This is a genomic window from Bradyrhizobium sp. USDA3010 (genome assembly GCF_056429065.1).
In genome coordinates, this window is record NZ_JBWJZD010000018.1 from 111,148 (window position 1) to 163,153 (window position 52,006).

The 52,006-nt window shown below is 64.1% G+C and carries 53 protein-coding genes, 2 tRNA genes and 1 pseudogene (1 of these 56 cut by a window edge); 17 read left to right on the forward strand and 39 right to left on the reverse strand.

Annotated features, from left to right (window positions below):
• A protein-coding gene (secD, locus tag AC066Y_RS25360; protein WP_478276245.1) for a protein translocase subunit SecD crosses the window boundary here: on the reverse strand, window positions 1-451 show its 5' end (the start). It extends 1,145 nt beyond the left edge of the window; 451 of the gene's 1,596 nt are visible here — the first part of the coding sequence; its start codon is at window positions 449-451; the stop codon falls past the left edge of the window.
• Between the two features lie 40 nt (window positions 452-491).
• Window positions 492-848: a preprotein translocase subunit YajC gene (yajC, locus tag AC066Y_RS25365; RefSeq protein ID WP_029082682.1), complete on the reverse strand. Its 357-nt coding sequence runs from the start codon at window positions 846-848 to the stop codon at window positions 492-494.
• 190 nt (window positions 849-1,038) lie between these two features.
• Here yajC and AC066Y_RS25370 point away from each other — a divergent pair, with 190 nt between their 5' ends.
• The 3 genes from AC066Y_RS25370 to AC066Y_RS25380 all read left to right on the forward strand — a co-directional run bounded on the left by AC066Y_RS25370 (window position 1,039) and on the right by AC066Y_RS25380 (window position 4,552).
• Window positions 1,039-2,022, forward strand: coding sequence for an ATP-binding protein (locus AC066Y_RS25370; protein ID WP_478276246.1), 984 nt, complete (start codon window positions 1,039-1,041; stop codon window positions 2,020-2,022).
• Between the two features lie 66 nt (window positions 2,023-2,088).
• Complete coding sequence (locus tag AC066Y_RS25375) at window positions 2,089-2,568, forward strand: hypothetical protein (protein WP_478276247.1); 480 nt, start codon at window positions 2,089-2,091, stop codon at window positions 2,566-2,568.
• 355 nt (window positions 2,569-2,923) lie between these two features.
• A complete protein-coding gene (locus AC066Y_RS25380) occupies window positions 2,924-4,552 on the forward strand; it encodes a porin (protein ID WP_478276248.1) in 1,629 nt (542 codons plus the stop codon).
• A 74-nt stretch (window positions 4,553-4,626) separates the two neighbouring features.
• Here the strand turns inward: AC066Y_RS25380 and AC066Y_RS25385 are convergent, their stop codons facing one another.
• Window positions 4,627-6,000, reverse strand: a complete 1,374-nt coding sequence (locus AC066Y_RS25385; protein WP_478276249.1) for a peptidoglycan DD-metalloendopeptidase family protein — start codon at window positions 5,998-6,000, stop codon at window positions 4,627-4,629.
• A 111-nt stretch (window positions 6,001-6,111) separates the two neighbouring features.
• Window positions 6,112-6,768 carry a protein-L-isoaspartate(D-aspartate) O-methyltransferase gene (locus AC066Y_RS25390; RefSeq protein ID WP_176531206.1) on the reverse strand — a complete coding sequence of 219 codons (657 nt, stop codon included), beginning with the start codon at window positions 6,766-6,768 and terminating at the stop codon, window positions 6,112-6,114.
• A 372-nt stretch (window positions 6,769-7,140) separates the two neighbouring features.
• Between AC066Y_RS25390 and AC066Y_RS25395 the strand changes: the two genes are divergently transcribed.
• The gene (locus AC066Y_RS25395; protein WP_083991871.1) at window positions 7,141-7,518 is read left to right on the forward strand and encodes a response regulator; all 378 of its coding nucleotides are present in this window, start codon (window positions 7,141-7,143) and stop codon (window positions 7,516-7,518) included.
• A gap of 128 nt (window positions 7,519-7,646) precedes the next feature.
• On the opposite strand, the gene surE is transcribed toward AC066Y_RS25395, so the two are convergent.
• The 12 genes from surE to AC066Y_RS25455 all read right to left on the reverse strand — a co-directional run bounded on the left by surE (window position 7,647) and on the right by AC066Y_RS25455 (window position 20,184).
• A complete protein-coding gene (gene surE / locus AC066Y_RS25400) occupies window positions 7,647-8,414 on the reverse strand; it encodes a 5'/3'-nucleotidase SurE (protein WP_478276250.1) in 768 nt (255 codons plus the stop codon).
• Between the two features lie 78 nt (window positions 8,415-8,492).
• Window positions 8,493-9,350, reverse strand: coding sequence for a hypothetical protein (locus tag AC066Y_RS25405; protein WP_478276251.1), 858 nt, complete (start codon window positions 9,348-9,350; stop codon window positions 8,493-8,495).
• A 16-nt stretch (window positions 9,351-9,366) separates the two neighbouring features.
• Entirely contained in the window at window positions 9,367-10,698 is a 1,332-nt protein-coding gene (gene serS, locus AC066Y_RS25410; protein WP_478276252.1) for a serine--tRNA ligase, read from the reverse strand.
• A gap of 202 nt (window positions 10,699-10,900) precedes the next feature.
• Window positions 10,901-11,695 (reverse strand): twin-arginine translocase subunit TatC, encoded by a 795-nt coding sequence (gene tatC / locus AC066Y_RS25415; RefSeq protein ID WP_478276253.1) that lies wholly within the window; start codon window positions 11,693-11,695, stop codon window positions 10,901-10,903.
• On the reverse strand, window positions 11,692-12,195 hold the full coding sequence (gene tatB / locus AC066Y_RS25420) for a Sec-independent protein translocase protein TatB (RefSeq protein ID WP_478276254.1): 504 nt from the start codon (window positions 12,193-12,195) through the stop codon (window positions 11,692-11,694). The genes tatC and tatB overlap by 4 nt, the downstream gene beginning before the upstream one ends.
• A gap of 160 nt (window positions 12,196-12,355) precedes the next feature.
• Entirely contained in the window at window positions 12,356-12,589 is a 234-nt protein-coding gene (locus tag AC066Y_RS25425) for a twin-arginine translocase TatA/TatE family subunit (RefSeq protein ID WP_456723206.1), read from the reverse strand.
• A 147-nt stretch (window positions 12,590-12,736) separates the two neighbouring features.
• Complete coding sequence (gene scpB, locus AC066Y_RS25430; RefSeq protein WP_478276255.1) at window positions 12,737-13,621, reverse strand: SMC-Scp complex subunit ScpB; 885 nt, start codon at window positions 13,619-13,621, stop codon at window positions 12,737-12,739.
• Window positions 13,622-13,697: 76 nt separating this feature from the next.
• Entirely contained in the window at window positions 13,698-14,519 is an 822-nt protein-coding gene (locus AC066Y_RS25435) for a segregation and condensation protein A (protein WP_092113984.1), read from the reverse strand.
• Window positions 14,516-15,538, reverse strand: coding sequence for a beta-N-acetylhexosaminidase (gene nagZ, locus AC066Y_RS25440; protein WP_478276256.1), 1,023 nt, complete (start codon window positions 15,536-15,538; stop codon window positions 14,516-14,518). The genes AC066Y_RS25435 and nagZ overlap by 4 nt, the downstream gene beginning before the upstream one ends.
• A 46-nt stretch (window positions 15,539-15,584) precedes the next feature.
• Window positions 15,585-17,051, reverse strand: a complete 1,467-nt coding sequence (locus tag AC066Y_RS25445) for an SPOR domain-containing protein (protein WP_478276257.1) — start codon at window positions 17,049-17,051, stop codon at window positions 15,585-15,587.
• Between the two features lie 118 nt (window positions 17,052-17,169).
• Window positions 17,170-18,966, reverse strand: coding sequence for an arginine--tRNA ligase (argS, locus tag AC066Y_RS25450; RefSeq protein ID WP_478276258.1), 1,797 nt, complete (start codon window positions 18,964-18,966; stop codon window positions 17,170-17,172).
• 9 nt (window positions 18,967-18,975) lie between these two features.
• Window positions 18,976-20,184 carry a deoxyguanosinetriphosphate triphosphohydrolase gene (locus AC066Y_RS25455; RefSeq protein WP_478276259.1) on the reverse strand — a complete coding sequence of 403 codons (1,209 nt, stop codon included), beginning with the start codon at window positions 20,182-20,184 and terminating at the stop codon, window positions 18,976-18,978.
• A gap of 137 nt (window positions 20,185-20,321) precedes the next feature.
• Between AC066Y_RS25455 and erpA the strand changes: the two genes are divergently transcribed.
• Window positions 20,322-20,651 (forward strand): iron-sulfur cluster insertion protein ErpA, encoded by a 330-nt coding sequence (gene erpA, locus AC066Y_RS25460; RefSeq protein ID WP_021081206.1) that lies wholly within the window; start codon window positions 20,322-20,324, stop codon window positions 20,649-20,651.
• 63 nt (window positions 20,652-20,714) lie between these two features.
• Here the strand turns inward: erpA and AC066Y_RS25465 are convergent.
• Window positions 20,715-21,248: pseudogene (locus AC066Y_RS25465) on the reverse strand (efflux RND transporter permease subunit); the annotation flags it as partial.
• Between the two features lie 344 nt (window positions 21,249-21,592).
• Here AC066Y_RS25465 and AC066Y_RS25470 point away from each other — a divergent pair.
• Both AC066Y_RS25470 and xth read left to right on the forward strand, forming a co-directional pair.
• Window positions 21,593-22,030 (forward strand): GNAT family N-acetyltransferase, encoded by a 438-nt coding sequence (locus AC066Y_RS25470; protein WP_478276260.1) that lies wholly within the window; start codon window positions 21,593-21,595, stop codon window positions 22,028-22,030.
• Window positions 22,031-22,065: 35 nt separating this feature from the next.
• The gene (gene xth, locus AC066Y_RS25475) at window positions 22,066-22,863 is read left to right on the forward strand and encodes an exodeoxyribonuclease III (protein WP_478276261.1); all 798 of its coding nucleotides are present in this window, start codon (window positions 22,066-22,068) and stop codon (window positions 22,861-22,863) included.
• 21 nt (window positions 22,864-22,884) lie between these two features.
• On the opposite strand, the gene AC066Y_RS25480 is transcribed toward xth, so the two are convergent.
• From AC066Y_RS25480 to AC066Y_RS25510, 7 genes are all read right to left on the reverse strand, one after another.
• A complete protein-coding gene (locus AC066Y_RS25480) occupies window positions 22,885-23,721 on the reverse strand; it encodes a tetratricopeptide repeat protein (RefSeq protein WP_478276262.1) in 837 nt (278 codons plus the stop codon).
• Window positions 23,708-25,432, reverse strand: coding sequence for a dihydroxy-acid dehydratase (ilvD, locus tag AC066Y_RS25485; protein ID WP_478276289.1), 1,725 nt, complete (start codon window positions 25,430-25,432; stop codon window positions 23,708-23,710). Before ilvD ends, AC066Y_RS25480 begins: the two co-directional genes overlap by 14 nt.
• Before the next feature lie 600 nt (window positions 25,433-26,032).
• Entirely contained in the window at window positions 26,033-27,535 is a 1,503-nt protein-coding gene (locus AC066Y_RS25490) for a sensor domain-containing diguanylate cyclase (protein ID WP_478276263.1), read from the reverse strand.
• A 277-nt stretch (window positions 27,536-27,812) separates the two neighbouring features.
• The gene (locus tag AC066Y_RS25495; RefSeq protein WP_478276264.1) at window positions 27,813-28,739 is read right to left on the reverse strand and encodes a hydroxymethylglutaryl-CoA lyase; all 927 of its coding nucleotides are present in this window, start codon (window positions 28,737-28,739) and stop codon (window positions 27,813-27,815) included.
• Window positions 28,736-30,745, reverse strand: coding sequence for an acetyl/propionyl/methylcrotonyl-CoA carboxylase subunit alpha (locus AC066Y_RS25500; RefSeq protein ID WP_478276265.1), 2,010 nt, complete (start codon window positions 30,743-30,745; stop codon window positions 28,736-28,738). The genes AC066Y_RS25495 and AC066Y_RS25500 overlap by 4 nt, the downstream gene beginning before the upstream one ends.
• A gap of 14 nt (window positions 30,746-30,759) precedes the next feature.
• Window positions 30,760-32,364: a carboxyl transferase domain-containing protein gene (locus AC066Y_RS25505; RefSeq protein WP_478276266.1), complete on the reverse strand. Its 1,605-nt coding sequence runs from the start codon at window positions 32,362-32,364 to the stop codon at window positions 30,760-30,762.
• Between the two features lie 208 nt (window positions 32,365-32,572).
• A complete protein-coding gene (locus AC066Y_RS25510) occupies window positions 32,573-33,745 on the reverse strand; it encodes an isovaleryl-CoA dehydrogenase (protein WP_478276267.1) in 1,173 nt (390 codons plus the stop codon).
• Between the two features lie 192 nt (window positions 33,746-33,937).
• On the opposite strand from AC066Y_RS25510, the gene AC066Y_RS25515 reads away from it, so the two are divergent.
• The gene (locus tag AC066Y_RS25515; protein WP_478276268.1) at window positions 33,938-34,591 is read left to right on the forward strand and encodes a TetR/AcrR family transcriptional regulator; all 654 of its coding nucleotides are present in this window, start codon (window positions 33,938-33,940) and stop codon (window positions 34,589-34,591) included.
• Between the two features lie 2 nt (window positions 34,592-34,593).
• Entirely contained in the window at window positions 34,594-35,091 is a 498-nt protein-coding gene (locus tag AC066Y_RS25520) for an Lrp/AsnC family transcriptional regulator (protein WP_478276269.1), read from the forward strand.
• A 49-nt stretch (window positions 35,092-35,140) separates the two neighbouring features.
• Here AC066Y_RS25520 and AC066Y_RS25525 read toward each other — a convergent pair whose 3' ends face one another.
• Complete coding sequence (locus tag AC066Y_RS25525) at window positions 35,141-35,446, reverse strand: ETC complex I subunit (RefSeq protein WP_092113947.1); 306 nt, start codon at window positions 35,444-35,446, stop codon at window positions 35,141-35,143.
• 242 nt (window positions 35,447-35,688) lie between these two features.
• Between AC066Y_RS25525 and AC066Y_RS25530 the strand changes: the two genes are divergently transcribed.
• Window positions 35,689-36,852 (forward strand): OpgC domain-containing protein, encoded by a 1,164-nt coding sequence (locus AC066Y_RS25530; RefSeq protein WP_478276270.1) that lies wholly within the window; start codon window positions 35,689-35,691, stop codon window positions 36,850-36,852.
• A 6-nt stretch (window positions 36,853-36,858) separates the two neighbouring features.
• Here the strand turns inward: AC066Y_RS25530 and AC066Y_RS25535 are convergent, their stop codons facing one another.
• Window positions 36,859-38,679: a carbamoyltransferase family protein gene (locus AC066Y_RS25535; protein WP_478276271.1), complete on the reverse strand. Its 1,821-nt coding sequence runs from the start codon at window positions 38,677-38,679 to the stop codon at window positions 36,859-36,861.
• Window positions 38,680-39,046: 367 nt separating this feature from the next.
• On the opposite strand from AC066Y_RS25535, the gene AC066Y_RS25540 reads away from it, so the two are divergent.
• Complete coding sequence (locus AC066Y_RS25540) at window positions 39,047-39,316, forward strand: hypothetical protein (RefSeq protein WP_478276272.1); 270 nt, start codon at window positions 39,047-39,049, stop codon at window positions 39,314-39,316.
• Window positions 39,317-39,657: 341 nt separating this feature from the next.
• Here the strand turns inward: AC066Y_RS25540 and AC066Y_RS25545 are convergent, their stop codons facing one another.
• From AC066Y_RS25545 to AC066Y_RS25570, 6 genes are all read right to left on the reverse strand, one after another.
• Window positions 39,658-40,434 carry a cyclase family protein gene (locus AC066Y_RS25545; protein ID WP_478276273.1) on the reverse strand — a complete coding sequence of 259 codons (777 nt, stop codon included), beginning with the start codon at window positions 40,432-40,434 and terminating at the stop codon, window positions 39,658-39,660.
• A gap of 563 nt (window positions 40,435-40,997) precedes the next feature.
• Window positions 40,998-41,246, reverse strand: coding sequence for a hypothetical protein (locus AC066Y_RS25550; protein WP_478276274.1), 249 nt, complete (start codon window positions 41,244-41,246; stop codon window positions 40,998-41,000).
• Window positions 41,247-41,335: 89 nt separating this feature from the next.
• Window positions 41,336-41,412, reverse strand: a tRNA-Pro gene (locus AC066Y_RS25555).
• Window positions 41,413-41,531: 119 nt separating this feature from the next.
• Window positions 41,532-42,011 carry a DUF192 domain-containing protein gene (locus AC066Y_RS25560; RefSeq protein WP_478276275.1) on the reverse strand — a complete coding sequence of 160 codons (480 nt, stop codon included), beginning with the start codon at window positions 42,009-42,011 and terminating at the stop codon, window positions 41,532-41,534.
• A gap of 122 nt (window positions 42,012-42,133) precedes the next feature.
• The gene (locus AC066Y_RS25565) at window positions 42,134-42,796 is read right to left on the reverse strand and encodes a cold-shock protein (RefSeq protein WP_092113928.1); all 663 of its coding nucleotides are present in this window, start codon (window positions 42,794-42,796) and stop codon (window positions 42,134-42,136) included.
• 200 nt (window positions 42,797-42,996) lie between these two features.
• Entirely contained in the window at window positions 42,997-43,758 is a 762-nt protein-coding gene (locus tag AC066Y_RS25570) for an SIR2 family NAD-dependent protein deacylase (RefSeq protein ID WP_478276276.1), read from the reverse strand.
• Window positions 43,759-44,025: 267 nt separating this feature from the next.
• On the opposite strand from AC066Y_RS25570, the gene AC066Y_RS25575 reads away from it, so the two are divergent.
• Window positions 44,026-44,187: a hypothetical protein gene (locus tag AC066Y_RS25575; protein ID WP_171947559.1), complete on the forward strand. Its 162-nt coding sequence runs from the start codon at window positions 44,026-44,028 to the stop codon at window positions 44,185-44,187.
• A gap of 136 nt (window positions 44,188-44,323) precedes the next feature.
• Here the strand turns inward: AC066Y_RS25575 and AC066Y_RS25580 are convergent, their stop codons facing one another.
• From AC066Y_RS25580 to AC066Y_RS25590, 3 genes are all read right to left on the reverse strand, one after another.
• The gene (locus tag AC066Y_RS25580) at window positions 44,324-44,602 is read right to left on the reverse strand and encodes a hypothetical protein (RefSeq protein WP_456756886.1); all 279 of its coding nucleotides are present in this window, start codon (window positions 44,600-44,602) and stop codon (window positions 44,324-44,326) included.
• Window positions 44,603-44,917: 315 nt separating this feature from the next.
• A complete protein-coding gene (locus AC066Y_RS25585) occupies window positions 44,918-45,103 on the reverse strand; it encodes a hypothetical protein (protein ID WP_478276277.1) in 186 nt (61 codons plus the stop codon).
• 238 nt (window positions 45,104-45,341) lie between these two features.
• A complete protein-coding gene (locus tag AC066Y_RS25590; protein ID WP_478276278.1) occupies window positions 45,342-45,689 on the reverse strand; it encodes a GrlR family regulatory protein in 348 nt (115 codons plus the stop codon).
• A gap of 170 nt (window positions 45,690-45,859) precedes the next feature.
• Here AC066Y_RS25590 and AC066Y_RS25595 point away from each other — a divergent pair, with 170 nt between their 5' ends.
• From AC066Y_RS25595 to AC066Y_RS25605, 3 genes are all read left to right on the forward strand, one after another.
• On the forward strand, window positions 45,860-46,033 hold the full coding sequence (locus AC066Y_RS25595) for a hypothetical protein (protein ID WP_478276279.1): 174 nt from the start codon (window positions 45,860-45,862) through the stop codon (window positions 46,031-46,033).
• Between the two features lie 784 nt (window positions 46,034-46,817).
• Complete coding sequence (locus AC066Y_RS25600) at window positions 46,818-47,270, forward strand: VOC family protein (protein ID WP_478276280.1); 453 nt, start codon at window positions 46,818-46,820, stop codon at window positions 47,268-47,270.
• Between the two features lie 347 nt (window positions 47,271-47,617).
• Window positions 47,618-48,259, forward strand: a complete 642-nt coding sequence (locus AC066Y_RS25605; RefSeq protein ID WP_478276281.1) for a glutathione S-transferase family protein — start codon at window positions 47,618-47,620, stop codon at window positions 48,257-48,259.
• Window positions 48,260-48,271: 12 nt separating this feature from the next.
• Here the strand turns inward: AC066Y_RS25605 and AC066Y_RS25610 are convergent, their stop codons facing one another.
• From AC066Y_RS25610 to AC066Y_RS25625, 4 genes are all read right to left on the reverse strand, one after another.
• Window positions 48,272-48,517, reverse strand: a complete 246-nt coding sequence (locus tag AC066Y_RS25610) for a hypothetical protein (protein ID WP_478276282.1) — start codon at window positions 48,515-48,517, stop codon at window positions 48,272-48,274.
• A gap of 31 nt (window positions 48,518-48,548) precedes the next feature.
• Window positions 48,549-48,806, reverse strand: coding sequence for a PilZ domain-containing protein (locus AC066Y_RS25615; protein ID WP_478276283.1), 258 nt, complete (start codon window positions 48,804-48,806; stop codon window positions 48,549-48,551).
• Window positions 48,807-48,973: 167 nt separating this feature from the next.
• Window positions 48,974-49,048 (reverse strand) — tRNA-Glu (locus AC066Y_RS25620).
• Between the two features lie 395 nt (window positions 49,049-49,443).
• Entirely contained in the window at window positions 49,444-49,794 is a 351-nt protein-coding gene (locus AC066Y_RS25625; RefSeq protein ID WP_478276284.1) for a hypothetical protein, read from the reverse strand.
• Between the two features lie 155 nt (window positions 49,795-49,949).
• On the opposite strand from AC066Y_RS25625, the gene AC066Y_RS25630 reads away from it, so the two are divergent.
• Both AC066Y_RS25630 and AC066Y_RS25635 read left to right on the forward strand, forming a co-directional pair.
• Window positions 49,950-51,182, forward strand: coding sequence for a hydantoinase/carbamoylase family amidase (locus AC066Y_RS25630; protein ID WP_478276285.1), 1,233 nt, complete (start codon window positions 49,950-49,952; stop codon window positions 51,180-51,182).
• A gap of 99 nt (window positions 51,183-51,281) precedes the next feature.
• The gene (locus AC066Y_RS25635) at window positions 51,282-51,770 is read left to right on the forward strand and encodes a YciE/YciF ferroxidase family protein (protein ID WP_478276286.1); all 489 of its coding nucleotides are present in this window, start codon (window positions 51,282-51,284) and stop codon (window positions 51,768-51,770) included.
• Window positions 51,771-52,006 lie beyond the last annotated feature (236 nt).

A 52,006-nucleotide genomic window follows, 5' to 3' on the forward strand; every position in this document is an offset into this window, starting at 1 on the left:
GCGACACGGTCAGGCGGATCAAGCCGCCCCCCGCATCCGTCACATCGACATCGCGCTGGCCGCCGGAGCCGAGCAAGCCGCCGATCGGCTGCGCGATCTCGCGAAGTTTCGCCAACGCGGCCGGAACGTCGGCCTCCTTGGCGATGCGGGCCTCGACGCCATCGTTGCGGATTTGCACGCCCCCGATGAAGCTGATCCGGGCGTCACGCAGCGCCTTCCTTGTATCGTCGCGAACCTGTTCGAGCTTTTCCTTCTTCACGTAGTTGGCGTCGACCTCGAGCAAGAGATACGAGCCGCCTTGCAGGTCGAGGCCGAGCACGAGGCGCCGTTGCGCCCAGGCCGGCCAGGTCTTGACCTGCGCCTCGGGGAAGAAATTGGGCACGGCGCACAGGCAGACCACCAGCGCTGTCAGGATAATCCCCAGCGCTCGCCACCGCGTGAAATACAACATCGAATTGACCTGTCAGATTCGGCAAAGGGCTCCGCGGCAATCAGCTCGCGGACGCCTCGTCTTTGGCATCGCCCTTCGCCGGCTCACCCTTGGTCCGCACGCCCGAAATCATCTGGCGCATCTGCCGCACGCGAACGCCGTCCGAAATCTCGAACTCGATCTGATCGTCGTCGACCACCTTGGTCACCTTGCCGACGAGGCCGCCGGTGGTCACCACGGTGTCGCCGCGGCGGATGTTCTTCACGAGGTCGGCATGATCGCGCACCTTCTTCTGCTGCGGGCGCAGAATCAGGAAGTACATGATGACGAAGATCAGCGCGAATGGCAGCAGCGACATCAACATGCTGTTGGTATCAGTGCCAGCTCCAGCCTGAGCAAACGCAGGAGTAATCAGCATTCGGACGATCCTCGGATAAGACGGGAAAGAACCGGCAGCGCCCTCAGGTTCGGGGCGGTATGGCGGTCCGGACAAATTCGCGCGGACTATAGCGGCCGCGGTCCCAATTGCAACGTTAACGGACCGTCATTTAGGGCGCTTGCGGGACCGCCGCCAGCCCGATAAGGCTGCGCCGTCAGGAACTGGACAAATGCCGAAAAAAGCCAAGAAAACTACCAGTAAAACAGCCCGCAAAACCGCCCCTCAAGCTGCCGCCAAGCGTGCCGCAAACGCCGCGACAAAACGCCCGGTAATGCCGCTCGACGGCGCCACTGCCGAGCGGATCGCGAATGCCTTGGAGACCATTGCGAGCCGCCTTGCGGCCGCCTCCCCGGCCCCCGATCCGGCCGAGTCGTTCGGTGCCGCGGACGCCTTTGTCTGGCATCCGGACGGACGCCTCGCCCCGGTGCCGCGCGTCAGCCGCGTCGAGATCGGCCTGCTCAAGGGCGTCGACCGGATGCGCGATATCCTGATGGAGAATACCGAGCGCTTCGCCAACGGACTGCCCGCCAACAACGCGCTGCTGTGGGGCGCCCGCGGCATGGGCAAGTCGTCGCTGGTCAAGGCGACGCATGCCAGCCTCAATGTCGATCGCAAGCCGGCCGACCGGCTGAAGCTGATCGAGATCCACCGCGAGGACATCGAGAGCCTGCCCGGCCTGATGGAGCTGCTGCGCAGCTCCTCGTTCCGCTTCATCGTGTTCTGCGACGACCTCTCCTTCGACGGCAACGACGCCTCGTACAAGTCGCTCAAGGCGGTGCTGGAAGGCGGTATCGAGGGACGCCCCGAGAACGTCATCCTCTATGCGACCTCGAACCGGCGGCATCTCTTGGCGCGCGAGATGATCGAGAACGAGCGCTCGACCGCGATCAATCCGGGCGAAGCGGTCGAAGAGAAGGTGTCGCTGTCGGACCGCTTTGGTCTCTGGCTCGGCTTCCACCGCTGCAGCCAGGACGAGTACCTTGCGATGGTGAAGGGCTATTGCGACCATTACGGCATCAAGATCGCCGAGGACGAACTCGAGCGCGAGGCGCTCGAATGGTCGACCACCCGCGGCTCGCGCTCGGGCCGCGTCGCCTGGCAGTACACGCAGGAACTCGCCGGCCGGCTCGGCGTGCGGTTGAGCGGAACATAGCGCGAGCCACAGGTCCGGCAAGTCGCAGGCCTTCTGAATTCGGTGCGGCATGGGTACACTCGACTTATGCCGGCCGAACCCAGCACGACTGCGAGACGATGTGGCGAGTGCACCGCTTGCTGCGATGGCTGGCTGAAAATCCGGATACGTGGCCACGACGTCCATCCGGGGCAGCCGTGCCCGTTCAGCAGCGCGGGCCAATGCACGATCTACGACGAGCGTCCGGTCGATCCGTGCCGGAAATTCGTCTGCGGCTGGCTTACGCCGACAAGCCCGCTGCCCGACTGGATGCGTCCGGATAGATCCGATGTCATCTTTCTTCCGGCAAGCTTTGTCTGGCGCACAATTCCGGTCGACGTTGCGGTTGCCATCGGCGCTCGTTCGAAGGCCAAGGCGCGCGCGTGGCTGGAAGCCTTCAGCCGCGACGCGCGGCGTCCCCTGCTGCTGCAATCGGACGGGGATTGGCACGCGTTTGGACCGCCGCAATTCCTGAGCGACATGGTCGAGCGTCTCTCCGACAAGCGAGACCCCTGGCAACCGGTCTAGGCCTCGCGGCAGGCGCGAGTTCGCTTCGAACCAGGCAGAAACTGGTATCCATTATTCCAAAATACTCCCCGTTTCTGCGCCGCAATATTTTATATCAGCATTAGTGTCTCACTTTTGCGATTGAATTTCTGATCGGTCAATCAACCGCATGCATGTAAGTCAAATCTTATTCCAAAATCCAAGATGCGACAAATTGATGCAGAGCAATAGTATCATAGTACCATTTTAGTCACATCGGGTGTTTATCTGTTTTAGCTCGCCCGCATCCATGTATCTGGTGTTTGGTATACATTAACGTTCCTCCACTTTGTGACCCTCAGCACACCGCTGAGGAGATCTGACAAAGGGGGATTAGATGAAGAAGGGACTTCTCGCCGGAACCGCACTCGCGGCAATCGGCCTGGCGCTCACGCAACAGCCGGTGCAGGCAGCAACGCTCGACGACGTGATGGCGCGTCTGGATGCGCTCGAACGAAACAATGCGAAGCTCGCGAAGGAGAATGCACAGCTCCGGGATCGCGTGAACAACATCACAAGCCGCAGCGCCGCGCCCCCTGCGGCCACCACAACGCCAAAGGGCAACCCGGTGCAGCATGCTGGCGTCGCGCCCTCCCCGAAGCCACCGGCTCCCGAACATGCCGTCGTCAGCATCGGAGGCGCGCCGCTCTACAGCAAGGCGCCGGGTGGCAACGCCTTCGTCGACAACACCACCGTCACCCTTTACGGCCACGTGGATCTATCCGGCGACGTCTTCAACGCCGGGGTGTTCGATCAGGGCACCAAGTTCGGCGTGGCAAGCAACCTCACCTTTTTCGGCGTCCACGCGCGTCACGATCTCGCACCGTATGGTTTCGCCGGGTGGGCCGCCGTCGCCCAGTTTGAATCACTCGTCGAGGTCGCCGCGGTTCCGACCGAGCGTGCCGCGCTCGGAACGCGCGACAGCTTCATCGGGATGGCAACGCCGTGGGGCACGATCAAGGCTGGCAAATCGGACACGCCCTACAAGAAAGCCACTTCGAAGTTCGATCCGTTCTCGGCGACGCTCGGCGACTACAACTCGATCATGGGCAATACCGGCGGCGACCTGCGTGCGGAGTTCGATTGGCGTGCGGCTCATGCGCTCTGGTACGAATCGCCGGTCTGGAACGGCTTCCAGACCACGCTGATGATCTCGCCAGGGCAGAACACCGCAAAGGACAACAGCGATTTCGCGCTCGGCGACTTCAACTGCCCCGCCACGTCCGCGCGCGGCAGCGGCAGCGGCTTCCCGCTGACGGCGGCGCCTGAAGGCTGCACCGACGGCTCCTATGGCAATCTGTACAGCGCGTCGCTGACCTACAATCAGGGACCGTTCACGGCGGTCGCTGCCTACGAGATGCATGAGGGCACCAACCGCACCGGCGACGAAGCCGTCACGCCGTTGAGCAACGGCGACGTGCTGATCGTTCCGCCGGGATCCGTCGGCATCGCCAACGAATGGGCCGCGAAGATCGGCGCCGGGTATCGCCTCGACGACGGCATCGGCAAGCTGCAGCTCTACGGCATCTACGAGGTGATGCGGCGCGAGAACACCGTGGCCGACTTCAACGAGCGGTCGCGCGACGGTTACTTCCTCAGCGCCACCCAGAGCGTCGGCGCCTGGGACGTCAGCGCGTCATGGGCTCATGCCAACGCCTCTCCCGGCTCGCCCGGCACCGGCGTCTTCAACAACTACACTGTCACTCCGGCACCGGGATCGGCCGACTTTGCGCTCAACACGCTGGACAGCAGCGCCGATCAGTATGCAGCCGGCCTCAAGTACCACTTCAGCCCGTTTGCGACCTGGTATCTTGTCGGCAGTTATTTGCGCAACGGCCCCGGCGCGCATTACTGCCTCGGCGTGAGCGGTCATGGGTATGGCATATGCGGCCGCGACGCCAACAACAACGTGGTCGCCGGCAACAAGGCGAGCGCCGTGACGACAGGCATGACCTTCGACTTCTAGATCAAACAAAACGGGGGAGGCTTACGCCTCCCCCGTTGTCTTTGTTGCGAGACTTGGAAGTCCCGGCGCGCAACCTACGCGCCGTTGAGGAACTGGAGCGGATCGACCGGAGACGATCCCTTGCGAATTTCGAAGTGGAGCTGCGGCGAGCCCGCCTCGCCCGACTGGCCCGACTTGGCGATCACCTGGCCGCGCTTGATGGTATCGCCGCGCTTCACCAGGATTTCGCTCGTGTGGGCGTAGGCGGTGACATAGCCGTTGGAATGGCGAACCAGCACGAGATTGCCGTAGCCCTTCAGCTCGTTGCCCGAATAGGCGACGACGCCGTCTTCGGCCGCCTTCACCGGCGTGCCTTCGGGCACCGCGACGTTGATGCCGTCATTGACCTTGCCGTTGGTCTTCGAGCCGTAGGCGGTGATGACCTTGCCGCGCACCGGCCAGCGGAACGTCGGCAATGCGCCGGTGGCCTCGCTCGACTTGGTGACAACGGGCGCTTCTGCGGCGGCCGCCGGCTGTTCGACGGTCGCGGTCGGCTGAACCAGCCGCGCGCTCTGCTGCGGCAGCGCCGTCGCGACGACCTTCGGGGCCGCCATGGCCGGTGCCGGGGCAACCGCAACCGGTGCGGCAGCAACGCCTTGCGCAACCGGCGCCGGAGCCGCCATCGCAGTCTTGGCGCCGGGCACCACCAGCTTCATGCCGAGGCTCAGCCGGGCCGACTGATCGAGATTGTTGGCGCGGGCAAGCTCAGCCACGGGAATGTGGTGCTGGCGCGCGATGCTGTGCAGCGTGTCGCCGCGATTGACGTAGTGGACGCCGGCAGGCGCGGCTGCCACGGCAACGGGCCGGGTGGCCGGCGCGGCCATCGCCGGTGCTGCGGCGGCGGCCGTCGGGCGCGGAATGACCAGCTGCTGGCCGGGCGACAGCGCGCGCGGTCCTTTGTAGCCATTGGCGCGCAGGATCTCGGCGGTCGAGACGTTGTAGCGGCGCGCCAGCAATTCGAGCGTATCGCTGGTGCCGACGATGATGGTGGTGCCGCTGTGTCCGGCGTGCGCAGCCGCGACCGATTGCGGAACGGTGCCGGTGGCCTCGATCTGCGGGCGCGCCGGCGGCGTGTAGGACGAAAGCCCGCGCCCTCCTCCGGAGACGCCCGCATTGGCGACCGGGTAGGACTGCGGCGCAGCAACCGGCGGCGGCAACGGCTGTGACTGGTACTGTGAATATTGCGGTTGCGTTCGTGGCCGCGCGTATTGCGGCAGCTCGCGCGGCGGCGCTGCCTGCACGGTGCCGGTCGGCTGCGGATCAAACGCAAACGGATTTTGTGAGTAGGAGTTTTGCGAGAAGCGCGACGACATGTCTGCGCTGCAACCGGCAAAAGCCATGGACATCAGCGTCAGCACCGCAACCTGCGGTACGCGACGCGAGCGAAGCAACTCGACAACCCCAGACATGGTTACTCACTCGTACGCAACAAAAGACTGTTTTGAGTAAACACCTCGCGAGTAAATAACCGCTTAACCCTGCGAATAAGGCGTTGGCGCCAAGCGGCAAATCGCCAAATTTTACAATTCGCGGGCGATTCCCGGCAGCGCCGGCACAAAGCGGACGTCGACCAATTCCTTGCGGTCAAAGCCGCTCTGCGTCCGCACCACGCGGACCAGGGTCTGGGTACCCTGATGCGGCCCGACCGGGGCGATCAGGATGCCGCCCGGGTCGAGCCGCTCCAGCAGCTTCTCCGGGATCTGCTCCATCGCCGCGGTGACGATGATGCGGTCGAAATCGCCGGCCCCGGCCGGAACGTCGAAGCCGTCGCCGAGCAGCACCTCGATGTTGTAATAGCCCAGCTTTTCGAGGCGCTTGCGGGCACTGTCGGCCAGCGTCCGGTAGCGCTCGATGGTCAGAACCTGCTTGCACAGCCGGGACAGCACGGCCGCCTGATAGCCCGAGCCGGTGCCGATCTCGAGCACGCGGTGGTCCTTCTGCAGCTGCAACTGCTCGGTCATGTAGGCGACGACGAAAGGCTGGCTGATGGTCTGCCCGCAGGCGATCCCAAGCGCACTGTCGCGGTAGGCCTCGTTGCGATCGCGCGGATCGACGAACACCTCGCGGGGCACCTCCTCCATGGTGCGCAATACCGCCTGATCGCTCACCCCTCGCCGCCGCAGGGTGAGCTGAAACATCATCTTCTCGGTCGGATCGGGCTTCACGGCCATGTTCATCAGCGTCTCTGAGCGGCAGCGCGGAATCTTGCCTTGGCTTAATGCCATTGAAATCCGAAATACCGCGTTAAGGAAAAATTTCCCGTCACCATTTGTTCCCGGTCAGGAACCAGCAGTCCGATTTCGTGTTGGCGCCAACATGGCAGCTTCCCATATAATCGGCAGCGATGCGCGGTTAACGCCCAAGCGCGGGGCTCTGTTTGTACGGTTCGCACCCGGTCGGAGACTGGACGGATCCTGCGCAACAAGGTCAGTCAGAACGATCCGGCGACGCAGCGTCGCGTGCTGGAAACCGAGTAATTCCCTAACGTTTTCATTGCGCCTTATAGTGTTATTTGCGAGCCTATCTCAGGGACGGGCAAGGATTCCATCATGACAGCGACACGGCCGGCGGGCTGTTCAGTTTTCCTCGTGGAGGACGAGGTCATGATCCGGATGATGGTCGCCGACATGCTGGAAGAGCTCGGCCACAGCGTCGCGGCCGAGGCCGGCGAGATCGGCGAAGCGGTCAAGCTCGCGCAATCGACCGAATTCGACCTCGCGATCCTGGACGTCAACGTCAACGGCAAGGTGATCACCCCGGTCGCCGAGTTGATCAACGCCCGCAACCGCCCCTTCATCTTCGCGACCGGTTATGGCTCGTCCGGCCTGCCTCCGGAGTATCGCGATCGTCCGGCGCTGCAAAAGCCCTTCCAGCTGGAAACGCTGGCGCAGGTGATCTCCAGCGCGATGCGGAGCGCGCCGGTTTAACGAGCGCAACGGTCTGTCTGTAGCAGTCGTAGCCCGGATGCAGCGAAGCGCAATCCGGGACCGCTCTCTATGCGTTAGAGATTTCCCCGGATATCGCTTCGCTCATCCGGGCTACAGATCTCACGGGATCACTTCAACGTCGCGGTCAGCGCTTCCGAAAATGATTCATCGGTGCGGTCGAGCCGCAGCGGCGTCACCGAGACGTAGCGCGCGGCAAGCGCGGCGAGATCGGTGCCTTCGGCCGGCGCATCCATCATCGCCGCGCGCTCGAAGCCGATCCAGAAGTACGGATTGCCGCGTCCGTCGTGACGACGATCGATCTTCAGGAAACCCTGATTGCGCTTGCCCTGCCGCGTGATCCGGATGCCCTTGACGTCGTCGGGCATGCAGGAGGGGAAGTTGACATTGATGACGGTGTTGCGGGGAACGCCTGCGCCGATCACCTTGCGGATGATGTCGGGTCCGAATTTCAACGCGGTCTCCCACAGCGGCGCATTGCGCGTCTCGATCGAGAACTCCTGCGACAGCGCAAACGACGGAAAGCCCAGGATCGTGCCTTCCAGCGCGCCGGCGATGGTGCCGGAATAGACCACGTCCTCGGCGACGTTGCGGCCCTTGTTGACGCCGCTCAGTACGAGATCGGGCAGCTTGTCTCCGAGGATGTGGCGCGCGCCCATGATGACGCAATCGGTCGGCGTGCCGCGCACCGCGAAGTGACGCGGGCTGACTTCGCGCAGACGCAGCGGATCGTTGAGCGACAGCGAATGCGAGACGCCGGACTGGTCGAGCTCGGGGGCGACGATCCAAACGTCGTCGGACAATGCGCGTGCGATCTGCTCAACGACCTGCAGGCCGGGGGCGTGGATGCCGTCATCATTGGTGCAGAGAATGCGCATCCGTCAAAGTGCCCTTCGTTTCGATCCGACGCGGGTTTCTTGGGCCGCGGCTCCTGATTTGATTGCCGTCTTAACCGGCTAGGACGATGGAGGCAAACCCGGCCCGTGCCATCGCGCCGAGGCGACGCGCCATGGATGCACGAATCTGCCGCCGCCGGCGATCTTGCGGTCGAACACCGGCCAGGCGGGCCGCCGAACGGCCGCGAGAACCGATGGTGTGGGCGGCGTAGGCGCCTCCGGCTCAACTGGTGCAGCCTGGCGAGCTTCGGGAGCTTCGGATTTGGGAGCTTCGGACCTGATCGGCTCGGTCTCTGGAAGCTCAGGCTTGGGAGCCTCGCGTTTGGCAGGCTCGACCCTGTGCGATTCAACTGTGGGCGGTTCAGCCCTCGGAGCCTCAGACCTGAGCGGCTCGGCAGCGACCGGCGCAGTCTGGCCGAGCTCCGGCTTGGGCGGTTTCGGAAGCTCAGACTTGAGGAGCTCGGCCTCGGCGGATTCGGTCCTGCCAGGGTCAGACGTGCGAGGTTCGGGTCTGGGCGGCGACGCAGCCGCCTGCTCGGCCGGCTTTGCGACGGGCGCGGCCGCAGCCGATTTCGATTTCAGCCTCGCCAGCAGCTCCTCGATCGAGGGCACCGACTCCGCGTCAAGCGGAGCACGCTGCGCAGTGGGCCGGACCGGAGGTGCCGGCGCGGCGGCTGCCGGCGCGGGCAGATCGGCCGGCGCCAAATGGGCGAACTTGACGCGCGCAATCTCGAGCGCCTTGTCGAAGTCCGGCCTGTCGATCCAGGCCTTCGATTGCACCTCGGTCACGCGCGCTTCCCACAAACGCGTGGCCTCGATGTCGTAATAGCCCATCTGCTTCTGATTGATCAGCTGCAGACCGTGGCCGGTAACGGCCCATTGTCGACCAAGCCAATGGATGTCACGGTGGAGCGGCATCGCACTGGCCCTCGCCTCACATGCCGTGCTCGATGAGTTTGAGCCCGCCCATATAGGGCTGCAGCACATCGGGCACCGCGATCGAGCCATCCTGCTGCTGATAGGTCTCCATCACAGCGATCAGGGCGCGCCCGACTGCCGTGCCGGAACCGTTCAGCGTATGCACGAAGCGCGGCTTGCCGTCAGGGCCGCGATAGCGCGCGTCCATGCGACGCGCCTGGAAATCCCCGCACACCGAGCAGCTCGAAATCTCGCGATAGGCGCCGCCATCGCCCTGCCCCGGCATCCACACCTCGATGTCGTAGGTCTTCTGCGCGGAGAAGCCCATGTCGCCGGCGCACAGCGTCATCACCCGATAATGCAAATCGAGTTTCTGCAACACCTGCTCGGCGCAGGACAGCATGCGCTCGAGCTCATCCTTGCTGGCTTCGGGCGTCGTGATCGACACCAGTTCGACCTTCGTGAACTGGTGCTGGCGGATCATGCCGCGCGTATCGCGTCCCGCAGCTCCGGCTTCGGCGCGGAAGCACGGCGTCAGCGCGGTGAGCCGCATCGGCAGCTCTTTTTCGTCGAGGATGGATTCGCGCGCGAGGTTGGTCAGCGAGACTTCCGCGGTCGGAATCAAGCCGAGGCGCTCGCTGCGCAGATCGGCATTCGGCGCCGCGAGCAATTCGCCCTTGATCGCCCAGAACTGATCGTCCTCGAATTTCGGCAACTGGCCGGTGCCGAACATCACGGCGTCGCGCACCAGCAGCGGCGGATTGATCTCGGCATAGCCGTGCTCGCCGGTGTGCAAATCGAGCATGAACTGCCCGATCGCACGCTCGAGCCGTGCCAGTCCCTTCTTCAGCACGACGAAGCGGGCGCCCGACAATTTCGCCGCCGCCTCGAAATCCATATAGCCGAGCGCGGTGCCGAGATCGTCATGCAGTTTCGGCGCAAAGCCGTAGTCGCGCTTCTTGCCGAACACGTGGCGCCGGACGTTGCCGTGCTCGTCGGTGCCGTCCGGCACCTCGTCGAGCGGCAAGTTCGGAATGGACGACAGCTCTTTCGTCAGCTCGTCGTCAAACGATTTCGCCGCGGCCTCGAGCTGCGGCATCGTGGTCTTGAGCTCGGCGACCTCGGCCATCAGCTTGGCCGCGCGCGCCTCGTCCTTTGCCTTCTTGGCGTCGCCGATCTCCTTCGAGGCCGCATTGCGTCGCGCCTGGGCTTGCTCGGACGCCAGGATCGCCGCACGCCGCTTCTCGTCGATCGCCAGCAGCGACGGCGACAGAGCCCCAAGTCCGCGGCGTTTCAGGCCGGCGTCGAAGGCTGTCGGGTTGTCGCGGATCGCTCTGATGTCGTGCATGGCGTGGTAGTCCTGACGGCGGGCTTGCAGATAACGTTTTACGTCAACGTTTGCGTTGCATGTTTCCACTAGCACGACCGTCATCACCCGCGAAAGCGGGTGATCCAGTATTCCAGAGGCGCGGCGTGTCACCGAGAAGCCGCGGCGTACTGGATACCCCGCCTTCGCGGGGTATGACACCGAGTGTGAGGCGAAGATCGCGCTACTCGGCCGGATTGGTCGCCGACGGCGCGCTCGAGGTCGTGGCCTTCTTCTCCACGATCCCGACCGCAATGATTGCGCCCTCGTAGAGCAAGAGCAGCGGGATCGCGAGCGATGCCTGGCTCAGCACATCGGGCGGCGTCAGCACGGCGGCGATGATGAAGGCGATCACGATGAAGTAGCGCCGCTTCTCCTTCAGCATCTTCGAGGTGACGATGCCGATGCGGCCGAGCAGCGTCAGGATCACCGGCAGCTGGAACGCGATGCCGAAGGCGAAGATCAGCGACATCATCAGCGAGAGATACTCGCCGACCTTGGGCAGCAGCTGGATCTGCGCCGTCTCCGTGCCCGCCGACTGCTGCATGCCGAGCGAGAAGCGGGTCAGCATCGGGAAGACGACGAAATAGACCATCATCGCGCCAAACACGAAGAACACCGGCGTCGCGATCAGATAAGGCAGGAACGCGTTGCGCTCGTGCTTGTAGAGCCCGGGCGCCACGAATTTGTAGATCTGCGTCGCGACGATCGGAAACGAGATGAAGCCGGCGCCGAACAGAGCGAGCTTGAGCTGCGTCAGAAAATATTCGAGCAGCGCGGTATAGATGAATTTGGAATTTTCCGGCCCTGCCACCCAGATGAAGGGCCAGACCAGGACGTTGAATATCTGCTTGGCGAAGAAGAAGCAGATGATGAAGGCCACGCCGAAGCCGAGCAGCGCCTTGATCAGCCGCGAGCGCAGCTCGATCAAATGATCCATCAAGGGGGCCTTGGAGGCCTCGATATCTTCGGCGCTCATGACGCCCTCGCGTCCTTGAGCACGTCAGGCTGTGGCGGCGTCTCGTCCTGCGCAGGCGCCGGCTCGGGTTTCGCCTCGCTGGTGATCGCGAGCGGCTCGCCGGCGGCAGCGTGCGTCTCGGCCTCGACGAAGGTTTCCGGTGTCGGCGGTGCGGGTGTTGTCGGAGTGACCGGCGCGTCGATCGCGGAGGCGACCTGCGCGTCGACCGGCTTGTCGATCTGCAGGGCGTCGCTGACGTCCTTGTGCAGCGAGGTCATGATGTTGCCGCTGGTGATGCCGGTTGCGGCTTCCCTGACCTCGTCAAAACTCTTCTTGAGGTCGGCCATCTCGGCCTCGCGCATGGCCTCCTGGAACTGGCCCTGGAATTCGGAGGCCATTTTCCTGGCCTTGCCCATCCATTGCCCGACCATGCGCAGCACGCCCGGCAGCTCTTTCGGGCCGATGGCGATCAGCGCGACGACCGCGATGACGACCAGTTCACTCCACCCGATATCGAACATGAATTGTTCCGCCTAAGCGCGCCGCCATCGGCCCCATTGGTCCTAGCAGGATGTGGGGCTACCGGCGCCTTTTCTCAATCGGCGTCCATAGCGCTTCCGAGCGACGGCGTCACCGTTTCGCGCAAAGAAAAACGTCGAAATATGCGTCAGTACAGGCGCGTCAGACGGCCTTGCTGCCGACATCCTGGCGCGCAGCCGACGGCGCCGCATTGTGATCGAGCGCCTTGGTGGACTCCGGCTTGTCCGCGACCTTGTCGTCGTCCTGCATGCCCTTCTTGAAGGCCTTGATACCTTGGGCGACGTCACCCATCAGGTCCGAAATCTTGCCGCGTCCGAACAGCAGCAGGACCACTGCGATCACGACGATCCAGTGCCAAATGCTAAGCGAACCCATCCTGCAACCCTCCAGAAATGGCCGGCGGACCGGCCTGAACTTTGCCGGAAGTTAGGCCTGCGGGGTGTCAAAAACAAGGACCTCGGCCGCGGCAAATCGCTGTCGCGGCTACGTAATATTGCTAGGCTTAACCGGGAATATTCCGGGCTATTCGCCCTTCTCCTCGGCGCCGTGGTCATCGCCCGCGTGGTCGATGCGCTCGTCCGGCTCTTCAGCGTCAGGTTCGGCCGCGTCAGGTTCGGCCGCGTCCACCTCGGCGGCAACTTCCGCTTCGAGGTCGGTTTCGGCCTCGGCTGTCGTTTCGACCTCGGCTGTCCCAACCTCGGCAGCCTCGACCTCGGTAACCGCTTCGCTCTCGGTCTTCGGTTCCTCGGCTTCAGGCTCGACCGCCGGCGCGAGCAGCAGTTCCAACGTATCGCCCGGCTCGAGCGGCTCCTCGTCCTCCCGCAGCGTCGCATCATCCGATGGCGATGGAACAGAGAAGCCGGTCGGCAGGCGCGAGTCGAGCAGACCGGTGCCCTTCAGTTCCTCGAGGCCCGGCAGGTCGCCGAGCGCTTCCAAGCTGAACTGCGACAGGAAGGCGTCGGTGGTTCCGAAGGTCAACGGACGGCCCGGCGTCTTGCGGCGGCCGCGCGGCCGGATCCAGCCGGTCTCCAGCAGCACGTCGATCGTTCCCTTCGAGGTGACCACGCCACGAATCTCTTCGATCTCGGCGCGGGTCACCGGCTGATGATAGGCGACGATCGCCAGCACCTCGATCGCTGCACGCGACAGCTTGCGGGTCTCGGTGCTCTCGCGCGTCATCAGCCACGACAAATCGCCGGCGGTGCGGAACGTCCACTTGTTGGCGACCCGAACTAGGTTGACGCCGCGCGGCGCATATTCCGCCTGCAACTGTGCGAGCGCCGCCTTGATATCGACGCCGTCGGGCATCCGCTTTGCCAGCGTTGCCTGATCGATCGGCTCGGCCGATGCGAACAACAGCGCTTCAAGGAGCCGCAATTCCTCAGGACGCGCTACCGGATGATCCATAGGAGAAACCTCCTCCTCGGGCTCGTCTCTGCGCACTTCCGCCAAGCTTGCCATGGGCTTGCTCTCCTTCTTCCACTTACTCAACCGACAGGTCCGGCGCAGCCATTGCGGCCTGCGCCTGACGCTTTCGGAAATAGATCGGCGCGAACGCCTGCTTCTGGTTGATTTCCATCTCGCCCTCGCGAACCAGTTCGAGGGCAGCAGCGAAGCTCGATGCGAACACCGTGGCCTTCTGCTTGGGATCGGCGACGTAGTTCATCAGATACTCGTCGAGGCAGCTCCAGTCCTCGGCGAGGCCGACCAGCCGCTCCAGCGACGCTCGCGCTTCCGCCAGCGACCACACTGTCCGCTTCGCCAGATGCACCGAGGTCAGCACGCGCGACGCGCGCTGCGTCGCATAGGCCGACAGCAGGTCGTACAAGGTCGCGGTGAACTTCGGATGCTTGATCTCGGCGATCGATTCGGGATTGCCGCGCGGAAAGATATCGCGCTGGAACTGCGGCCGGTTCATCAGCCGGTTCGCCGCCTCGCGGATCGCCTCCAGACGGCGCAGCCGGTTGGCGAGCGCGGTCGCCATTTCCTCGGCGCTCGGCCCCTCCGCGCTCGGCGGCTCGGGCAGCAAGAGCCGCGATTTCAGGAAGGCAAGCCAGGCCGCCATCACCAGATAGTCGGCCGCGAGTTCGAGGCGAATCTTGCGCGCCGCCTCGATGAACGACAGATATTGGTCGGCGAGCGCAAGGATCGAAATCTTCGACAGGTCGACCTTCTGCTGTCGCGCCAGCGTCAACAGCAGGTCGAGCGGGCCCTCATAGCCCTCGACGTCGACCACCAGCGCCGGTTCGCCCTCGGCGAGGTCGGCCGGCCGCCCGGTCTCAAACGATAGAATTTCAGCGGTCATGCCGTCCCTACCCGATTCAACAACGCATCCAGTTCAGCCCGTGCCGCCTGCCGGTCGAGCGGTTCAGGCTGCTTCCGCGCGGCGAGCGTCGCCTCGGCCCGCTCAAGCGCCTTGCCGGCCAGTTCCGGCGTCTCCCGCGCGACCTCGCGCATTTCGTCAATGTTGCCGTTGCAGTGCAGAACCATGTCGCAACCGGCGCTGACGATGGCGCGGGTCCGCTCGGCAATTGATCCGGCCAGCGCATTCATCGACACGTCATCACTCATCAACAAACCTTGGAACCCGATCAGGCCGCGAATCACCTGTTCGATGATTGTCGCAGAAGTCGTCGCCGGATGGACGGGGTCCAGCGCGCTAAACACAACATGTGCGGTCATCGCCATCGGCAGGTCCGCCAGCGGGCGAAACGCGGCAAAATCGGTCCGTTCCAGCTCGTCTCTGGCGGCATCGACCGTCGGAAGCCGGAAATGGCTGTCCGCGGTGGCGCGGCCATGGCCGGGAATATGCTTGAGAACCGGCAGCACGCCGCCCTGTTCCAGCCCGTCCATGACCGCTCGCGCAACCGCCGCGACCTTGTCCGGCTCGGTTCCATAGGCCCGGTTACCAATCACCGCGTCCGCGCCTGCGACCGGAACGTCGGCCAATGGCAGGCAATCGACGGTAATTCCGAGATCGATCAGGTCGGCCGCAATCAGCCGTGAGCTGAGTCGGGCCGCGGTCAGGCCGAGCTTCGGGTCGGTGTCGTAGAGCGCGCTGAAGCTCGCGCCGGGCGGATAGACCGGCCAATGCGGCGGTCCGAGCCGCTGCACCCGCCCGCCCTCCTGGTCGATCAGGATCGGCGCGTCAGTCGTGCCAGCCGCCGACCTGAGTTCCCCAACAAGAGCTGCCACTTGGGCAGGACTCTCGATGTTGCGCTTGAACAGGATGAAGCCCCATGGCCGCTCGGCGCGAATGAATTCGCGTTCAGCGTCGTTGAGGATCAGCCCGGATACGCCCGTGATGAATGCGCGGTTCGTCATTCGGCCGATTAGGCCGTATGCAGCTCACGGGTCAAGGAAACGGCCTTTAATTTCTTTGGATGAGGCACTGCGGCCCACCCGCCGACATCAGGCTCCGGCAAAGCTGGTTCGCCTCTTCCGACGACGCGAACGGGCCGGCAAAGGCGCGGTAATAGACGCCCTTCTCGCCGAGATCGACGCGCTTCACCACCAAAGGCTGCGAACCGAGCACGTTGCGATATTTGCCCTGCAGCGTCCGATAGGACGATTGCGCATCCGCCTCGTTCTTCTGCGACGACACCTGAACCAAATATCCACCGCCGCCAACGGAGGCGGTCGTGTTCGATGCAACCCGGGTCGGAGGCGCGGCCGGAGCCGCCTCAGCCTGGCCAGGGACCAGCGACATTGGCGCGTTCACGCTGGCATTGGCCGCAGCCGGGTTGCCACGCGACACCGGAGGTTTCGCGGCGGCAGCAGGCCTGCCCGGCGCGGCGGCCGGGGCCTGCGCGCCATCGGGCGAATCGCCCTTGACCGCGAGCGTGCGAACCCTGCGCGGCTCGTTGTTCGGCAACGTCCCGTTCGCGGTGATCGGCGCCGGCGCTGGCTGCGCCGTCTGCACGGTTGATGCCGGCGGCGGATTCGCATTCGCGTTCAGCGGCGGAAACACGACGCGCGGTCCGGCGGTCTTCGAATTGACGTCGACTGGCGTCTCCTCACGCGACACGATCTTCTCGGTGCCGTCACCCGCCGCCATGCGATCCGGCGTCTTGGCCGGCGCATCGGCCTGGGCCGGGATCACCTTGGTCGGCGTGTTGTCGGCCTTGATGATCGGCGGCTCACCGCTGCGGGGCGAGCCGACATAGGTCCGGTAGGCGTACGCGCCGCCGACGCCGAACACGCCAAGCGCCAGCACCGCAGCGACCGTCATCAGGCCGCTGCTCCGCCGGCGCGGTTCAGGCTCTTCCTCGTCGGCCTCATACGCATAGGGATCGTCCGGGTAAGCCGGCTCGCGCTGCAGGTCCTGTTCACCGGCTTCCAGCTGTCCGTAAAGCGCGTCGTCATAGCGCGACGGATCGTGGCCCTGATCGCCGCTCTGATAGGGCGGCTCGTCGTCAAAGGCCTCAGGCTGTCGCGGCGGCTCGACCGGCCGATAGGTTGCAACCGGTTCGGGCGCAGGCGGCTGCGCCTGCTGGGCCGCATAGCGGTGCAACGGATGCACCGGCTTCGGCTGGTAGTCCTGTTCGGGCTCTTCGTACTCGGTGTGCTGCACGGGCGGCGGAGCGACGGTCTCCTGCCGCGCGCGCTGCATCCAGGGCGGCGGGCCCGCGGGCGGCGCGTCCTCGTCCGCGGCCTGCGGATCATATTGTTGCGGCCGCGCATTGGCGCGCGACTGCAGCGGACGCGGCGGCGGCTTGTTCGCGCTGCCGAATGGATCCGTCTGTCCGATCAGCCGGGCCAGTTCGGCAAGCGGGTCGCTCTCGACCTTGGAGGTCGTATCGGCGGAAAAATGTCGGTCCTGATATCGATCAGCCATCGTGATGATGCATCCCCTTCGGGACAGCGCCAAGATCGCCGGCACAGCCGGTCCGAACGAGTTGGCCCCTGCCAGATGCCCTCACAAATCCCCACTCGTGAGGGCCTAATGCCCCTGCCTACCGCATCTCGGTCGGAGCGTGGACGCCTAGAACAGCTAAGCCCGATGCCAGAACCGAGACGACGCCCTGAACCATTGCCAGTCGCGCCCTCGTGATCTCTGCATCATTATTGATAATGAAGCGTAAATAGGGCAAATCGCGCCCCTTGGTCCACAGCGCATGAAATTCACTGGCCAAATCATATAGATAAAAAGCGATTCGGTGCGGCTCGTGTGCCACCGAAGCAGCCTCGATCATCCGGGGATAGAGCGCAAGCCGCCTGAGCAGGTCGAGCTCGGCCGGGTCGGTCAACCGTTCGACCGCAGCGTTCCGCAGATAGGCCAGCCGGGTCTCTTCGGTCTCGGGCAGATCGGGAACCGCCTCCTCCCGCGCATTGCGGAAGATCGAATGGCCGCGGGCGTGACCGTACTGGACGTAGAAAACGGCGTTGTCCTTCGACTGCTCGATCACCTTGGCGAGGTCGAAATCGAGCACCGCGTCGTTCTTGCGGAACAGCATCATGAACCGGACCGCGTCCGAGCCGACCTCGTCGACCACCTCGCGCAGCGTGACGAATTCGCCGGAGCGTTTCGACATCTTCACCGGCTCGCCGTCGCGCAGCAGCTTGACGAGCTGCACGATCTTGACGTCGAGCGTGGCTTTGCCGGCGGTCACTGCCTCCACCGCCGCCTGCATCCGCTTGATGTAGCCGCCGTGATCGGCGCCGAACACGTCGATCAGGTTGGTGAAGCCGCGCTCGAACTTGTTGCGGTGGTTGGCGATGTCGGAGGCGAAATAGGTGTACGAGCCGTCCGACTTGATCAGAGGACGATCGACGTCATCGCCGTAGGCGGTAGCGCGGAACAGCGACTGCTCGCGGTCTTCATAATCCTCGACCGGCTTGCCCTTCGGCGGCGGCAGGCGGCCCTCGTAGATGTCGCCCTTGGCGCGCAGGAAATCGATGGTCTCGACGACCTTGTTGTTGCCGGATGTGATCAGCGAGCGCTCGGAGAAGAACACGTCGTGATGGATGTTGAGCGCGGCGAGATCGCCCTTGATCATCTCCATCATCATGGCGATCGCCTTGTCGCGCACGATCGGCAGCCACGCGGCTTCGCTCATGTCGAGCAGCTTCTCGCCGTATTCCTTGGCAAGCGCCTCGCCGACCGGCACGAGGTAGTCGCCGGGATAAAGGCCTTCCGGAATCGCGCCGATATCCTGACCCAACGCTTCGCGGTAACGCAGGAATGCCGAGCGTGCGAGCACGTCGACCTGGGCGCCGGCGTCGTTGATGTAATATTCGCGACAGACGTCGAAGCCCGCGAATTGCAGCAGGCTGCACAGCGCATCGCCGAACACGGCGCCGCGGCAGTGGCCGACATGCATCGGCCCGGTCGGGTTCGCCGAGACGTATTCGACGTTGACCTTCTCGGCCTTGCCGATGTCGCTGCGCCCGTAGGCCGAGCCGGCGGCCAGCACGGCGCGCAGCGCGTCCGCCCAAACCTGCGGCTTCAAGGTCAGGTTGATGAAGCCGGGCCCGGCGACATCGACGGACGCGACCAGCGCGTCGGCGCGCAGCCGCTCGGCGATCTTGTCGGCGAGCTCGCGCGGCTTGGCCTTGGCGTCCTTGGCGAGCACCATCGCGGCATTGGTCGCCATGTCGCCATGGCTGGCATCGCGCGGCGGCTCGACCACGACGCGGGACAGATCGATGCCCGCGGGCCAGTTGTCCTCGGCAGCGACGGCGGCACAGATCGCGTGCACGCGCGCCAGCATGTCGGCAAAAAGGTGTGGTGTAGCAGGGGTGTCGGCCATGGCAGGGCGCTAACGCAAATCCGGGGTCGAGTCAAAAAGCCTTTGGTGCTCGATCAGGGCGAAACGGTCGGTCATTCCGGCAATGAAATTGCCGATCCGCCTGTTCCGCGCGCTGCCAGTCTCCTGCACGCTCCCCTCGATCCATTCCGCCGGCAGGTCGCCTGGCGATTGCCGGTAGCGCTCATAGAGATTGCGGACCACCTGCTCCGCCTCCCGCATGACCAGCATCACCCGCGGGTGGCGATACATCCGCCGGAACAGGAACGCCTTGATCGCCGCCTCCTGCTCGGCCACCTCGGGCGGAAACGCGATCAGCGGCGCATTGTGGTGGCGGACATCCTGGGCCGATTGCGGCTGCGCAACGGCGAGGCGCCGGGTCGCCTCGTTGAAGACCGCGTTGATGAAATGTGAGATCAGCTCACGCACCAGTTCGGCGCCGCGCCGGACCTCGTCGAGCCCGGGGTAATGGCGGTCGATCTCGGAGATGATCTCTGATGTCAGCGGCATCTCCTTGAGGTCGTCGACCGCAAACAGGCCGGCGCGCAGACCGTCGTCGATATCGTGAGCATCATAGGCGATGTCGTCGGCGAAGGCCGCGATCTGCGCCTCGAGCGAGGCATAGCTCCAGAGCTCGAGATCGTAGGTCTTATTGTAGTCGGCGATCCCGACCGGAATGCCGCTTTCCAGGTAGCGCCCGGCCGGCGCGCCATTGCGTTCGGTGAGCGGGCCGTTGTGCTTGACGATACCCTCGAGCGATTCCCAGGTCAGGTTCAGCCCGCCGAACTCTGGATAGCGATGCTCCAGCGAGGTGACGACCCGCAGCGCCTGCGCATTGTGGTCGAAGCCGCCGTCACCCTTGAGGCAGTCGTCGAGCGCCCGCTCCCCGGCATGCCCGAACGGCGGATGGCCGAGGTCGTGCGCCAGGGCCAGCGTCTCGGTCAGATCCTCGTCCACCCCGAGCTGGCGCGCCAGTGCGCGGGCGATCTGGGCGACCTCCAGCGAATGGGTCAGCCTGGTGCGGTAATGATCGCCCTCGTGGAAGACGAAGACTTGGGTCTTGTGCTTGAGGCGGCGGAACGCGGTCGAATGGATCACCCGGTCGCAGTCGCGCCGGAACGGGCTGCGGGTCCGGCTCGGCGGCTCCACGACAAGCCGGCCGCGGCTGCGGTCCGGGTCGCAGGCATAAGGCGCGCGGGGGGCAGCCATTCCGACCGACACGGTATTTTAGTCCTTATCCATTTGATTCCATGGTCCGACGCACTTAACTATGACTGAGGCGGCTGACCAAATGAATTGGGCATGACGCCGAGCATGATCCGATCAAACCATGCTCAAATAGAGTTTCGGAGACCGATATGACTGCTGCCATCACCGTCAGCGAACGGGCCGCCCGCCGGATCGGGCAGATCCTCAGCAAGGAAGGCGACGGCGCCAAGCTGCGCATTTCCGTCGAGGGCGGCGGCTGCTCCGGTTTCCAGTACAAGTTCGACGTCGAGCGCACCCAGGCCGATGACGACCTCGTGATCGAGCGCGACAGCGCCGTGGTGCTGATCGACCCCGCCTCGGTCCCGTTCCTCGCGGGTTCGGAAGTCGACTTCGTCGATGACCTGATCGGCGCCTCGTTCCGCGTCGTCAATCCGAACGCCACCGCGTCCTGCGGCTGCGGCACCAGCTTCTCGATCTAGCGCTTCCTTGCCCGACGCGGCTGCTCCACGCGAACCGGTGACCGGTTCGCCGGAGACGCTACGTTATTCGGCCGCGACCACCTGCGGGCGCTCGACGTCGTCGCCCGCCTCCGCCTGTGGATCGAGCTTGCTGCGCAGCCTGCGGTCGATGCGGTCGAGATAGATGTAGATCACAGGCGTGATGAACAGCGTCAGCAGCTGCGACACGCAGAGGCCGCCGACCACCGCGACGCCGAGCGGCTGACGCAGTTCGGCGCCGGCACCCGCGCCGAGCGCGATCGGCAGCGTGCCGAAGATCGCCGCGAACGTCGTCATCATGATCGGGCGGAAACGCAGCAGCGCCGCCTCGCGGATCGCGTGCTCGGCGCTGAGGCCGACGCGGCGGCGCTCGAGCGCGAAGTCGACCATCATGATCGCGTTCTTCTTGACGATGCCGACCAGCATCACGATGCCGATCATCGCAATCACCGACAGCTCCATCCCGAACAGCATCAGCGTCAGGATCGCGCCAATGCCGGCCGACGGCAGGCCCGAGATAATCGTGATCGGATGGATGAAGCTCTCATAGAGAATGCCGAGGATCACGAAGGCCGCGTCGAGGTTGACCTGCGTGGTCGCGCCCTTGCCGACCAGCCGCCCCGGCCGCAATGCCGAGAACAGCGGCAGTCAGAACCAAATTCCGCTTTTTCATAAGTCTTGCACGTGCGCCGCCCGCTTCCCTTGAAAGCCAGCACGCTTCGTCACTCCCCCCGTCGGCAATTGTTACGCCTTGTTTCCGGAGAGGGTTAGCACAGGCGATCGCCCATGGTATGCCACCTAAGTAAAATCCTGCGGCTTCAATCCGGTCATTCGCATCCGCGCACTCCTGGAAATTCGGCATGCGACGGGGCCGGCATCGCGCTACCCTTTCGCCTCCAGATCGAGTGTTTCGAATCTCCCTGATGCCCATCTCCGTCCGTGTCTACACTTGGGAAGAAGTCCGCGAACGCTCCGGCGCCATCCGCTACAGCGTCTTTGTCGAAGAACAGGGCGTTCCGTCGGAACTTGAATGGGACGAAATGGACGAGTCGAGCTGGCATGCCCTGGCGTTTGCCGAAGACGGCACCGCCGTGGCGACGGGCCGGTTGTTGCCCGACGGCCATATCGGCAGGATGGCGGTGCTCAAGGCAGTGCGCGGCACGGGCATGGGCGCCCGCGTGCTGGATGCGCTGATGGCCAAGGCGGCCGAACTCGGCTATCCGGAGCTGATCCTCAACGCGCAGACACACGCAGAGCAGTTCTACGCACGCGTCGGCTTCGAGCGGATCGGCGTGGAATTCGAGGAGGCCGGCATCCCACACGTCGAGATGCGGAAACGCTTGATCCAAACAGGGCGCTAGTTCACCCGAGCGCTCCCATAAACAGAGGACTTCCGATGGCAGTTCGCATCGCGACGTGGAACGTCAACTCGGTCCGGCAACGGATCGAACTTCTGGTCGCCTGGCTGAAGGAGTGTTCCCCCGACATCGTCTGCCTGCAGGAGATCAAATGCGTCGACGACGCGTTTCCGCGGCTCGAGGTCGAGGCGCTCGGGTATAATGTCGTCACCCACGGCCAGAAGACCTTCAACGGCGTCGCGCTGCTGTCCAAGCTGCCATTCGACGAGACCAAGTCGGGCCTCGCCGGCGACGACGCGGACGCCCACGCCCGTTTCCTCGAAGGCGTCGTCACGCTGAAACAGGGCGTGGTGCGGGTCGCGTGCCTTTACCTGCCCAACGGCAACCCCGCCAATACCGACAAATATCCGTACAAGCTCAAATGGATGTCGCGGCTTCTTGAGTACACGCGGGAACGGCTTAAGGCCGAGGAACCGCTGATCCTGGCCGGCGACTTCAATGTCATTCCGGCGGCCCGCGACGTCTACAATCCGGCCGCCTGGGCCGATGATGCCCTGTTCCGCCCCGCGACCCGCGAGGCTTTCCAGTCGCTGCTCGGCCTCGGCCTCACCGATGCGCTGCGCGCGGTCAATGACGAGCCCGGTCAGTACACCTTCTGGGACTACCAGGCCGGCGCCTGGCAGAAGAACTGGGGCCTGCGCATCGACCATCTGCTGATGTCGCCGCAGGCCAGCGACCGGCTGATCGATGTCGGGATCGACAGCTATGTCCGCGCCTGGGAGAAGCCGTCGGACCATGTGCCGGTATGGGCCGATCTCGATTTCGAGACCGCCTGAGCCCACCCGCCGCGGGAGATATCAATCCCGGCGGCCCTGCACCCAGTGCTCGAGCATCTGCAGCGCCATCGCGCGGTCGTCTTCGGAGGCCTTGGTGATTGCCCGGTTGTAGCTTTCCTTGATCCAGGCCTCGTCGGGCGTGGCGCTGTCACGCGCCAGGGTCAGCCACATCAGGCCGCGTGCCCGCTGTGGCGGCAGCCGGTCGCCGTTGAACAGCATCTGTCCGAGCAGCGCCTGCGCCTGATGCTGGCCCTTCTGGGCGGCCAGACCGAGCCAGCGCGCGCCATAGCGGAAATCGTCCCGCGAGGCATCCGGCGTCTTCAGGTACAGCCGAGCAAGGTCGTACTGGGCGTCGGCATTGCCGAAATAGGACGCCGCATAGGAGAACATCTCCCGCGCCCGCTCGGTGTCCGCCTTCACCTTGGAATTGGGAATGCCGCTCAGATAATAGCGGCCGAGCGCCACGAAGGCGTTGGCCACGATCGAGGCCTGCGGCGCCGACGGCGAATCCTCGGCATGCGCATTGGCGATCCGGCTGAAATACTCAAAGGCGCGCATGTCGTCCTGGATGACGCCGTCGCCCTCGGCGTACATCTTGCCGAGCTTCCACTGCGCCACGGGGTGACCGCCCTCGGCCTGGTACTGCAGCGTGCTGAAGGAGGAGGTCGGCGAGGTCGCCGCAGGGGCAACCGGCGTAGCGGCCCGCTTCAGTGCAGCGGCCGTGCCGGGCTGCGGAGCGACCACCGGAAGAACGGTATCCTGGGGGCTGACTGGGGCGCCGTCGAATCCGAATCCAGGGCCTGCCACCGGGATGGCCCCTAACGCAAACGCCAATATCGCACGCTTAAACGTCCGCATAACACTGTTTCTCGTACGCGCCACCCGGATGGGTGACTGCGCCATCCACCGCCGGCCCCACTTGCTCGGCGTACTTCCACAGCGCACCAGATGTGTGGTTAGTCGCCCGAGGGGCCCATTTGGTCTTACGATTTGCGAGCTCGGCGTCGCTCAATTTTACGTCAAGTGTGCCGGCGACCGCATCGATCTCGATGATGTCGCCGTCCTGCAATAACCCGATCGGCCCGCCGACGGCCGCTTCGGGTCCAATATGTCCGATGCAGAAGCCACGGGTGGCGCCGGAGAACCGGCCATCGGTGATCAGGGCAATCTTGCCGCCCATCCCCTGCCCGGTCAGCGCCGCCGTGGTCGCCAGCATCTCCCGCATCCCGGGACCGCCCTTCGGCCCCTCGTAGCGGATCACAATCACTTCGCCTTCCTTGTAGGTGCGCTTCTGCACCGCCTCGAAGGCGTCTTCCTCGCGGTCGAAGCACCGGGCCGGACCGGTAAACTTCAGGTTGGACATGCCCGCGACCTTCACGATCGCACCCTCCGGAGCGAGATTACCCTTCAGTCCGACAACGCCACCTGTCACGGTGATCGGATTGTCGGCGGGCCGCACCACGTCCTGGTGCGGATTCCATTTCACGCTTTTGAGGTTTTCGGCGATCGTTCGGCCAGTGACGGTCAGGCAATTCCCGTGCAAGTGGCCATTGTCGAGCAGCGTTTTCATCAGCAGCGGAATGCCGCCAACCTCGAACATGTCTTTGGCAACATAACGGCCGCCCGGCTTCAAATCCGCGACGTAAGGAGTCTTTTTGAAGATTTCGGCAACGTCGAACAGATTGAACTTGATGCCGCACTCATGGGCGATCGCCGGCAGGTGCAGCGCAGCATTGGTCGAACCACCTGAGGCTGCAACCACGGCCGCAGCATTTTCAAGGGCTTCCCGGGTGACGATGTCGCGGGGCCGGATGTTCTTCTCGATCAGCTCCATCACCTTCTCGCCGGCAGCGGCACAGAAGGCGTCGCGGATCTCGTAAGGCGCCGGGGCCCCGGCCGAATACGGGAGCGCCAGGCCGATCGCCTCGGAGACGGTCGCCATGGTGTTTGCAGTGAACTGGGCGCCGCAAGCGCCGGCCGAGGGGCACGCCACCCGCTCGATTTCGTCGAGGTCCTCGTCCGACATGGCGCCGACCGAGTGCTTGCCGACTGCCTCGAACATGTCCTGCACGGTGACCGGCTGCCCACGGAAGTTGCCGGGCAAAATCGAGCCGCCATAGATGAAGATCGAGGGCACGTTGAGCCGGACCATCGCCATCATCATACCCGGCAGCGACTTGTCGCAGCCGGCGAGCCCGACCAGCGCATCATAGGAGTGACCGCGAACGGTCAGCTCGACCGAATCGGCGATGCATTCCCGGGACGGCAGCGACGAGCGCATGCCGTCATGGCCCATCGCGATGCCGTCGGTGACGGTGATGGTACAGAACTCGCGCGGCGTGCCGCCGGCGGACGCCACGCCCTTCTTCACCGCCTGCGCCTGGCGCATCAGCGAGATGTTGCAGGGGGCCGCTTCATTCCAACATGAAGCAACGCCGACAAATGGTTGATGAATCTGGGTTGTCGTCAGCCCCATCGCATAGAGATAGGACCGATGCGGTGCGCGCTGGGGCCCTTCCGTCACGTGGCGGCTCGGCAGCCTGCCTTTGATGTTCGTTTTGGCGTCCATCGCGACCCTGTTCCCTTCAACAACGCCGGAACCGAGCAAAAGTCCCGTCGTCGCGAGCGCTGGCTATTCAGCCAGGTGAATATCCTTTCATGTCCGGGTGTGGCCAAAAAGCGGCGCGACTACGGACCGCTTGTGTTTAGGGTTAAATGTCGATTCACTGTTGCGATAAAGCAACAATCGTGGCTCCCGGGCAACCATGTATTATCGGTCCTTATGGGAACCTGACACGTACCTGACCAAATAGCCTTGAAGTTGCCGTCTCGTGGAGAATCTCACCTGGGTTGTGGATTGATTGCCGTCCTCTCCTCAAACGGAGGGCGCAGGGAAAGCGTGCCGATCGCGCACGCACGCGCCTCTCTCCACCCGTCGTCCCGGCGAAGGCCGGGACCTATAACCCCAGAATTGAGTTGGAGAGGAAAGCTGCGGCCCCAGCCTCGCGCAACAATCAGCTTCAGTGGTTGGGTCCCGGCCCCCGTGCGCAATTGCGCACCGGACGGCTCGCGAAGCGAGAGCCCGAAGCCATTCCACCACCAATAATGCGGCACAATGGATTCCGGGCTCGTGCTTCGCACGCCCCGGAATGACGTTGGAGAGACGTTGCTACTCAGCGGCCAATTTCGGTGGCGCCGGAGGCGCCCAGCACTCGACACGATTCCGGCCGCGCTCCTTGGCCTGGTAGAGCGCGGCATCGGCGGCCTTCATCAGCGCCTCGATCCCGGGCATGCTGGTGAGGGCCTCGGCGACGCCGATGCTCACCGTCAATCGCACTGGACGATCATCCGCCCCCAACGCTAACCCTTCCGCCCTCTTGCGAATGCGTTCGGCGACGGTCCGGGCGCGCGACAACGTCGTTTCCGGCAGCAGAACCGCGAACTCCTCGCCTCCGACACGGCCAATAACGTCGGACTTGCGCTTGCCGCGTGTGCAAATCTCGGCGACGGCCTTGATGGCCTCGTCGCCGGCCGCATGACCGAGCCGGTCGTTGATGCTCTTGAAGTAGTCGATGTCGACCATCAGGACGGAGACGGAGCGATAGTAGCGCTGGAACCGGCTCCACTCCGCATCCAGCGTTGTCAGGAAGTGCCTGCGGTTGAACAGTCCGGTGAGCGGATCGGTGGTCGCGAGCACTTCGAGCTGTCGCGCGTTGCCTACAAGATCGGTCACGTCGACAAAGGTCAGCATCCGGCCGCCGTTGGCCATCGTCGAGCAGTGGATCCTGATGTTGCGGCCGTCGGGCATCTGGACGTCGCGCTTGTGATCGCCCGCCTTGATCTCCGCAATCCGCTTCGCCGGAAAGGCTCTGATTTGCTCCGGGGTCGAGCCGGTCGGGACTGCCCGACGACTGCGCGTGAGAAGCGTGACGTATGCCGGATGCCGCGCAACCTCCTCCTCGCTCACCTCCCAGAATTCCCGCATTCTCCGGTTGAGGAAAATCACATTGAGATCGCGATCAAGCAGAACGACGCCGTCCTCCACGTTCTCGAGCGCGCCGGTCAGCACCTTCAACTTGTCCGATGCGCGCACGATGTCGGTCACCGGCGTGTAGCTCACCATCCGGCCGCCGTCGGGCAGCGGCGTACACTGACACCGCACCACATCGCCATTGCTGCGCCTGAGATCGATCGGGTTTGCGTCGCCGGCGCTCACGAGGCGGACGCGTTCGGCAACATAGGCCTGAAGCTGCTCAACCGGCAGCTCATAGGCCATGGTCTTGCAGCCGTGGTGCATGAGATCGGTGAAGCTGGGATTGCGGTCGGCCACCGCGTCCGGAAGCTGCCACATGTTCCGGAACGCGCGGTTGATGAACAGGGCTTTCAGCTCGGCGTCCAAGAGCAGGATGCCGACCGGGATCAGATCGAGCGCTGCGCGCAGCGCCAGCATGTGCCCGCGCAGAATTTCGCCGCTGCGCCGCTCCGGAATGGCTGATGGCGCAGCAGCGGCAAGCACGGCAGCGGCAGGCGCGGGAGCCGCCTGCTGAGCTTCAAACACCAGCCCGAGCTGGCGGTCCGATTGCCACAACCGTTTGCATGGCCTCACCTGATTGGTGCCGACAATCAACAGCTGGACCTGGTCCGGAATGCCGATGACGCTTTCGAGATCCACGGTCGCTCCCGTATCGGTGAGCTGCCGGACCGTGCAATCGAAGGCCGACCGACCGAAATTGAAGACGATCTTTCCGGCCAAAAACGTTCGGCCGCGGGAAGCTGACACCTGTCCGGACATGGCGAGACGCACCTGGAGCAATTGCGAGCCCCCTCACCTCAGCATGTTTGAGTCACCAAGCCATGAACGCTTTCGAGGGGTTTGACCCAGAGCAGAGAACGAAGGCGGTGTGCGCTGCAAAACGGGCTCCATCCGGCGGTTCCTGGAACCCGTGCCCCTACGATCCGCCGAGCCGCTTCCGTTTCGCGTTCAGCGCCGAAGCGACGCGGCTGACCGGCGGACGGCCGAGCAAGCCGGCGACCTCGTTCGTCGCGGCCAGCAGCTTGTCCATGTCGATGCCGGTTTTCACGCCCATGCCTTCGAGCATGTAGACGACATCCTCGGTCGCGACGTTGCCGGTGGCGCCGGGCGCATAGGGGCAGCCGCCGAGGCCGCCGGCGGCGGCATCGATCACGCGCACGCCCTCCTCCATGCCGGCATAGAGGTTGGCGAGCGCCTGGCCATAGGTGTCGTGGAAGTGCATCGCCAGGTTGCCGACCGGCAGCTCGCCGCCGACCGCGCGCAACATCTCCTTGGCCTTGAGCGGCGTGCCGACGCCGATGGTGTCGCCGAGCGAGATTTCGTAGCAGCCGAGATCCCACAGCGTCACGGCGAGATCGGCGACCGCCTTCGGCTTGATCTCGCCGTCGAACGGGCAGCCGAGCACGCAGGAGATATAGCCGCGCACCTTGACGCCATCGGCCTTGGCGCGCGCCAGTACCGGCTTGAAGCGCTCGATCGATTCCGCGATCGAGCAATTGATATTGGCGCGCGAGAAGCCTTCAGAGGCCGCTGCGAACACCGAGACCACCCGGGCACCGGCCGCGCGCGCGGCGTCATAGCCCTTCTCGTTCGGCACCAGCACATGGAATTCGGCGTCCTTGACCTTCTCCTTGATTTGGCTGACGCCGCGCAGCACCTGGTCGGAGCTTGCCATCTGCGGGATCGCCTTCGGCGACACGAAGGCGCCGACCTCGACGGTTTTAAGCCCCGCCGCCACCAGTGCCTCGACGAAGTCGATGCGCGCCTCGACGCTGACCGGCGTTTTCTCGTTTTGCAGGCCGTCGCGCGGCCCCATCTCGACGATGTGGATCTGATCGCTCATGACGCAGCCACGGGCTCGACTTCGGCAAGCTCGACGCCCTCACCGACGATGTCGCCGACCTTGCATTTGAGCTTCTTCAACACGCCGGCATAGGGCGCGCGCAGGGTCTGCTCCATCTTCATCACTTCCAGCGTCAGGATCGGCGCGCCCTTCTCCAGCGTCGCGCCCTCTTCGGCCAGCAACGCGACCACGGTTCCCGGCAAGGGCGCCACGATCTTGTCCTCACCGACCTGCTCCTCGCTCTCGCCGCCGAACGGATCGACCCAGTGCAGGTCGAAACGGCCGTTGCGGGTGCGCAAGTAAAGCTCGTGGCCCTCGATGACCGAGGCGACGCGCGACTTGAGGCCGTCGAGCGTCAGGTCGAAGCCATCCTCGCGGGGGGACGAGATGGCAAAGGCAAGCTCGCGCCCACCGATCGAGAGCGTCGACGGTCCATTGCCATAGTGCAGCGTGATGGTGTGGGCGGGCTCGTGGCCCTGCCGGAATGAAAACAGCCGCTGGCGGCGGCCGACCGGCATCCAGCCGAAGGCCTGCCAGGGCGAGTTCGCCTCGCGCCGCGCCGCCTTCTGCTCATCGTTGACGATCGCGGCCACCGCCGCGCAGAGCTCGAACTCACCGGCGCCGCCGGTGCCTGATGTCAGGTTCTTCAGCTCGCGCTCAATGAAGCCGGTATCGATCGCATTGGCCCTGGTGTCCGGATGCGTCACCAGCGCCGACAGGAACGGGATGTTGGTGACGATGCCGCGAACGTCGGTCTCTTGCAGCCCGCGATTGAGTTTCTCGATCGCGCCCTCGCGCGTCGGCGCCCAGGCGATCACCTTGGCGAGCATCGCGTCGTAATACGGCGAGACGTTATCGCCGCTGCGATAGCCGGCATCGATGCGCAGGCCGTCGCCTTCCGGCGGCGTCCGCCAGGTCTTGATGCGGCCGACCGAAGGCATGAAGTTCTTCTGCGGGTTTTCCGCGTAGACGCGGGCCTCGATGGCGTGCCCGTTCAGCCTGATCTCGTCCTGCTTCAGCGGCAGGGCCTCGCCGAACGCAACGCGCAGCTGCCAATCGACGAGATCGACGCCGGTGATCAGCTCGGTGACGGGATGTTCGACCTGCAGACGCGTGTTCATCTCGATGAAGAACACGTCCTTGCCGTCGGAGACGAACTCGATGGTGCCGGCGCCGACATAGTTGACCGCGCCGGCCGCCTTGCGCGCGGCCTCGCAGACCGTCTCGCGCTGCGCGGTGTTGAGTGTCGGCGACGGCGCTTCCTCGATCACCTTCTGGTGGCGGCGCTGCAGCGTGCATTCGCGCTCCCACAGCGACAGCAGATTGCCGTGGCTGTCGCCGATGATCTGCACCTCGATGTGGCGCGGGTTCTGCACGTACTTCTCGATCAGCATGCGGTCGTCGCCGAACGCCGCCTTGGCCTCGCGCTTGGCGCTCGTGATAGCGGCCGCAAGATCCGCCGCCGCACTGACCACGCGCATGCCACGGCCGCCGCCGCCGGCTGACGCCTTGACCAGCACCGGGAAGCCGATCCGGTTGGCGGCCTCCGCCAGGATCGCCTCGTCCTGCGCCTCGCCGTGATAGCCGGGCACCAGCGGCACGCCGGCCTTCTCCATCAGCGCCTTCGAGCCGGATTTCGAGCCCATCGCGGTCATCATCGCCGCGGTCGGGCCGACGAACACCAAACCGGCATCGAGACAGGCCTGCGCGAACTCGGCATTTTCAGACAGGAAGCCGTAGCCGGGATGCACCGCCTCGGCGCCGGTCTGTTTTGCAGCCGCGATCACGCGCTCGATGTTGAGATAGCTGTCGCGCGCCCGCGCGGGCCCGAGCAGCACCGCCTCGTCGGCGAGTGCGACATGCATCGCGTCGCGGTCGGCCTCGGAATAGACCGCGACCGTGCGCAGCCCCATGGCGCGCGCCGAGCGGATGACGCGGCAGGCGATCTCGCCGCGGTTGGCGATCAGAAGCGTGCGGAAACGCCGGTAGAGTTTTGAGCGGTCCATGATCAGATCCTGGGTCACATCCTGAACAGGCCGAACTTCGTCGGCTCGATCGGCGCGTTGGCGGCGGCCGACAGGCCGAGCCCGAGCACCAGGCGGGTATCGGCGGGATCGATCACGCCGTCGTCCCAGAGCCGCGCGGTCGCGTAGTAGGGATTGCCCTGCTTTTCGTATTGCGCGCGGATCGGCTCGCGGAACTTGTCTTCCTCTTCCGCCGACCAGCTCTCGCCCTTGGCCTCGATGCCGTCACGGCGCACCTGGCTCAACACCATCGAGGCCTGCTCGCCGCCCATCACCGAGATGCGGGCGTTCGGCCACAGCCAGAGGAAGCGCGGACTATAGGCGCGGCCGCACATCCCGTAATTGCCGGCGCCGTAGGAGCCGCCGATCACGACGGTGAATTTCGGCACGCCGGCGGTCGCAACCGCCGTCACCAGCTTGGCGCCGTCGCGCGCGATGCCGCCCGCCTCGTACTTCTTGCCGACCATGAAACCGGTGATGTTCTGCAGGAACACCAGCGGAATGCCGCGCTGGCAGCACAGCTCGATGAAATGCGCGCCCTTCAGCGAACTCTCGCTGAACAGGATGCCGTTGTTGGCGATGATGCCGACCGGATAGCCCCAGATATGGGCGAAGCCGCAGATCAGCGTGGTACCGTACAGCTTCTTGAATTCGTCGAATTCGGAGCCGTCGACGATCCGCGCGATGATGTCGTGCACGTCGAACGGCTTGCGGCCGTCGGCGGAGACCACGCCGTAGATCTCCTCGGCCGGAAACAGCGGCTCCTGGACGGTGCGCATGTTGAGCGGTGCCTTGGCCGGCTGCTTCAGCGTGCCGACGATGCGGCGCGCGATCCCGATCGCGTGCGCATCGTTCTGCGCGTAGTGATCGGTCACGCCCGACTGCCGGGAGTGGACGTCGGCGCCGCCGAGCTCTTCAGCGGTGACGACCTCGCCGGTCGCGGCCTTCACCAGCGGCGGGCCGCCGAGGAAGATCGTGCCTTGATTGCGCACGATGATGCTCTCGTCGGACATGGCAGGCACATAAGCGCCGCCCGCCGTGCAGGAGCCCATCACGATCGCGATCTGCGGGATGCCCTGCGACGACATCTGCGCCTGATTGTAGAAGATGCGGCCGAAATGCCGCTCGTCGGGAAAGATCTCGTCCTGCAACGGCAGGAAGGCGCCGCCGGAATCCACCATGTAGACGCAGGGCAGATTGTTCTGCCGCGCGATGTCCTGGGCACGCAGATGCTTCTTCACCGTCATCGGGTAATAGGTGCCGCCCTTGATGGTGGCGTCGTTGGCAACGATGATGCATTCGCGCCCGGAGATGCGCCCGACGCCGGTGATGACGCTGGCCGAATGCACGTCGCCGCCGTAGAGCCCGTTGGCGGCGAGCGGCGACAGCTCCAGGAACGCGGTGCCGGGATCGACCAGCAGATCGACGCGATCGCGCGCCAGCATCTTGCCGCGCGAGGTGTGCCGCTTGCGCGAGGTCTCACCCCCGCCGCCCGCGACCTGCTTGAGCTTGTCGCGGAGTTCTGAGACCAGGCTGCGCATCACATCGGCGTTGCGGGCGAATTCGGAGGACGTGGGATCGATCGTCGAATGAAGCGGCATCGCTGTTGCACGTTTCGTTGGAGGACACGTTAGAACGACGAACGGAGGCCCTATGTCACCTCGCCCCGCTTGCGGGGAGAGGTCGGATTGCATCGAAGATGCGATCCGGGTGAGGAGGAGCCTCCGCGAACACATCTGTCACCACTAACGCGGTGACAGCCCCTCACCCCAACCCCCTCCCCGCAAGAGCGGGGCGAGGGAGAAGAATCTAGGCCGTCTTCGCGAACAGCTCGCGGCCGATCAGCATGCGGCGGATCTCGCTGGTGCCGGCGCCGATCTCGTAGAGCTTGGCATCGCGCAGCAGCCGGCCGGTCGGATAGTCGTTGATGTAGCCGTTGCCGCCGAGCAGCTGGATCGCATCCAGCGCGCATTGGGTGGCCTTCTCGGCGGCGTAGAGAATGGCGCCGGCGGCGTCCTCGCGCGTGGTCTCGCCGCGGTCGCAGGCCTTCGCCACCGCGTAAACATAGGCGCGCGAGGCGTTCATCGTGGTGTACATGTCGGCGATCTTGCCCTGCACCAGCTGGAACGAGCCGATCGGCTCGCCGAACTGCTTGCGCTCGTGGACGTAAGGCAGCACGACGTCCATGCAGGCCTGCATGATGCCGATCGGTCCCGCCGCCAGCACGGCGCGCTCATAGTCGAGACCAGACATCAAGACGTTGACGCCGCGCCCGACCTCGGAGAGCACGTTCTCTTCGGGCACCTCGCAATCCTCGAATACCAGCTCGCAGGTGTCGGAGCCGCGCATGCCGAGCTTGTCGAGCTTCTGCGCGGTGGAAAATCCCTTCATGCCCTTTTCGATGATGAAGGCGGTGATGCCGCGTGGGCCGGCATTGGCATCGGTCCTGGCATAGACCACCAGCGTCTCGGCATGGGGACCGTTGGTGATCCACATCTTGTTGCCGTTGAGCACGAAGCGGTCGCCCTTCTTCTCGGCGCGGGTCTTCATCGAGACCACATCCGAGCCGGCACCGGGCTCCGACATCGCCAGCGACCCGACATGCTCGCCGGAGATCAGCTTGGGCAGATATTTGCGCTTCTGCGCCTCGTTGCCGTTGCGGCGGATCTGGTTGACGCAGAGGTTGGAATGCGCGCCGTAGGCCAGCCCGACCGAGGCCGAAGCGCGCGAGATCTCCTCGACCGCGATGCAGTGCTCGAGATAGCCGAGGCCAGAGCCGCCGTACTCCTCCTCGACGGTGATGCCGTGCAGGCCGAGCGCGCCGATTTTCGGCCAGAGGTCGCGCGGAAAGGTGTTGGAGCGATCGATCTCGGCGGCGCGCGGCGCGATCTCGTTGGTCGAGAAATCATGCACCGTCTCGCGGATCGCATCCGCGGTCTCGCCAAGGTCGAAATTGAAGATTGCCGCCCGGTTCGAGGCCATGATCCCTCCCATGAGATTCATCTTGCAATTAAACGATCATACGTTTTTTTCTTGGCTTCGCAAGCGACTGTGCTATGGTTCGCGTGCGAAATCCGCAGTTCGTTGAATTTGCTGGGATTTCATGCGATATACATACGGTCGTTTGCTTGTTTCCGGCACTCCCTGACAAGCCAACATCCCTCCGAGGCCCCGATGGCACGCACGATCGGCTCACATGGCCCCACGACGCTGGAGGCGATCCGCAAGGCCGGCGTGCGCCTGATCTTCGAGCGCGGCTACGAGGCGATGAGCCTGCGCCAGCTCGCCGCCGAGGTCGGCATCCAGGCGGGCTCACTCTACAACCATATCTCAACCAAGCAGGATCTGCTGTTCGATCTGGTGCAGGAGCATATCAACGATTTGCTGCGCGAGCTCGATCTCGCGCTGGAGGGCAAGGCCGATCCGGTCGAGCAGCTGCGCGCCTTCGTCGCCTTCCACGTCAGCTATCACATGACCCGCAAGCGCGAGGTCTTCATCGCCAATTCCGAACTCCGCAGCCTCGATGCCAAGAACTACGACGTCGTGGTGGCGTTGCGCGGCGCCTATGAGCAGCGGCTGGCGCAGATCCTCACCGAGGGGGTCGCGGACGGCGTGTTCGAGGTCGGCGATATCCAGGTCGCGACCTTCGCCATCATCGCGCTGCTGACGGGTCTTTGCACCTGGTACCGCCCCGGCGGCCGGCTGACCCGCGACGCCATCATCGCGGCGCATGAGAAGCTGGTGCTGTCGGGCGTCGCACCGCAGGCCGCGCTCGTTCGGGTCGGCAGCGGCAGCAAGAGCCCGCGGACCGCGGTAGCGGGTTCGTGACTGTGACAGAGCGCCCACAGCTCGATGACATCGATCTGCGGATCCTGTCCGAATTGCAGCGGGACGGCCGGATCAGGATCAACGAGCTCGCGGAGCGCGTCGGCATCACCGCCCCGCCCTGCCTGCGCCGGGTCCGCGCCTTGCGCAGTCGCGGCGTGGTGCAGGCGATCCGCGCCACGCTGGACGAACGGCTATTGGGCTATGAGGTGACGACCTTCGTCCTGATCCAGCTCGACAGCCAGAACCTGGTTGCGATCGAGGCGTTCGAGGCGGCGGTCGCCGCCGTGCCGCGCTTCCTGCAATGCTGGCGGATCTCGGGCGATGCCGATTTCATGCTGAGATGTGTCGCGCCCAGCGTCGACGACATGCGTCAGCAGCTGCTGCAGTTCGCCGGCCTGCCCAACGTGCGCAAAATCCGAAGCTTTCCGGTGCTCGGCGTCTCCAAGGATGCGCCGCTGCCGATTCCGGGCGCCCTCGCCGCGCCTACCCCCGCGAGCTGATCGCGGGCTCAGCCCGATCTGGTGGACCCGACCTTAGTGGGTCCAGCCCCTAATGGGTCCACGGCTCCCAGCGGCGGAATGCAAAATTGTCGGCATAGGCGATCTGGCGGTGCGCCGAATCCTTCGGCTCGATCACCTGGTAGGCGATGCCCTTGCGCTCGCAATAGGCGACCGCCTCCTCCTTGGTCTCGAACTGCAGCGTGAGCTGCTGCTTCATGTCAGTGGACGAGGTCCAGCCCATCAAGGGCTCCACGGTGCGCGGCTGCTCCGGCTCGTAGTCCAGTTGCCACTCTTTGGTCTTGGCACGTCCCGATTGCATCGCGTTTTTGGCGGGCTTAAAAATGCGTGCGGTCATGGATGGTCGGCCCCGTGGGATGTGCGATATGGAAGCGATTTGAAGGAAACCGCCGGGATAGTATAGAGACACCGTTCAACGAACTGATCGGTGATTCCTCGATCTCGGAGGGAGCCTTCGCCGGACCGGTATAGTCATTCTACCGCGCTGTGACAATCTGGCCTCGGGGGGCTTCGGTTTGGAGCCCCTTGGGGCCGCGGCGCGGCCTTCTCGACAGCATCATCTCGAGGAAGCGGCGCCCCATGGAAATCCACGCTCACCTGCCCGACAAAGGACGTGACCTCCGGCTCGACCTGTTCCGCGGGATCGCGAACTGGGCGATCTATCTCGATCACATCCCCGACAATATCGTGAACTGGATCACGACCCGGAATTACGGCTTCAGCGATGCCGCGGACCTGTTCGTCTTCATCTCCGGCTACACCGCATCCTTCGTCTATGCGCGCATGATGCTGGAGCGCGGCTTCATCGTCGGCGCCACAAGGCTGACCAAGCGCGTCTGGCAGCTCTATGTCGCCCACATCATCCTGTTCGTGATCTACATCGCCTCGATCAGCTATCTGGCGCTGCGCTTCGGCGATTCCGAGATCATCAACGAGTTCAATGTCGCGGGCCTCGTCGACAACGCCACCGAGACGCTGCGCCAGGGCCTGTTCCTGAAGTTCAAGCCGGTCAATCTCGACGTGCTGCCGCTCTACATCGTGCTGATGGGCCTGTTCCCGCCGGTGCTGTGGTTCATGCTGCGGCAGCCGAACTGGACCATGCTGGCCTCGCTCGCGCTGTGGCTGGTGTCGCGGCACATGGGCTGGAACTTGCCCGCCTACCCGGCCGGGACCTGGTACTTCAATCCGTTCGCCTGGCAGGTGCTGTTCGTATTCGGCTCGTGGTGCGCGATGGGCGGCGCGCGCGCGAACATGCACATCATCAATTCGCGCTACACGCTGTGGTTCTGCATCGCCTATATGATCTTCGCCCTGATCATGACGATGGCCGGCCGCTTCCCGGACTTCGGCGCGATGTTCCCTGACTGGCTGTATTCGACCTTCAACCCGAACGACAAGACCAACCTCGCGCCCTATCGCTTCCTGCACTTCGTGGTGATCACGGTGCTGGTGATCCGCTTCGTCCCGAAGGACTGGTCGGCGCTGGAGTGGAAGGTGTTCGATCCCCTGATCGTCTGCGGCCAGCAGTCGCTCGCGGTGTTCTGCGTCGGCGTGTTCCTGTCCTTTGTCGGACATTTCGAGCTGTCGATGAGTTCGGGCTCGCTGTTCGCGCAGATCTTCGTCAGCATCTCCGGCATCGCGATCATGACGATCGTGGCCTATTACATCTCGTGGTCGAAGCGGCAGGACAAGCCGATCAAGCCGCCTGCGCAGAAACCGGCGGCGCCGGCAAAGGCGGCCTGACAGGCTTCAGGCGCCTCCCCGGCTGCCGTCCTGCGTCGTCGAGGAGACGATGGTGGCGACGTCGCCGATCGTCGTCATCACGGGCGTGACGACCTTGTGCATTGCGGTCTTCGACACCAGCGTGTCGTGCAGCACGAGGTTGTCGATCCCGGTGGTGAGGAAGCAGCTCACCGCATCCTGCGGCGTCTCGATGATCGGTTCGCCCTTGACGTTGAACGAGGTGTTGATCAGCACCGGCACGCCGGTCAGCGCCTCGAACTCCTTCAGCAGGCGATAGAGCACCGGGTTGGTTTCCTCCCGCACGCTCTGCACCCGCGCCGAACCGTCGACATGCACGATCGCCGGGATCTTGTCGCGCCACTCCGGCCGCACCGGCTTGGCGATCAGCATGTAGGGAGAGTCCTCCTCGCCCTCGAAGATCTCCTTCATCCGCTCGGCCAGCACGATCGGCGCGAACGGGCGGAAGGCCTGGCGGTGCTTGACGCGGCTGTTAAGGATGTCCTTCATCTCGGCCTTGCGCGGATCGGCGATCAGGCTGCGGTTGCCCAGCGCGCGCGGACCGAATTCAGAAGGCCCCTGAAACCAGCCGATCACGCGCTGGTCGGCGAGCAGCTTCGCGGTATCGCGGCAGATGTTGTCGCTGCGCTTCGCGTCGACCTGGATGCGGACCAGGAAGCTTTGCAGCGCGGCCGCGACCTCGGCGTCGCTGTAGCGCCGGCCGACATAGGCGTGGTCCATCACGAACGAGCGGCGCTGCTTGAGGATCTCCAGCCAGCCGTAGTAGGCGCAGCCGATGGCGATGCCGTCGTCGCCGGCAGCGGGCTGGATCCAGACGTTGTCGAAGCCGGCCTCGCGCGCGATGCGCCCGTTGGCCACGCAGTTCAGCGCGACGCCGCCGGCGATGCAGAGGTTCTTCGCGCCGGTGGTCTCGCGCAGCCAGCGCGCCCGCGCCAGCAGCACGTTCTCGGTGTCGTCCTGCACCCGCCAGGCGATGTCCTCCCAGTGCCGCATCGCGGGATTCTTCTCCCAGCTGCCGCTGTCGAGCACGAAGGGCTGCCGGTTCTCCTCGCCCCAGAACGGCACGTGCAGCCTGCCGTCCTTCATCTCGAGCAGATGGCCGACTTGCTCATGGCGGCCATAGGGCGCAAGCCCCATCAGCTCGCCGCACTTGTTCCAGTCGCCGAACACATAGGTCGAGATCCGGCTGTACAGCGCCCCTAAACCCGGCATGTTGTAGAACTCGTCCGACAAGAGACCGCGCGCCGGCTCCATAAAGACCTTCTTCAGGCATTCGAGCCTGGTGTCGTCGAACCTGTAGTAACTCTCGGACTCGCGGGCGAGCGGCGACGCCCCATCGGGTGGATAGGTTTCCATCGCGTCGGCCTGGTAGTTGCCGACGCCATCGACGATCATCACGACGCCGTCCCTGCACGGTGACACCGCAAACGCGCTGTAGGCATGCGCTAGGTGATGCGAGATCGACACCACCTTGTCGGACTTCGCGCGAAACAGCGGATGCTTGATCGCCTCGTTGCGCTCGGCGATCGGCAGGAAGCCCGGCATGTCCTGATGGAGCATCCGCTCCTCCATCTCGGGCACCGGCAGGATGTAGCTGTTGCGCACCACGAGATCGACGTCGTCGAGCGTGATGCCCTCGGCGGACAGGCAGTAGTCGATGACTTCCTTGTAGAAGCCGGAGGCGTGCTTCTCGCGGGTAATGCGCTCCTTGGAGATCGCATAGGCGATCGCGCCGTCGCGCAGCAGGCAGGCGCTGACGTCATGGTCGTAGACGTTGAGACCAAGGACGTAGGTGTGTTGTTTCGGCATGGGCACTCTTCAGGGAGGATTCTCAAACGCTCAGAGAACAGGATCGTGTCGACTTCAAGTTCTCGACGGCATTTTCCGCGGCTCGCAAATCGCTGCTTCTGCGCTGCACAAATCACGTCGGCGCAATGCAAGATGAACAGAATGAACGGCGGATGAACGACAAGATGAGCGAAGCAACCACATCATCCTTTGCAGGCGGGACTGTAACTTGACCTTACCTGTTGGCCTCAATAGAGTCGTTAAAGCTAGCAAGAACCTTAGTAAAAATATTGTCTTAGGATGCTCGAACCGAATAGCGGTGTTGCGCGTCTTAAGCGAGACAGCCAGCATCAGTTCAGATGTTTGGAAGTGACTGGAGATCTTCAGAATGACTAAACGCTACAATATCCTGACTCGTTGCCTTGCAGCAGTCGCTTTGTTGTTCGTCTATGTCGCAAGCACCTCTGCCATTCTGGTCGGCGCCACCACGGCGCCCGCGCAAGCCTGGCGCGGACGTGGCGGTGGCTGGGGCTATCGTGGCGGTGGCTGGGGCCGTGGTCGCGGATGGGGCTATGGCCGTGGCTATGGCTACTACGGCGGTTATGTCGGTCCCCGTTGCTGGTGGACCCCGCGTGGTGTTCGCGTTTGCCGGTGGTAACAACCGGCGACACCCAAGCGATACAGCCGACACAAGCGATATTGAAGACATAGATCAGGTGCGTCGGTTTCCGGCGCACCTGATTTTCTTTTTGGGCATCTGCGGCCAGGCTGACCTGCGGCACGCAAGAAAGAGCCCCGGGAGACGCGCCGGGGCTCTAGTCACGGGAGAGAACGCTTCAGAAATCGGGACGCGAGGCCGAGCCGCCGGCCCGATCACCCAATGCATCTACTGCGTGCATCTAAGCAGATTCGTCTGCCTGAGGCTGTAGCCGTGCCGCAACAACCCACCGGAATGAACGGTCTGTCCACCGGTTCCCGAATTGGCCCGAAACCGCGCGGCTAGCCGTCCAGGATCGCAACCGCCCTCGTCCATCCCGCCGACGCGCGCTCGATCTTCACCGGGAAGCACGACACCATGAACCCGGTCGACGGCAAAAGCTCGAGATTGTGCAGCTTCTCGATGTGGCAGTAGCCGATGTGCCGCCCGGCCTTGTGGCCTTCCCAGATCAGGCTGGCGTCCCTGGTCTCAGCGTATCTCTTAGCAGTGAAGACGAACGGCGCGTCCCAGCTCCAGCCGTCGATGCCGGTCAGCCGCACACCGCGCTCGAGCAGATACATCGTCGCCTCATAGCCCATGCCACAGCCCGAATTGACGTAGTCGGCCTGGCCATATTTCGCGCCGGCGCTGGTGTTGACGACGACGATCTCGAGCGGCGACAGCGTATGGCCGATCCGCTTCAGCTCGGCTTCGACATCGCCTGCGGTCGCGACGTAGCCGTCAGGCAGATGGCGGAAGTCGAGCTTGACGCCCGGCTGAAAGCACCATTCCAGCGGCACCTCATCGATGGTCCACGAGCGTTCGCCGCGGTTCATGGTCGGATGGAAATGCCAGGGCGCATCGAGATGCGTGCCGTTGTGCGTGGAGAGCGAGACCTGCTCGACGGCCCAGCCCTGCCCGTCAGGCAGATCCGCAGCCTTCAGCCCATCGAAGAACTGCAGCATGCGCGGCAGCCCTTGCTGGTGGTCGATATACTGGATGGTCGGGTGATTGCCCGGCGGATCGGCCGGAACGTCGTTCTGCAAGGGAACCGAGATATCGATCAGTCTGCGCGCCATGGTGCTTCCTCGCGGATTGGTCTTGTCAGGCCGAACCAACCTGCCAGTCCGCGCGCACCATCGGCAAGCCACATCCGCTCGAGATCAGGCGCGGTCTGCTCCGGTTGCGACAGCGGCAAGGCGCCGCAACGTTGAACCTATTTCACGCGCGGACGACCCATGGGCACTGGGGATTTCAGGGCCCAGTATTCGGCGACGCCGTCTGGACGATCCATATTCCGTCCAGGCGGCGTTGTTGCGTCAGGCAAGACATCCCGGCCGGAGCGTGGTTACCCGTGCCAGAACGCTGTTCACGCACAGAGAGCCACAGAAACAATCCGTGTCCTCATGTCGGGCGGATTGCTGGTGGTGTTGCCACGGCGATACAGAGATACCCTTACAACGATGCTAACCTATCTGCATCTGAATCAAGACGGGGTTGCGTCGTGTCGGGATATGATCACTGGAACGGTGCAAATAGAGCCTACGCGTCCGCCGAAGCGCCACATCTGCGCGATGAGCAGCAGCAGTTTGACCGCTATCACAAATTCGACGATGCCATCTTGCGACCGTCGGAGAGTGGCTCAAGAACCGTGATCTTGGATCGCTACAACCCGCCGACTCGTTGATCTGGTCAGCGCCCGGGCGGCTGAAGTTGCGAGGAGCGGAGCGCGGGGCTTCAGCAGCAGATCAACAAAGATCGCATCGTCTTGAGCGACCATGACGCCAGCGATTGCTTCTAATCCAGTCGGCATTCGCTTCGTCGGTCGCAGCCGCTCAACAAGTTCGGCGAGTTCGGTGGCCGGATCGGTAAGTTCGACGGACTTGTCCAAGACGCCGCCCTCTTCCTTCCATGCTCTTCCCAGACGCAAAATCTGGGACGTAAAAGGCCTCCAAAAACCTATCAAGTCCTTGAATTAAATGGTCGGGGCAGCTGGATTCGAACCAACGACCTGCAGTACCCAAAACTGCCGCGCTACCAGGCTGCGCTATACCCCGACATTTCCGAGAAGCCCCGTGGATACACGCTTCAGCCAGCGCCAGCAAGGCGCCGGTGCGGGACTTCCGGCTGGGAGATTGGCAACGGTTTCCCGCCCAAAAACCGCTGGAACAGAGAGCTAGCGGCCGCCGAACAGCGGGTGGCCGACCCGGTCGCCGGGCTGGATGCCGTATTTCTGCGCGGTGCCGGCAATCACCTCGAGGACGCCCCTGGCGAGCCCCCGTGACGGAATGATCTTGGTCGACATCGGCTCGGTGTTTTCGGCGATCCGCAGGATGCGGCCGTCGGCGCGGATGAAGATCATGTCGAGCGAGATATAGGTGTTCTTCATCCACATCGACACTTCCTGCTCCGGCGTGAAGTCGAACAGCATGCCTTTGCCGTCCGCGAGCTCCTTCCGGTACATCAGGCCGGTCTCCTTCTCCTGCTCGGTGGTCGCCATTTCGACGGAGAAGACGTGCACGCCTGACTTGGTGACGATCTCGAGCGGCTGGACGCTGGCAGCCTGCGCGGCCGGGGCTAGCAGCGCGCCGAACATCATGATGAGGGAGGCCAACAGCCACGGGCGAAGCCGCCCAACCATGCGATCGAAATCCATCGACAAATACTCACACCGGGGAAGATTTTCCGGCGGACCCTAACCTGATGATTGCGGCAAATGCCAGAGCCCTGGCGGCTCGCCGGCGGCTCACGTTTCCGTCAGGGAGTCCAGCGCGGGGCTCAGTGCGACGACAGCGCCGACGGACCGGTCTCCGGGTGGATCTCGGCGGCCATCATGCCCTTGGAGCCGGGCCCGAACCGGACCAGCACGTACTGGCCCGGGCGCAGCTCGGTCATGCCGAAGCGGCGCAGCGTCTCCATGTGCACGAAGATGTCGGGCGTGCCCTCCCCGCAAGTCACGAAGCCGAAGCCGCGCAGCCGGTTGAACCACTTGACCTGCGCACGCTCGAGCCCGCTGGTCGCGGTCACGGTGACATGGGTTCGCGGCGGCAGCATCTGCGCCGGATGGATCGCGGTCGACTCGTCCATCGAGACGATGCGGAAGGCCTGGTAACCCTTCGCGCGCTGCACGCACTCGACGACGAGCCGCGCGCCCTCATAGGCGGTCTGATGGCCGTCGCGCCGCAGCACCGTCACGTGCAGCAGGATGTCGGGCCAGCCATTGTCGGGGACGATGAAGCCGTAGCCTTTCGAGGCGTCGAACCATTTGATGACGCCGGAGACTTCGACGAGGTTGGCCGCGGCGTCGCCGAGACCGGAGAAGGCATCGATCGCCGGATCGCGCGGCGCGCTGCCGTACTCGCCTTGTGCAATCCTGCTTTGCCCAACTCCGCCTATCGGCGGTCCGCCGAGCTTCTTGGACTCAAATCCGTCCGACCCCATGACCCCGGACCCCACACATCAAATGCAGAGCGCCGACGTTGCGGCGCACCCTGTACACGCTGCTCTCCATGACCAACTCACTCGGACAACTGCGCGAATCTCTCAACCAAAAGATAACACTCCCGCTTGCCGGGCATAGCTAAAAAACGATTCTTGCGGGAACTATGAACAGGCTTGCACAGCCGCGAATCAATCAGGCGTCAATTGCCTACGAATGGACCAAGCGTGTCGCCGATGTCATGCCGGATCACCAGGTCGGCGATGTCGTCCTGATCGGTCGGCTCGTTGTTGATGATCACGAGCCGCGCGCCGCTCTCCTTCGCCATCATCGGAAACCCTGCAGCGGGCCATACCACCAGCGATGAGCCGATCGCCAGGAACAGGTCGCAGTGCCTTGCGAGTTCCGCCGCGAGGCGCATTGCATCCTCGGGCATCGACTGCCCGAACGAGATCGTCGCGGTCTTCACCGGATCGCCGCACTCCGCGCAGTCGGGCGCACCACCGGTCTTGTCGAAGTGCAGCTTCACCCACGCGAGGTCGTAGTCCTTGCCGCAACCGATGCAGCGGGCGTAGGTGGTGTTGCCGTGCAGCTCGATGACGTCATCGGCCTTGAAGCCCGACGCCTGATGCAGATTGTCGATGTTTTGGGTGATGATGCCGGGAACCTTACCGGCCCGGTAGAGTGACGCGAGCGCGCAATGCCCGCGCCCCGGCTTGGCGGCCGCAAATGTCGGTTCCATCGCGAAGCGCCGGCGCCATGACTCGTCGCGCGCCTCCTGACTGGCCACGAACTCGTCGAACGGGATCGGCCGGTTGCGCGTCCACAGCCCGCCAGGCGAGCGGAAGTCGGGAATGCCGCACTCGGTGGAGATGCCCGCCCCGGTGAAAGGCACGATCGACGAAGCCTCGGCAATCATGTTGCCCAGCCGCTCGACGCCGCTACGTAGATCCTTTGCAATCACTGGGAATGATCCGGTTGGCCGGCCGCGACTATAGCATGGTCGGGGCGATTGCGAGTTCAACCATCACGCGAGCGATTGGCGGCGAGGCCTCGGCGATCGGGTTGCGTTGGCGACCTGATCCGCCGGCGCGTCAGCCTCGTCGCTCTTCGGCTGCCTCTTCTGTTGCCTTGGCTTCATCACAATCCTGCAAAGCCTGCTCCGCATTGACGCCCAATTCACTGATGCCAATGCGCGGCGGGGATAGGACCACGACGAAGAGGATGGGCAATGGCCGATCAGAAAGACAGTGCTGCGCGCGAGCGCGAAGAGATCGTCGCACGCGTTGCCAGCTTCCGCGCGACGCAGCAGAAGTTCGAGCGCGATCGCCAGGAATATTACGACAACACGCTCGGCAATGTCTGGAGTGGATTGCAGCGCAAGAGCGCTTGATCTCGCGCCGATCGCGTGCGCCCACCGGAGCACGATCACACGGTGAGCCAATGACCACCCGAACGCACTTCCGCGCGATCACACCATGACGCGCAGTTGAGAAAGCCCGGAGCGCTCTGCTCCGGGCTCGCCGCCATCACCAATAGCGATAGTAGTGGTGCCGATAATACGGGCGATAGTAGGCGTAGGGACCAGGGCCGTAGTAGCCATAGTAGCGCGGGCCGTAATAATAGCCGGGATAGTAGCCGGGCCCGTAGTAGTAGGGACCATACGCGGCGGCAGCGCCCGCGGCGAGTGCGCCGGCAGCCAGACCGAAAGCCAGGCCAGGACCGATATGACGCGCCTGTGCCGGCGCACTGATCATCGTTGCGCCGACCGTCGTGACCGTTGCCAAAACTGCCAATACCTTTCTCATCGCAACCTCCTCACGTAAGTCCGCAAGAGTAACGCCGGCTCAATGGGATGGTTGCAGCAATAGCGGGTCCGGAGCCCGGTGTTCCGGTTCCGCAGCCATGCGCTAGCGCAAAGCTACCATCGATTAGCACTGGAACAAAAACACAACCTCAATGATTAGCTTTCCCGTGAGCGAGGTTGGCATCGATGCCGGCGTGGATGGAACTGCTGCTGAATGTGATGGGCTTTGCCGGCTTTATCGGCATCGCGATGTATCACAAGCATCCCAACGGGAAGCTGCCGGACTGAGCGCCGGGCGCGGCTCAATTTGTCAGTTCTAGTTTGATTTCCGCGCCTCTCCCGCCGTGCGGACCAGCCGGTCCGCCTTCACGAGCGCCTTGCCACTCTCCGGCTGCGGCCGAAGCCAGAAGCTGATCGCGACAAAGGCGGAACAGAGCAGCAAGCCCGCCACCATCACGCGCCGGTGGGTCGGTCTGTCAGCGCTATGGAACGATGGCGTCATGGCTGTCACCTGCAACCATCCCTACCGCAATCACAGGTGGTGACAACGCAATGCTGCTCTTAACCTAACCCGGTAGGGTTAGCGGTGGCCCGGTAAGGCGGCGTCGGAATGCCTCAGGCCGTCGCGACATCCACAACGATATCCCGCGTTTGTCCGCAGCAAATCCACAGCCGCGACAGGTCGATTTGCCAAACAGAATTCGAAGCTTGCTGCGCACTCGTCCACAGCCTTGCCGCGATCAGGCGTCGGCCAGCCTTTTCAGGGTTGCCTGGAAGCTCAGGCTGCGGGTTCCAACCAGCACGGTTCCGAACACTTCGGCCCGGTCACCGCTGAAGGTGCCGGAAAATCCGCTCGTCACCTCCTGGCCGGCGAACAGCGGCCGGGTGAACGGATCGGAAAACGGGGAATGCTGGTTGGTCCTGAGATGCCCCTTCCAGGTGCCCTCGCCGGCCGTGTAGGCCCCGATCGACCAGAAATGCGGCCCGCCGCCGATCAGCAGACCATCGCGCAGAATCAGGACGCCGCTGTCGCGGCCCCGCACGCCGTCCATCATATGGATATGGATCGAATAGAGCCCGTTCCTCATCGATCGCGCCGTTCGGTCCCAAAGGCCCGCAGTATGGCGCCAAGCAGGCTGGCAGGCGAGCGGGCCGATACCGCCCCGGCCGCCCGATTCGAACCGAAAGCGCTGATCCAGATGCTTACAAATCGTTAAGAAAGCCCTGACAGGGTTCGACAGCCGGAGGAGAGAGAGCCATGCTCATTTACCCCGTACCTGTCGAAGTGACGCAAGCCAGAGTGCAACTCGTCGTCGATCAAACGGCGAAGCAGCAGCCGCGCATCATCAGCGACGATGTGCTCGACGTCTTCGCCGCCAAGAACAAGGCCGACCGCGATGCCGTCGAGACCATTCTCGACATCAAGGTGTGAGATCGTAACCGGCCAACGACGTTTGCATTGCACACGCGGCGGCGCGCGCGCCGCATGTCGCGCGGGATCCGGGGACCATCGCCAGGCCGGCGCTGAAGGCCACCGCAAATCCACCTCGCCGGGCTTTTCCTTTGAACCTTTTGCGCAGCGCCAACACAAAACTGCGCTGGGGATTTCAGGGCCCAGTGTCTGGCGCAGCGCTGTGGGACGAGGATATTCCGTCTACGCGGCGCTGTTGCATTTTATAAATTCAACCTTAAGTTTGGTCCCCAACAGTTGACGGCTCACGCCCTGAGAGATCCCCAGTCCGTCAACTGGGAAAGCCCCGCATCCAGCCTGCGGGGCTTTCTATTTTCGGGATGCTGGAACCTGCCGCCGCGCGCACCGTTAGATGATCGGTTGCCGGCACGATCTCCCCAAGGCCCGCCGGCATCAGACCTCGCGAGCCCACTCGCGGGGTTTTGCTTTTTAGAGGAGGTCCAACCTCGCACGTCCTTGATTGGCGGTGATGGGCATTCGATGAGATAGAGGGCCGTGCCTCCAAGGCTCGACCACGAAAGCCCCGTTCCAGAATTTTCCTGGGCGGGGCTTTCCCGTATCGCGCACCGCATGAGCGTGTCGCAGGTCGCTCAGAGCGACGGCTCGCGAAAGCTTGAGAACGCAGCCGCCCGGAGCGGTCGCAAAAGTCGTACAGGCCCCTGCCCCGCGCCGCGTTTTGCTGCTATTTCTTGGCGCGTCTCCCCGAGCCAAAACAAAATCTCTGAATTCCCAGGAGGACAAGAAAATGCGCTATCTGCACACCATGCTGCGCGTCCGCAATCTCGATGTCGCGATGAAATTCTATCAGGATGCGCTGGGGCTGAAGGAAGTGCGCCGCATCGACAATGACAAGGGCCGCTTCACGCTGGTGTTTCTCTGCGCGGAGGAAGATCTCCATCTGCTCAAGTCGCTGCCGCAAGGCCGCGGCGCGCCGCTGGTCGAATTGACCTACAATTGGGACGAGGAGAAATACGGCGAGGACCGCCATTTCGGCCATCTCGCCTACGAGGTCGACGACATCTACGCGACCTGCGAGAAGCTGATGAAGATGGGCGTCACCATCAATCGTCCGCCGCGCGACGGCAACATGGCGTTCGTGCGCTCGCCCGACCTGCACTCGATCGAGCTCCTGCAGAAGGGCGATCCGAAGGCGCCGGCCGAACCATGGGCCTCGATGCCGAACACCGGGCATTGGTAAACGCCGCGCCGGCACTCACGTTCCTATCCGCGTTTCTCCATCGGCGAAGCGCGGAGCGATCGCGAGGAACATGACACAGCAGTTGACGTTGCCTCCTCACACGAATGCGAGGAGGCGAGGAGATGGGAAAAGGACTTTTGCTTTGGCTGTTGGGTGTGCCGATCCCGGTGATCATCGTGCTGTGGTTGCTGTTCGGTCACTGACTGCGCTTTGACTGTTATTGACGAGGCTCTGCCGCATCTCGGCGGAGCCTCTTTTTTTTCGCTCGGTACAATTCACCCCGCGCTTTTCCCTGACGGTTCGGCTAAGAACGCGCGCAAAGCGCAACAGCGGAAAGAAAACGCGTGATGGACAGCAAGCCGCAACTGACGATCTGGGGCCGGGCCAATTCGGTCAATGTGCAAAAGGTGCTCTGGTGTCTGGCCGAGCTCGACCTGCCCTATCAGCGCATCGATGCCGGCATGCAGTTCGGCAAGAACGATCAGGCGGATTATCTCGCGATGAATCCGAATGGCCGCGTCCCGACGCTGGTCGACGGCGACTATGTGCTGTGGGAATCCAATTCGGTGATGCGCTATCTCTGCATGGCCTACGGCCAGAGCTCGCCGGTCTATCCGCAGGCGCCGAAGGCGCGCGCCGCCGTTGACCGCTGGCTCGACTGGACGCTGTCGACGCTGCAACCGGTCGAGCGCCCGCTGTTCTGGGGGCTGGTGCGCACGGCGCCGGACGAGCGCGACATGGTGCAGATTCAGAAGGACGCCGATGCCGCGGGCGCGGTGTGGCGCGTCGTCGAGGCGCAGCTTGCAAGCCGCCGCTATGTCGAGGGCGATCAGTTCACGATCGCCGACATCGCGCTCGGCGCCTTTGCGCGGCGCTGGTTCGGTGTCGAGGGCGTCACGAAGCCGAAGCTGCCCCATCTCGAGCGCTGGTTCGGCGAGATCGCGCAGCGGCCGGCCTTCGTGCACATCGTCGCGCCGCCGATGTCGTGAGCGGCAAGCCGCTCAGCGTCCGCTGGACACCCCTGCACCGACACTGATGGCGCCACCCAACCTCACGCAGGTGTCGGAGCCCTCGACCTTGACGAAGCCCGGTCCGTACGAGGAGCAGGGATTGCTCCGCGTCGCGGATTTCGACGGCAGGGTCCTGCCGGCATCGGGAGGCGTCTGGAAATTGCGGCGGTCGCCGGCTTGCGCGAACGCAGCGGCGGGAAGCAGGACGGCGATGACAGCGTAGCAGGTCTTGCGCATCCGGCCTTTTATCGCGCGGGGTCGGATCAGGCTAGCGCACGAATCTGACGCCGAACGTCTTGCCCTCGCGCCAGACCACTTCGCAGGCGCGCCCGGTGCGGGCGTCGCGCGAAAACGCCAGCCGCAGCTTGGCCGGCAGCGTGTTGTTGTCCTGCACGGTGATCTTTGCGCCCGACGAGGACATGTCCTCGACCACGCACGGCCGCGCGGCGAATCCGCCGTCGAGCGTGATCCAGCCGGATTGGCGCAGCGATTTGCGCGTTTCGCGCTTCTTGGATCCTAAAACCATCACATCATCCCCGGCCCAGCCGTATCGCCGCTGGCTTTACAAAGGGTTGCGAAAAACCGGCGGATTGCAGTGATCGTGCCTTTGTTCACAGTGAGCGGAACCGCACGACAAGGCGTTCGCCTGCGCGATAATTCGTTGAGTCTGCTGGATTTCCGGTTTGGCGCCGATGGCGCTCCCTAGCGGAATCGAACCGCTCTCTCCACCGTGAAAGGGTGGCGTCCTAACCGATAGACGAAGGGAGCAAAACTCCCGGCAAATCAATACGTTAGACGTGAGATGTGCCGTACTGGCCGCTACCGGCGAACGGCCGCGACGGGCGAACGTATAGTGGCGATTGGCCGGACGGGCAAGCGTCGAGACACGCTTTTCCCGGACTGCCGCCGGGGCCTCCGGCGGGAGATTACCTGCACGACAATCCGGCCTCGATCGAGGTCCAGAAGCCGCAATGCGACGGCGCATGCGCATGGGCCCACGAACCGCCCCCGTGAATCAGGATCGCCGCGGCAAGCGCGACGACGACGGCGGGAACAATGAGTTTTCGGAACGACATTCTTCGGAACGGCATGGGCCTGCGCATCGAACGACATCGTGGCCTAACTAAGGCCTGCAGGCCGGATCGAAGTCTGGCGACAGCGCGCTAGTGATTGGTCACGCTCGCGACGTCCTGACGATTGGTCGGCTGCGCTGCGGCCGCCGCCACCGGCGTCTGCTTGATGCAGGTGCTGCAGATCACGAGCTTGCGCGCCAGCCGGTCGTCGGCATCCGCTTCCGACAGTTGCGTCTCCGCCACCGCCGGCGACACATTCCGCGCTTGGCGTCGGGGATGCGGCTGATTGGGATCCTGCCCCGCGCCGTCCCAGGCCAGCGGACCTGTTCCCGGCGGCGGGGTCGTCATGCTGTATTGCTGCGAGTATTGCGCGCAGGCGCCGAGCGCGATCGGAAGAAACAGCACAGCGGCCTTGCGAGCCCAGTTCCTGAATGCAGACATGATCACACTCACACGCTATTCGTACCGCGACATCAGTCCTGCGACCTAAGAGCAGAACCGCTAAGAAATCGTTCACCCTGATTGTTCGGTCGCATCCAACCGCGACGGCATCAAGACGGGATTGAGGCACCAAGACGCTCATCCGGAGTCCAACCATGCCAGGCATCAACGGTCGCTTCGACGGCAAGCGCGTGCTCGCCGATCTCAATGCACTGCGCGCGATCGGCGCCTACAAGACCGGCGTGCACAAGCCGACATTCTCGGAGCCGCATCTGCGCTCGCTGGACTGGCTGGCGGCGCACCTGCCCGATGCCGACCTCACCGCGACAATCGACGGCATCGGCAATGTGTTCGGCACCAGTGCGAAAGCAGGACCGAAGCTGCTCGCGGGCTCGCATCTCGAAAGCCAGAACCATGCCGGCTGGCTCGATGGGCCGCTCGGCGTGATCTATGCGCTCGAAGCCGCGCGCGTCATCAACGGTGATCCCGGCGTCAACGGCGCGGTCGAGGTCGCGGCATGGTGCGACGAGGAAGGGCATTTCGGCAGCTTCCTCGGCAGCCGGTCGTTCACCGGCGCCGTGACCGAAGCCGACATCGATGCGGCGCGCGACCGCTCCAGCGATCGCACCATGCGACAGGCGCTGCACGATGCAGGCTTTGCCGGCCGGGCGCGCCTCACCGCCGAAGCTGGCCGCCATATCGGCTATCTCGAAGCGCATATCGAGCAAGGCGACACGCTGGAAGCTGGCCGGCTCAAGATCGGCGTCGTCACCTCCATCGTCGGCATCTGGCAATATCGCATCACGTTCACCGGCGAGCAGAACCATGCCGGCACCACGCGGATGGCGGTGCGCAAGGATGCCGGCCTGGCGCTGGCGCGGTTCTGCGTCGCGATCGACGACAGCTTCCCTGCCCGGTGCGGACCGCGCACGGTCTGGACCACCGGCCGCATCGCGCTCGACCCGGGCGCGCCGAGCATCATCCCAGGCCACGCCGAGATGCTGTTCCAGATCCGCGACGACAATCCCGAGGTGATCGCACGTCTCGAAGAACACCTGCATCGCATGGCCGCCGAGGCGACCGCACAGGGCCGCTGTGGCGTGAACGTCGAGCGGATCCGCACCGGCGTTCCCGCGATGATGACGCCTGCCTTCCAGGATGCGATCGAAGCCGCGAGCGCCGCCTGCGCCGGCGGCAAATCAATCCGCATGCCGAGCGGTGCCGGCCATGACGCCCAGGTCCTCGCCACCATCATGCCGGCGGCCATGCTGTTCGTGCCGTCGATCGGCGGCATCAGCCATCACTGGAGCGAGAACACCGACGACGCCGATATCGTCACGGGCGGCGAGGTGTTCGTCGAAACCTGCCGGCGCCTGCTGACGCAATGATCGGTTCGGGTGGCTCAAGCCCGAGCCACCACAAATAGGAACATCGCATCTGCGCACGGGTTGGGATCGCGAAATCAACCTTTGCGATGGAGAAAGTCGATGCCGGAAAAAGACCTCAGCGCCCTGTTCCTCGACACCTTGAAGGACATCTACTACGCCGAGAAGCAGATCTATAAGGCGCTGCCGAAGATGGCCAAGGCAGCGTCATCGGATAAATTGCGCGCAGCCTTCGAGAAGCATCACGAGGAGACGGAAGGCCAGATCGACCGGCTCGAGAAGATCTTCGAGCTGTTGGGAAAACCGGCGCGCGGCAAGAAATGCGACGCGATCGAGGGGATCATCGACGAGGGCGAGGAGATCATGGACGAATACGCCGACACGCCGGCGCTCGATCCTGGACTGCTGGCCGCGGCGCAGGCGGTCGAGCATTACGAAATCTCCCGCTATGGCACGCTCAAGGCATGGGCCAACAAGCTGAGCATGAACGACGCGGTCAAGCTTCTCGATCAGACCCTGGCTGAGGAGAAGAAAACCGACGACGCGCTGACTAAACTGGCCGTCGCAGCCATCAACGCTGAAGCAGCCTGAGATGGGCCTCGGCCCGCGCGGAGATTGTTCCCATTGCAGGAACATATTGCCGCGCGGGCCGTTGGTCATCGTCATCGCCCCGCACGCGGCATCTATCGGTGACGAGAACGCTAGCCCGTCTTATTCATCAGCGGCTTGTTGAGAGGCTGGCGAGCGTGGCGTAAGCCGCTGAGGTGGCGTAGGATTCGGTTGCTGACACCCACCCTCCGCGCATCCGGGCCGCCACACTCGCCATG

Coding starts and splice junctions, on each gene's coding strand:
- yajC (WP_029082682.1), bottom strand. CDS start 848: ATGCTGATTACTCCTGCGTTTGCTCAGGCTGGAGCTGGCACTGATACC.
- AC066Y_RS25370 (WP_478276246.1), top strand. CDS start 1,039: ATGCCGAAAAAAGCCAAGAAAACTACCAGTAAAACAGCCCGCAAAACC.
- AC066Y_RS25375 (WP_478276247.1), top strand. CDS start 2,089: ATGCCGGCCGAACCCAGCACGACTGCGAGACGATGTGGCGAGTGCACC.
- AC066Y_RS25380 (WP_478276248.1), top strand. CDS start 2,924: ATGAAGAAGGGACTTCTCGCCGGAACCGCACTCGCGGCAATCGGCCTG.
- AC066Y_RS25385 (WP_478276249.1), bottom strand. CDS start 6,000: ATGTCTGGGGTTGTCGAGTTGCTTCGCTCGCGTCGCGTACCGCAGGTT.
- AC066Y_RS25390 (WP_176531206.1), bottom strand. CDS start 6,768: ATGAACATGGCCGTGAAGCCCGATCCGACCGAGAAGATGATGTTTCAG.
- AC066Y_RS25395 (WP_083991871.1), top strand. CDS start 7,141: ATGACAGCGACACGGCCGGCGGGCTGTTCAGTTTTCCTCGTGGAGGAC.
- surE (WP_478276250.1), bottom strand. CDS start 8,414: ATGCGCATTCTCTGCACCAATGATGACGGCATCCACGCCCCCGGCCTG.
- AC066Y_RS25405 (WP_478276251.1), bottom strand. CDS start 9,350: ATGCCGCTCCACCGTGACATCCATTGGCTTGGTCGACAATGGGCCGTT.
- serS (WP_478276252.1), bottom strand. CDS start 10,698: ATGCACGACATCAGAGCGATCCGCGACAACCCGACAGCCTTCGACGCC.
- tatC (WP_478276253.1), bottom strand. CDS start 11,695: ATGAGCGCCGAAGATATCGAGGCCTCCAAGGCCCCCTTGATGGATCAT.
- tatB (WP_478276254.1), bottom strand. CDS start 12,195: ATGTTCGATATCGGGTGGAGTGAACTGGTCGTCATCGCGGTCGTCGCG.
- AC066Y_RS25425 (WP_456723206.1), bottom strand. CDS start 12,589: ATGGGTTCGCTTAGCATTTGGCACTGGATCGTCGTGATCGCAGTGGTC.
- scpB (WP_478276255.1), bottom strand. CDS start 13,621: ATGGATCATCCGGTAGCGCGTCCTGAGGAATTGCGGCTCCTTGAAGCG.
- AC066Y_RS25435 (WP_092113984.1), bottom strand. CDS start 14,519: ATGACCGCTGAAATTCTATCGTTTGAGACCGGGCGGCCGGCCGACCTC.
- nagZ (WP_478276256.1), bottom strand. CDS start 15,538: ATGACGAACCGCGCATTCATCACGGGCGTATCCGGGCTGATCCTCAAC.
- AC066Y_RS25445 (WP_478276257.1), bottom strand. CDS start 17,051: ATGGCTGATCGATATCAGGACCGACATTTTTCCGCCGATACGACCTCC.
- argS (WP_478276258.1), bottom strand. CDS start 18,966: ATGGCCGACACCCCTGCTACACCACACCTTTTTGCCGACATGCTGGCG.
- erpA (WP_021081206.1), top strand. CDS start 20,322: ATGACTGCTGCCATCACCGTCAGCGAACGGGCCGCCCGCCGGATCGGG.
- AC066Y_RS25470 (WP_478276260.1), top strand. CDS start 21,593: ATGCCCATCTCCGTCCGTGTCTACACTTGGGAAGAAGTCCGCGAACGC.
- xth (WP_478276261.1), top strand. CDS start 22,066: ATGGCAGTTCGCATCGCGACGTGGAACGTCAACTCGGTCCGGCAACGG.
- AC066Y_RS25480 (WP_478276262.1), bottom strand. CDS start 23,721: ATGCGGACGTTTAAGCGTGCGATATTGGCGTTTGCGTTAGGGGCCATC.
- ilvD (WP_478276289.1), bottom strand. CDS start 25,432: ATGGACGCCAAAACGAACATCAAAGGCAGGCTGCCGAGCCGCCACGTG.
- AC066Y_RS25495 (WP_478276264.1), bottom strand. CDS start 28,739: ATGAGCGATCAGATCCACATCGTCGAGATGGGGCCGCGCGACGGCCTG.
- AC066Y_RS25500 (WP_478276265.1), bottom strand. CDS start 30,745: ATGGACCGCTCAAAACTCTACCGGCGTTTCCGCACGCTTCTGATCGCC.
- AC066Y_RS25505 (WP_478276266.1), bottom strand. CDS start 32,364: ATGCCGCTTCATTCGACGATCGATCCCACGTCCTCCGAATTCGCCCGC.
- AC066Y_RS25510 (WP_478276267.1), bottom strand. CDS start 33,745: ATGGCCTCGAACCGGGCGGCAATCTTCAATTTCGACCTTGGCGAGACC.
- AC066Y_RS25515 (WP_478276268.1), top strand. CDS start 33,938: ATGGCACGCACGATCGGCTCACATGGCCCCACGACGCTGGAGGCGATC.
- AC066Y_RS25525 (WP_092113947.1), bottom strand. CDS start 35,446: ATGACCGCACGCATTTTTAAGCCCGCCAAAAACGCGATGCAATCGGGA.
- AC066Y_RS25530 (WP_478276270.1), top strand. CDS start 35,689: ATGGAAATCCACGCTCACCTGCCCGACAAAGGACGTGACCTCCGGCTC.
- AC066Y_RS25535 (WP_478276271.1), bottom strand. CDS start 38,679: ATGCCGAAACAACACACCTACGTCCTTGGTCTCAACGTCTACGACCAT.
- AC066Y_RS25540 (WP_478276272.1), top strand. CDS start 39,047: ATGACTAAACGCTACAATATCCTGACTCGTTGCCTTGCAGCAGTCGCT.
- AC066Y_RS25545 (WP_478276273.1), bottom strand. CDS start 40,434: ATGGCGCGCAGACTGATCGATATCTCGGTTCCCTTGCAGAACGACGTT.
- AC066Y_RS25560 (WP_478276275.1), bottom strand. CDS start 42,011: ATGGATTTCGATCGCATGGTTGGGCGGCTTCGCCCGTGGCTGTTGGCC.
- AC066Y_RS25565 (WP_092113928.1), bottom strand. CDS start 42,796: ATGGGGTCGGACGGATTTGAGTCCAAGAAGCTCGGCGGACCGCCGATA.
- AC066Y_RS25575 (WP_171947559.1), top strand. CDS start 44,026: ATGGCCGATCAGAAAGACAGTGCTGCGCGCGAGCGCGAAGAGATCGTC.
- AC066Y_RS25580 (WP_456756886.1), bottom strand. CDS start 44,602: ATGAGAAAGGTATTGGCAGTTTTGGCAACGGTCACGACGGTCGGCGCA.
- AC066Y_RS25585 (WP_478276277.1), bottom strand. CDS start 45,103: ATGACGCCATCGTTCCATAGCGCTGACAGACCGACCCACCGGCGCGTG.
- AC066Y_RS25590 (WP_478276278.1), bottom strand. CDS start 45,689: ATGAGGAACGGGCTCTATTCGATCCATATCCATATGATGGACGGCGTG.
- AC066Y_RS25595 (WP_478276279.1), top strand. CDS start 45,860: ATGCTCATTTACCCCGTACCTGTCGAAGTGACGCAAGCCAGAGTGCAA.
- AC066Y_RS25600 (WP_478276280.1), top strand. CDS start 46,818: ATGCGCTATCTGCACACCATGCTGCGCGTCCGCAATCTCGATGTCGCG.
- AC066Y_RS25605 (WP_478276281.1), top strand. CDS start 47,618: ATGGACAGCAAGCCGCAACTGACGATCTGGGGCCGGGCCAATTCGGTC.
- AC066Y_RS25610 (WP_478276282.1), bottom strand. CDS start 48,517: ATGCGCAAGACCTGCTACGCTGTCATCGCCGTCCTGCTTCCCGCCGCT.
- AC066Y_RS25615 (WP_478276283.1), bottom strand. CDS start 48,806: ATGGTTTTAGGATCCAAGAAGCGCGAAACGCGCAAATCGCTGCGCCAA.
- AC066Y_RS25625 (WP_478276284.1), bottom strand. CDS start 49,794: ATGTCTGCATTCAGGAACTGGGCTCGCAAGGCCGCTGTGCTGTTTCTT.
- AC066Y_RS25630 (WP_478276285.1), top strand. CDS start 49,950: ATGCCAGGCATCAACGGTCGCTTCGACGGCAAGCGCGTGCTCGCCGAT.
- AC066Y_RS25635 (WP_478276286.1), top strand. CDS start 51,282: ATGCCGGAAAAAGACCTCAGCGCCCTGTTCCTCGACACCTTGAAGGAC.